Annotated in this window: 56 protein-coding genes (1 of these 56 running past the window's edge); 27 read left to right on the forward strand and 29 right to left on the reverse strand. The window is 64.0% G+C overall.

What is annotated here, in order from left to right; translation table 11 throughout:
* The 3 genes from phnX to E8E75_RS26615 all read right to left on the reverse strand — a co-directional run.
* A partial coding sequence (phnX, locus tag E8E75_RS26605; protein WP_280359919.1) for a phosphonoacetaldehyde hydrolase occupies positions 1-819 on the reverse strand: 819 nt, incomplete at its 3' end.
* A 39-nt stretch (positions 820-858) separates the two neighbouring features.
* Positions 859-2,187, reverse strand: a complete 1,329-nt coding sequence (locus E8E75_RS26610; protein ID WP_153921494.1) for an MFS transporter — start codon at positions 2,185-2,187, stop codon at positions 859-861.
* Between the two features lie 308 nt (positions 2,188-2,495).
* Positions 2,496-3,653, reverse strand: coding sequence for a 2-aminoethylphosphonate--pyruvate transaminase (locus tag E8E75_RS26615; protein WP_120653146.1), 1,158 nt, complete (start codon positions 3,651-3,653; stop codon positions 2,496-2,498).
* 130 nt (positions 3,654-3,783) lie between these two features.
* On the opposite strand from E8E75_RS26615, the gene E8E75_RS26620 reads away from it, so the two are divergent.
* From E8E75_RS26620 to E8E75_RS26635, 4 genes are all read left to right on the forward strand, one after another.
* Positions 3,784-4,656: a LysR substrate-binding domain-containing protein gene (locus E8E75_RS26620; RefSeq protein ID WP_153921492.1), complete on the forward strand. Its 873-nt coding sequence runs from the start codon at positions 3,784-3,786 to the stop codon at positions 4,654-4,656.
* Positions 4,657-4,856: 200 nt separating this feature from the next.
* Positions 4,857-6,209: a UDP-N-acetylmuramate:L-alanyl-gamma-D-glutamyl-meso-diaminopimelate ligase gene (gene mpl / locus E8E75_RS26625; protein WP_153921490.1), complete on the forward strand. Its 1,353-nt coding sequence runs from the start codon at positions 4,857-4,859 to the stop codon at positions 6,207-6,209.
* 4 nt (positions 6,210-6,213) lie between these two features.
* Positions 6,214-6,843, forward strand: coding sequence for a flavin prenyltransferase UbiX (ubiX, locus tag E8E75_RS26630; RefSeq protein WP_120653143.1), 630 nt, complete (start codon positions 6,214-6,216; stop codon positions 6,841-6,843).
* A complete protein-coding gene (locus tag E8E75_RS26635) occupies positions 6,836-7,126 on the forward strand; it encodes a YceK/YidQ family lipoprotein (RefSeq protein WP_120653142.1) in 291 nt (96 codons plus the stop codon). Before ubiX ends, E8E75_RS26635 begins: the two co-directional genes overlap by 8 nt.
* A gap of 123 nt (positions 7,127-7,249) precedes the next feature.
* Here E8E75_RS26635 and E8E75_RS26640 read toward each other — a convergent pair whose 3' ends face one another.
* The 5 genes from E8E75_RS26640 to E8E75_RS26660 all read right to left on the reverse strand — a co-directional run bounded on the left by E8E75_RS26640 (position 7,250) and on the right by E8E75_RS26660 (position 11,417).
* Entirely contained in the window at positions 7,250-7,717 is a 468-nt protein-coding gene (locus E8E75_RS26640) for a YbaK/EbsC family protein (RefSeq protein WP_153921488.1), read from the reverse strand.
* Positions 7,718-7,769: 52 nt separating this feature from the next.
* Positions 7,770-8,381, reverse strand: a complete 612-nt coding sequence (locus E8E75_RS26645; protein WP_120653140.1) for a class I SAM-dependent methyltransferase — start codon at positions 8,379-8,381, stop codon at positions 7,770-7,772.
* A 98-nt stretch (positions 8,382-8,479) separates the two neighbouring features.
* The gene (locus E8E75_RS26650; protein ID WP_120653139.1) at positions 8,480-9,121 is read right to left on the reverse strand and encodes an oxidoreductase; all 642 of its coding nucleotides are present in this window, start codon (positions 9,119-9,121) and stop codon (positions 8,480-8,482) included.
* A gap of 28 nt (positions 9,122-9,149) precedes the next feature.
* Positions 9,150-10,877 carry a C13 family peptidase gene (locus tag E8E75_RS26655; protein ID WP_153921486.1) on the reverse strand — a complete coding sequence of 576 codons (1,728 nt, stop codon included), beginning with the start codon at positions 10,875-10,877 and terminating at the stop codon, positions 9,150-9,152.
* A gap of 84 nt (positions 10,878-10,961) precedes the next feature.
* Entirely contained in the window at positions 10,962-11,417 is a 456-nt protein-coding gene (locus E8E75_RS26660; RefSeq protein WP_120653137.1) for a MaoC family dehydratase, read from the reverse strand.
* A gap of 207 nt (positions 11,418-11,624) precedes the next feature.
* Here E8E75_RS26660 and E8E75_RS26665 point away from each other — a divergent pair, with 207 nt between their 5' ends.
* From E8E75_RS26665 to E8E75_RS26675, 3 genes are read left to right on the forward strand one after another with little or no spacing between them, the layout of a single operon-like run.
* Positions 11,625-11,987, forward strand: coding sequence for a CidA/LrgA family protein (locus E8E75_RS26665; RefSeq protein WP_120653136.1), 363 nt, complete (start codon positions 11,625-11,627; stop codon positions 11,985-11,987).
* Positions 11,984-12,700, forward strand: coding sequence for an LrgB family protein (locus tag E8E75_RS26670; RefSeq protein WP_120653135.1), 717 nt, complete (start codon positions 11,984-11,986; stop codon positions 12,698-12,700). The genes E8E75_RS26665 and E8E75_RS26670 overlap by 4 nt, the downstream gene beginning before the upstream one ends.
* A 9-nt stretch (positions 12,701-12,709) precedes the next feature.
* Positions 12,710-13,300, forward strand: a complete 591-nt coding sequence (locus tag E8E75_RS26675; protein WP_120653134.1) for an LON peptidase substrate-binding domain-containing protein — start codon at positions 12,710-12,712, stop codon at positions 13,298-13,300.
* A gap of 32 nt (positions 13,301-13,332) precedes the next feature.
* Here the strand turns inward: E8E75_RS26675 and E8E75_RS26680 are convergent, their stop codons facing one another.
* Both E8E75_RS26680 and E8E75_RS26685 read right to left on the reverse strand, forming a co-directional pair.
* A complete protein-coding gene (locus E8E75_RS26680; RefSeq protein WP_153921484.1) occupies positions 13,333-14,649 on the reverse strand; it encodes a bifunctional DedA family/phosphatase PAP2 family protein in 1,317 nt (438 codons plus the stop codon).
* Complete coding sequence (locus E8E75_RS26685) at positions 14,646-15,356, reverse strand: DNA-3-methyladenine glycosylase (RefSeq protein ID WP_120653132.1); 711 nt, start codon at positions 15,354-15,356, stop codon at positions 14,646-14,648. The genes E8E75_RS26680 and E8E75_RS26685 overlap by 4 nt, the downstream gene beginning before the upstream one ends.
* A 115-nt stretch (positions 15,357-15,471) precedes the next feature.
* Between E8E75_RS26685 and E8E75_RS26690 the strand changes: the two genes are divergently transcribed.
* Complete coding sequence (locus E8E75_RS26690) at positions 15,472-16,317, forward strand: class I SAM-dependent methyltransferase (protein ID WP_120653131.1); 846 nt, start codon at positions 15,472-15,474, stop codon at positions 16,315-16,317.
* A gap of 73 nt (positions 16,318-16,390) precedes the next feature.
* On the opposite strand, the gene E8E75_RS26695 is transcribed toward E8E75_RS26690, so the two are convergent.
* A complete protein-coding gene (locus E8E75_RS26695; protein WP_120653130.1) occupies positions 16,391-17,620 on the reverse strand; it encodes an alpha/beta hydrolase in 1,230 nt (409 codons plus the stop codon).
* A gap of 270 nt (positions 17,621-17,890) precedes the next feature.
* Here E8E75_RS26695 and E8E75_RS26700 point away from each other — a divergent pair, with 270 nt between their 5' ends.
* The 11 genes from E8E75_RS26700 (at position 17,891) to lipB (ending at position 27,951) form a co-directional block, all read left to right on the forward strand.
* The gene (locus tag E8E75_RS26700; RefSeq protein WP_153921482.1) at positions 17,891-19,156 is read left to right on the forward strand and encodes a glutamate-5-semialdehyde dehydrogenase; all 1,266 of its coding nucleotides are present in this window, start codon (positions 17,891-17,893) and stop codon (positions 19,154-19,156) included.
* A complete protein-coding gene (gene nadD / locus E8E75_RS26705) occupies positions 19,156-19,800 on the forward strand; it encodes a nicotinate-nucleotide adenylyltransferase (protein ID WP_120653128.1) in 645 nt (214 codons plus the stop codon). The genes E8E75_RS26700 and nadD overlap by 1 nt, the downstream gene beginning before the upstream one ends.
* Positions 19,801-19,822: 22 nt before the next feature.
* The gene (gene rsfS / locus E8E75_RS26710; protein WP_120653127.1) at positions 19,823-20,176 is read left to right on the forward strand and encodes a ribosome silencing factor; all 354 of its coding nucleotides are present in this window, start codon (positions 19,823-19,825) and stop codon (positions 20,174-20,176) included.
* Positions 20,177-20,188: 12 nt separating this feature from the next.
* Positions 20,189-20,656 (forward strand): 23S rRNA (pseudouridine(1915)-N(3))-methyltransferase RlmH, encoded by a 468-nt coding sequence (gene rlmH, locus E8E75_RS26715; protein WP_044872302.1) that lies wholly within the window; start codon positions 20,189-20,191, stop codon positions 20,654-20,656.
* 9 nt (positions 20,657-20,665) lie between these two features.
* Positions 20,666-22,564 (forward strand): penicillin-binding protein 2, encoded by a 1,899-nt coding sequence (gene mrdA, locus E8E75_RS26720; protein ID WP_120653126.1) that lies wholly within the window; start codon positions 20,666-20,668, stop codon positions 22,562-22,564.
* Entirely contained in the window at positions 22,561-23,706 is a 1,146-nt protein-coding gene (gene rodA / locus E8E75_RS26725; RefSeq protein WP_153921480.1) for a rod shape-determining protein RodA, read from the forward strand. Before mrdA ends, rodA begins: the two co-directional genes overlap by 4 nt.
* Positions 23,707-23,720: 14 nt before the next feature.
* Positions 23,721-24,731: a lytic murein transglycosylase B gene (mltB, locus tag E8E75_RS26730; protein ID WP_153921510.1), complete on the forward strand. Its 1,011-nt coding sequence runs from the start codon at positions 23,721-23,723 to the stop codon at positions 24,729-24,731.
* A gap of 3 nt (positions 24,732-24,734) precedes the next feature.
* The gene (locus E8E75_RS26735; protein ID WP_120653123.1) at positions 24,735-25,745 is read left to right on the forward strand and encodes a septal ring lytic transglycosylase RlpA family protein; all 1,011 of its coding nucleotides are present in this window, start codon (positions 24,735-24,737) and stop codon (positions 25,743-25,745) included.
* A 60-nt stretch (positions 25,746-25,805) separates the two neighbouring features.
* Entirely contained in the window at positions 25,806-26,969 is a 1,164-nt protein-coding gene (locus E8E75_RS26740; RefSeq protein ID WP_120653122.1) for a D-alanyl-D-alanine carboxypeptidase family protein, read from the forward strand.
* A 74-nt stretch (positions 26,970-27,043) separates the two neighbouring features.
* Positions 27,044-27,325 (forward strand): DUF493 domain-containing protein, encoded by a 282-nt coding sequence (locus tag E8E75_RS26745; RefSeq protein WP_120653121.1) that lies wholly within the window; start codon positions 27,044-27,046, stop codon positions 27,323-27,325.
* Positions 27,325-27,951, forward strand: a complete 627-nt coding sequence (gene lipB, locus E8E75_RS26750) for a lipoyl(octanoyl) transferase LipB (protein ID WP_120653120.1) — start codon at positions 27,325-27,327, stop codon at positions 27,949-27,951. Before E8E75_RS26745 ends, lipB begins: the two co-directional genes overlap by 1 nt.
* 103 nt (positions 27,952-28,054) lie before the next feature.
* Here lipB and lipA read toward each other — a convergent pair whose 3' ends face one another.
* The 6 genes from lipA to leuS form a co-directional block, all read right to left on the reverse strand.
* Positions 28,055-29,107: a lipoyl synthase gene (lipA, locus tag E8E75_RS26755; protein ID WP_153921478.1), complete on the reverse strand. Its 1,053-nt coding sequence runs from the start codon at positions 29,105-29,107 to the stop codon at positions 28,055-28,057.
* A gap of 142 nt (positions 29,108-29,249) precedes the next feature.
* Positions 29,250-30,557 (reverse strand): lytic murein transglycosylase, encoded by a 1,308-nt coding sequence (locus E8E75_RS26760; RefSeq protein ID WP_120653118.1) that lies wholly within the window; start codon positions 30,555-30,557, stop codon positions 29,250-29,252.
* A gap of 55 nt (positions 30,558-30,612) precedes the next feature.
* Positions 30,613-30,771, reverse strand: coding sequence for an alternative ribosome rescue factor ArfA (gene arfA / locus E8E75_RS26765; protein ID WP_120653117.1), 159 nt, complete (start codon positions 30,769-30,771; stop codon positions 30,613-30,615).
* A gap of 71 nt (positions 30,772-30,842) precedes the next feature.
* A complete protein-coding gene (holA, locus tag E8E75_RS26770; RefSeq protein ID WP_153921476.1) occupies positions 30,843-31,880 on the reverse strand; it encodes a DNA polymerase III subunit delta in 1,038 nt (345 codons plus the stop codon).
* A 39-nt stretch (positions 31,881-31,919) separates the two neighbouring features.
* Positions 31,920-32,528, reverse strand: coding sequence for an LPS assembly lipoprotein LptE (gene lptE / locus E8E75_RS26775; RefSeq protein ID WP_120653115.1), 609 nt, complete (start codon positions 32,526-32,528; stop codon positions 31,920-31,922).
* 60 nt (positions 32,529-32,588) lie between these two features.
* Complete coding sequence (gene leuS / locus E8E75_RS26780) at positions 32,589-35,210, reverse strand: leucine--tRNA ligase (protein ID WP_153921474.1); 2,622 nt, start codon at positions 35,208-35,210, stop codon at positions 32,589-32,591.
* A 255-nt stretch (positions 35,211-35,465) separates the two neighbouring features.
* Here leuS and E8E75_RS26785 point away from each other — a divergent pair, with 255 nt between their 5' ends.
* Both E8E75_RS26785 and E8E75_RS26790 read left to right on the forward strand, forming a co-directional pair.
* Complete coding sequence (locus E8E75_RS26785; protein WP_120653113.1) at positions 35,466-35,903, forward strand: hypothetical protein; 438 nt, start codon at positions 35,466-35,468, stop codon at positions 35,901-35,903.
* 24 nt (positions 35,904-35,927) lie between these two features.
* Positions 35,928-36,689: a YdcF family protein gene (locus E8E75_RS26790; protein ID WP_153921472.1), complete on the forward strand. Its 762-nt coding sequence runs from the start codon at positions 35,928-35,930 to the stop codon at positions 36,687-36,689.
* A gap of 73 nt (positions 36,690-36,762) precedes the next feature.
* On the opposite strand, the gene lnt is transcribed toward E8E75_RS26790, so the two are convergent.
* From lnt to miaB, 5 genes are all read right to left on the reverse strand, one after another.
* Positions 36,763-38,283, reverse strand: coding sequence for an apolipoprotein N-acyltransferase (gene lnt / locus E8E75_RS26795; protein ID WP_120653111.1), 1,521 nt, complete (start codon positions 38,281-38,283; stop codon positions 36,763-36,765).
* A 114-nt stretch (positions 38,284-38,397) separates the two neighbouring features.
* On the reverse strand, positions 38,398-39,237 hold the full coding sequence (locus E8E75_RS26800) for an HlyC/CorC family transporter (RefSeq protein ID WP_120653110.1): 840 nt from the start codon (positions 39,235-39,237) through the stop codon (positions 38,398-38,400).
* A gap of 21 nt (positions 39,238-39,258) precedes the next feature.
* Positions 39,259-39,723, reverse strand: a complete 465-nt coding sequence (gene ybeY, locus E8E75_RS26805; RefSeq protein ID WP_120653109.1) for an rRNA maturation RNase YbeY — start codon at positions 39,721-39,723, stop codon at positions 39,259-39,261.
* On the reverse strand, positions 39,716-40,735 hold the full coding sequence (locus E8E75_RS26810) for a PhoH family protein (protein WP_120653108.1): 1,020 nt from the start codon (positions 40,733-40,735) through the stop codon (positions 39,716-39,718). The genes ybeY and E8E75_RS26810 overlap by 8 nt, the downstream gene beginning before the upstream one ends.
* 91 nt (positions 40,736-40,826) lie before the next feature.
* Positions 40,827-42,167, reverse strand: a complete 1,341-nt coding sequence (gene miaB / locus E8E75_RS26815) for a tRNA (N6-isopentenyl adenosine(37)-C2)-methylthiotransferase MiaB (protein WP_153921507.1) — start codon at positions 42,165-42,167, stop codon at positions 40,827-40,829.
* A 136-nt stretch (positions 42,168-42,303) separates the two neighbouring features.
* On the opposite strand from miaB, the gene E8E75_RS26820 reads away from it, so the two are divergent.
* Positions 42,304-42,627 (forward strand): DUF1820 family protein, encoded by a 324-nt coding sequence (locus E8E75_RS26820; RefSeq protein ID WP_120653107.1) that lies wholly within the window; start codon positions 42,304-42,306, stop codon positions 42,625-42,627.
* A gap of 35 nt (positions 42,628-42,662) precedes the next feature.
* On the opposite strand, the gene E8E75_RS26825 is transcribed toward E8E75_RS26820, so the two are convergent.
* From E8E75_RS26825 to E8E75_RS26845, 5 genes are all read right to left on the reverse strand, one after another.
* Positions 42,663-43,211 (reverse strand): tetratricopeptide repeat protein, encoded by a 549-nt coding sequence (locus E8E75_RS26825; RefSeq protein ID WP_120653106.1) that lies wholly within the window; start codon positions 43,209-43,211, stop codon positions 42,663-42,665.
* Positions 43,212-43,304: 93 nt separating this feature from the next.
* Entirely contained in the window at positions 43,305-43,952 is a 648-nt protein-coding gene (locus E8E75_RS26830; protein WP_120653105.1) for a hypothetical protein, read from the reverse strand.
* Positions 43,952-45,241 carry a glutamate-1-semialdehyde 2,1-aminomutase gene (gene hemL, locus E8E75_RS26835; protein WP_120653104.1) on the reverse strand — a complete coding sequence of 430 codons (1,290 nt, stop codon included), beginning with the start codon at positions 45,239-45,241 and terminating at the stop codon, positions 43,952-43,954. The genes E8E75_RS26830 and hemL overlap by 1 nt, the downstream gene beginning before the upstream one ends.
* A gap of 30 nt (positions 45,242-45,271) precedes the next feature.
* Positions 45,272-45,901 carry a thiamine phosphate synthase gene (gene thiE, locus E8E75_RS26840; protein ID WP_120653103.1) on the reverse strand — a complete coding sequence of 210 codons (630 nt, stop codon included), beginning with the start codon at positions 45,899-45,901 and terminating at the stop codon, positions 45,272-45,274.
* On the reverse strand, positions 45,898-46,695 hold the full coding sequence (locus tag E8E75_RS26845) for a hydroxymethylpyrimidine/phosphomethylpyrimidine kinase (RefSeq protein ID WP_120653102.1): 798 nt from the start codon (positions 46,693-46,695) through the stop codon (positions 45,898-45,900). Before E8E75_RS26845 ends, thiE begins: the two co-directional genes overlap by 4 nt.
* 252 nt (positions 46,696-46,947) lie before the next feature.
* Here E8E75_RS26845 and E8E75_RS26850 point away from each other — a divergent pair, with 252 nt between their 5' ends.
* The 4 genes from E8E75_RS26850 to amn all read left to right on the forward strand — a co-directional run bounded on the left by E8E75_RS26850 (position 46,948) and on the right by amn (position 53,349).
* The gene (locus tag E8E75_RS26850; protein WP_153921471.1) at positions 46,948-49,344 is read left to right on the forward strand and encodes a hybrid sensor histidine kinase/response regulator; all 2,397 of its coding nucleotides are present in this window, start codon (positions 46,948-46,950) and stop codon (positions 49,342-49,344) included.
* Between the two features lie 104 nt (positions 49,345-49,448).
* Positions 49,449-50,102, forward strand: coding sequence for a TetR/AcrR family transcriptional regulator (locus tag E8E75_RS26855; protein ID WP_120653100.1), 654 nt, complete (start codon positions 49,449-49,451; stop codon positions 50,100-50,102).
* Positions 50,099-51,748 carry an acyl-CoA dehydrogenase family protein gene (locus E8E75_RS26860; RefSeq protein ID WP_120653099.1) on the forward strand — a complete coding sequence of 550 codons (1,650 nt, stop codon included), beginning with the start codon at positions 50,099-50,101 and terminating at the stop codon, positions 51,746-51,748. Before E8E75_RS26855 ends, E8E75_RS26860 begins: the two co-directional genes overlap by 4 nt.
* A 119-nt stretch (positions 51,749-51,867) precedes the next feature.
* Positions 51,868-53,349, forward strand: coding sequence for an AMP nucleosidase (gene amn / locus E8E75_RS26865; RefSeq protein ID WP_153921469.1), 1,482 nt, complete (start codon positions 51,868-51,870; stop codon positions 53,347-53,349).
* Positions 53,350-53,388: 39 nt separating this feature from the next.
* Here amn and E8E75_RS26870 read toward each other — a convergent pair whose 3' ends face one another.
* Positions 53,389-54,438, reverse strand: a complete 1,050-nt coding sequence (locus E8E75_RS26870) for an MBL fold metallo-hydrolase (RefSeq protein ID WP_120653097.1) — start codon at positions 54,436-54,438, stop codon at positions 53,389-53,391.
* Between the two features lie 138 nt (positions 54,439-54,576).
* Between E8E75_RS26870 and E8E75_RS26875 the strand changes: the two genes are divergently transcribed.
* The gene (locus E8E75_RS26875; protein ID WP_162945841.1) at positions 54,577-55,143 is read left to right on the forward strand and encodes a pseudouridine synthase; all 567 of its coding nucleotides are present in this window, start codon (positions 54,577-54,579) and stop codon (positions 55,141-55,143) included.
* Between the two features lie 28 nt (positions 55,144-55,171).
* On the opposite strand, the gene E8E75_RS26880 is transcribed toward E8E75_RS26875, so the two are convergent.
* On the reverse strand, positions 55,172-55,370 hold the 3' portion of the coding sequence (locus tag E8E75_RS26880) for a DUF2788 domain-containing protein (protein WP_077525185.1). 5 nt of this gene lie beyond the right edge of the window; 199 of the gene's 204 nt are visible here — the last part of the coding sequence; the start codon falls outside the window, past its right edge; the stop codon is at positions 55,172-55,174.

The raw sequence follows: 55,370 nt of genomic DNA on the forward strand, positions 1-55,370 counted from the left end.
CTGGGGCATCTCGCCACGGGCCAGGCGCTTGTTGATGTCGTCGATCACCGCCGGCAGGTCGGCGATGGTGTCGATCAGGTAGTGTGGGCGGGAGCCTTCGAACATCTGGCCGATGCGCGCGCGCTCCTGGTCCAGCTTGTCCTTCGGCAGCGCCTTGAACTGCTCGTACGTCAGGCCCAGGGCGTTGCCCGAGCAGGTCAGCGCCACGGTCCACATGCCGGCGCTGCGGCCTTCGAGGATGCCCGGCCAGGTGTCGTCCACCTTCACGCAGGCGGCGACGTCGTTGATGCCGAGGGCGATGACGTTGGCCAGGGACTGCGCCGGGTGCGGGCGGCCGTTGGGCACTTCGTCGGTGGCCACCACGTGGTCCGGCGTGTAGCCGTTCTCGCGGGCCAGCTCCACCACCTTGGCCATCACCACCGCCGGGTAGCCGGAGCAGGTGCCGATCTTCAGGCCCTTGCCGCGCAGGGTGGCGATGGCGTCGAGGGCGCCGGGGATCAGCGCGGAGTGCAGGCCGATCTTCTCGATCTGCAGCGGCATGAAGCGCTCGTAGATGGCGGTGACGTCATCGTCCGTGGGCAGGCGGCCGAAGGCGGCGCGGTAGCGTTCGGCGATGGCCGGGATGTCGCAGAGGGTGCGGATGTGGTCCCACTTACCCATACCCATCGGGCCGCGGGCTTCTTCCAGGGAGACCGCGACACCGAATTCGGCGAAGGCCTCGACGAAGATCTGGGTCGGCGCGAAGGACCCGAAGTCGACGACGGTGCCGGCCCAGTCGAGGATGACGGCTTGCAGTTGGGTGGGTTGCTTGTAATGCATGGTGATGACTCCAGCGGATTGCAGGTTGGCTAAGGAAATTCAGGTCTTGGCCCCGGCCAGGGCCGGTTGACCGGTTGCCGGGAAGCTTTCCGGCGCGTTCAGGGTTTGCGGGCGGCTGTTCCAGAAAGGCACCAGCATCAGGCTGGCCAGCAGTGCCGCGGCGGTGAACACCACGAATACGGTGCTGGTGTCGAAGTAGCCCGGCAGCAGGCCTCCGAGGATGGCGCCCACCGAGCCGCAACCGTTGACGAAGCCCGCGGCGGTGCCGGCTGCTTCTTGGGTGCCGAAGTCGATGGCGGCGGAGCTGCTGATCATCGAATCCGGTCCGTAGAGGGTCATGCCCATCATGAACAGCAGGCCGACCACCAGGTACAGGCTGCCGCTCTGCATGGCCGGGACGAACAGCGCCAGGCACACGGTGAGGGCGATCAGGCTGAACACGCAGGCTGGCATGCGGCGGGCACCGAAGAGCTTGTCCGACGCGAGGCCGATCAGGATCGGGCCTACCAGGCCAGCCAGTTCGAAGGCGGTGGGGACGATGGCCGAGGCGACCTTGCCGATGGCGGGCATACGCTCGTAGACGATGACCGGACCCCACAGCAGGATGGCGTAGCGCGCCGGCTTCAACAGGAAGTAGGCGAGGCCGAGGACAAGCACGGTGCGGTTCTTCAGCACCTTGCGCAGGGCGCTCCAGTGGCCTTCACGCGGCCCGCTGGTGGCGATTTCCACTTCCACCGGCGCGTGGCCGACGTCTTCCGGTTTGTTGCGCTGCAGGAAGTAGAACAGCACCGCGACCACGCCCACCACCAGGGCACTGGAGATGAACGCCATGCGCCAGTCATGGAACACTTCGTAGGCCCACCAGCCAGCGAAGGGAGTGGCGACCAGGCCGCCGAAGGCGTAGCAGGTGCTCCAGTAACCCAGGACGCGGCCGCGTTCGCCGGTGGCGAAGAAGCTGCCGATGTTCTTGCACAGGCCCGACCAGCCGGTGGACTGCGCCAGACCCTGGACCACCATGCAGGTAGCGAAGATCGGCAGGGTGGCGAAAGTGCCCATGACAACGGCCACCACGGCCGAAATCACCAGGCCGCCGAGTACCACCACGCGCGGGCCGAAGCGGTCGGCGAAGATGCCCCAGGTGAACTGGCCCACGGCGTAGGCGGCCAGGTAGAGGGCATCGAGGTTGGCCATCGCGGCTTTGTCGAGTTCGAAACTTGGGTCTTCGCCAATGCCGAGCTTGGCGACGGAGAAGGCTTTCCGGGTGAAGTAGAAGGCGGCGTAGGCCAGCCAGGTGATGAGGAATATCTGGACACGCCAGCGCTGGAGGGACTTCCAGCCGCTGTGCAAGGCACCTGCGTTGTTGTTCATGGTTTTCTGACCCCGTGTGGGTATGCCGGACAGTGCAAATAGGGAGGTTGTTGTTGTTTTGCTGCTGGGCTGTCTAAACGCACGACCTTGGTCAGATGGCAGCGGTCGTGGCGTCAGGCTGGTGAATGGGATTCGGCGTTAGTCTTGGCTCCTGCCCGGCGCGGCCGAGCGGCTGGTTTACTACGGATATGTTTCAGAAAAAGGTCACCGCACCACGGCCCCGCTACCCGCAGCGGGAACCGTCTCAGGACGGTGGGTGACCTGGAATGGGCCAGCCCTTCGACGTGGGTGGCCGTTTCAACTGCGGGTCATTTCATGTCCACGCCCATCGCCTCGAGGGTGTCGGCGATGGCGCGCAGCAGTTGGCGGACGATGTGTTCGTCGATCTGCCCGATGCAGCCGATGCGGAAGCTCTCGGCGACGGTCAGCTTGCCGGGGTAGATGATGAAACTGCGGGCCTTCAGCTCCTCGTAGAAGCGCTTGAACTCGAAGTTCGGGTGTTCCGGGCTGAAGAAGGTGGTGATGATCGGCGACAGCCACTGGTCGTCCAGCAGGGTCTTGAATCCGATTTCGCGCATGCCGGCGACCAGCACGTCGCGGTTGCGGCTATAGCGCGCCAGTCGGCCAGCTACGCCTCCTTCGGCAGCGTGCTGTTCCAACGCCGCGCGGAAGGCCACCACGCTGTGGGTCGGCGGGGTGAAGCGCCACTGGCCGGTGCGCTCCATGTAGAGCCATTGCTCATAGATATCCAGGGCGAGGGAATGGGCGCGGCCCTTGGCGGCTTCCAGCACCGAGCGGCGGATGATCACGAAGCCGAAGCCGGGGATGCCCTCGATGCATTTGTTGGCGGAAGACACCAGCACGTCGAAGGCGACTTCATTGACGGTCAGCGGCACCGCGCCAAAGGAGCTCATGGCGTCGACGATCAGGCTCTTGCCGTGTGCCTTCACCACGTCGGCGACTTCGCGCAGCGGGTTGAGGATGCCGGAGCTGGTTTCGCAGTGGACCAGGAAGACGTTGGTAACGTCCGGGTTGGCCTGCAGCAGGGCGTCGACTTCATCCGGTTGCGGCGGCAGGTAGTCACCCTTGTCCAGGGTGATGTAGGCGCGGCCGAGGTAGTCGAGGGTCTTGGCGGCACGCTGGCCGTAGGCGCCGTTCATCAGGATCAGGCACTTGCCATCGCGGGGGATGGCAGTGGCCAGGGCGGCTTCTACCGAGAAGCTGCCGCTGCCCTGCAGGGGAACGCAGGCGAAGCTGTCGTCCTGCACGCCAGCCATGGAGAGCAGTTCCTGGCGCACTTCTGCGGTTACCAGGTTAAAGGCGCCATCCCACGAGCCCCAGTCACGCAGCATGGCTTCCTTGGTGGCCTTGGAAGTGGTCAGCGGACCGGGAGTCAGCAGGTAGGGCTCGCCGAGGGCGGGGGCTGCCAGCGGTTGGGCGTTGGTGGGGAATTCGGCTTTGGTCATGGTCGTCTCCAGCGTTGTTCTGGTGAGGGCGCGTTGCGATGGAGAGATAAAACCAATTCCATAAAAATAAAAAAAATCGATTTATAGTATTTCAAATATAAGTTGAGCTTATTTATCGAGGAGCAGGCGAATGGCGGTTTCCCAGGCACAGCTCAAGGCCTTCCACGCCGTGGCGGTGCACGGCAATTTCACCCGTGCGGCCGAGGCCCTGTTCCTCAGCCAACCGGCGGTTTCCGACCAGGTGCGCAAGCTGGAGGAACGTTTCGGCATCCTGCTGTTCCACCGCAACAAGCGCTCGGTGCAATTGACCGACCTCGGCGAACGTCTGCTGACCATCACCCAGCGGTTATTCGCAGCCGAAGCCGAAGCGCAGGAACTGCTTTCCACCTCACGCGCATTGGAGACAGGCAGCCTGACCCTGGCGGTGGATTCGCCCGTGCACCTGCTGGGGCACATAGCGCGCTTCTGCGAGCGTTACCCGGGCATCCGCGTCAGTCTGGTCACGGGAAACAGCGACGAATGCCTGCGCCGGCTGCAGGAGTACAAGGCGGACTTTGCCCTGCTTGGTCGCGTTGTCGAAGACGACAGCCTGATCACACATGTGCTCAGTGCTGATCCGCTGGTGGCGTTCGTGGCCCACTCGCACCCATGGGCTGCGCGTGAGTCGATCGTCCTTGCCGACCTGGAGGACATGCCGATGGTGTTGCGCGAGCGTGGCTCCATGACCCGGCAAATACTCGAGGAAGAGATGCGCCGAGCAGGCATCGCCATCCGTCCGGCCATCGAGGTTGAGGGTCGCGAGGCTACCTTCGAGATGGTCGCTGCGGGCCTTGGCGTGGGCCTTGTTTCGGCGGCCGAGGTGGGGGCCAGTGCCAACGTGCATGTGCTGCCGATCCGCGACTGCCTGCAGCGCATGACGGAGACGCTGGTGTGCCTGCGCGAGCAGGGTTCGCGGCGCATCATCGAGACCTTTTTCGACATCGTGCGGTCGAATCGCGGCTAGCCGGTTCGCTTCATCCTTGTAGGGGCGAATTCATTCGCCAAGGATCGCGTAGCGGTCCGAAGGGAGCGCATGGCAGACCGTCGGCCTGCTCGGCGAATTCATTCGCCCATACACCAGCCTCCTAGGCCCCAGGGGAGGCCGCTGTGCTAACCTGCGACAAGTTTTTTCCGGGCCGGGGCGGCCCGTTTCAGAGGTCATCCATGCATATTCACATCCTCGGCATCTGCGGCACCTTCATGGGTTCGCTGGCGGTGCTGGCCAAGGAACTTGGCCATCGTGTCACCGGCTCCGACGCCAACGTCTACCCGCCCATGAGCACCCAGCTGGAGGCCCAGGGAATCGAGCTGATGCAGGGGTACGAGCCCGCCCATCTGGAACCCGCTCCGGACCTGGTCGTGGTCGGCAATGCCCTGTCCCGCGGCAACCCGGCCGTGGAGTACGTACTGAACAAGGGCCTGCCCTACGTCTCTGGCCCGCAGTGGCTGGCCGACCATGTGTTGCAGGGGAGCTGGGTGCTCGCGGTCGCCGGTACCCACGGCAAGACCACCACCACCAGCATGCTGGCCTGGGTACTGGAGCATGCCGGCATGAGCCCGGGCTTCCTGATCGGCGGCGTTCCGCAGAACTTCGGCGTTTCCGCGCGCCTGGGCGGCACACCCTTCTTCGTGGTCGAGGCCGACGAGTACGACAGCGCCTTCTTCGACAAGCGCTCCAAGTTCGTCCACTACCGCCCGCGCACCGCCATCCTCAACAATCTCGAGTTCGATCACGCGGACATCTTCCCCGACCTCGCGGCCATCGAGCGTCAGTTCCATCACCTGGTGCGTACCATCCCTGGCGAGGGGCTGGTCATTCATCCGACTTCCGAAAGCGCCCTCAAGCGCGTGCTGGACATGGGCTGCTGGACCCCGGTGCAGACCACCGGTGAAGGCGGCCAATGGCAGGCACGCTTGCTGGCCGAAGACGGCTCGCGTTTCGAAGTGCTGTTCGAAGGCCAGGTCGCCGGCACCGTGGACTGGGAACTGACCGGCCAACACAACGTCGCCAATGCGCTCGCGACGCTGGCTGCGGCCCGCCATGTCGGCGTGGTGCCGGAGCTGGGAGTCGCTGCGCTGTCCGTCTTCAAGAGCGTCAAGCGGCGCATGGAGAAGGTGGCGGAAGTGAAGGGCGTAACCATCTACGACGACTTTGCCCACCACCCGACCGCTATCGCCACCACCCTCGACGGCCTGCGCAAGCGCGTTGGCGATGCTCCAGTGGTCGCGGTGATCGAGCCGCGTTCCAACTCCATGAAGCTCGGCGCCCACCGCGACGGCCTGCCCGACTCGGTGAAGCTGGCCGACCAGGTGTTCTGGTACGCACCGCCGAACCTCGGCTGGGACCTTGCGGCCACCGTTGCCGGCTCCAGCGTGCCGACCCAGGTGTGTGAATCCCTGGAGTCCATCATCGAGGGCGTGAAGGCCATTGCCGCACCCGGCACCCAGGTAGTGATCATGAGCAACGGTGGTTTCGGCGGCCTGCACGGCAAGCTGGCCTCGGCCCTGGCGGAGTGAGGCCATGAACGGACCTTCCCGCATCACGCTGGCAATGACCGGCGCCTCTGGCGCGCAGTACGGCCTGCGCCTGCTGGACTGCCTGATCCAGGAAGACCGTGAGGTGCATTTCCTGATTTCCAAGGCAGCGCAGCTGGTGATGGCCACTGAAACCGACGTCACCTTGCCGGCCAAGCCCCAGGCCATGCAGGCATTCCTCAGCGAGTACACCGGTGCCGCACCGGGACAGATTCGTTGCTACGGCAAGGAAGACTGGATGTCCCCGGTGGCGTCCGGTTCCGGCGCACCAGCAGCGATGGTGGTGGTGCCCTGTTCCACCGGGACGCTCTCGGCCATCGCTACTGGCGCTTGCAACAACTTGATCGAGCGTGCCGCCGACGTGACCCTGAAGGAGCGCCGCCAACTGGTCCTGGTGCCGCGCGAGGCGCCTTATTCCAGTATCCACCTGGAAAACATGCTCAAGCTGTCCAACCTTGGCGCGGTGATCGTGCCTGCCTCGCCGGGTTTCTATCACCAGCCGCAGACCATCGATGACCTGGTGGACTTCGTGGTGGCGCGCATCCTCAACCTGCTGGACATTCCCCAGGACATGCTGCCGCGTTGGGGCGAACACCATCAGGGCGTCGATGACTAGTCGCCTTGCGGCACCCTTGCTGGCATTCGTCCTGATGCAGGGCTGCGCCAGCGTCGCGACCCTCAACGCCGCCAAGCCGGGGGCGCCGATCATCTATTCCGGCACCCGTCTGGACTGGTATTCGCTCAATGGCGGCTGCTGCCCCACGGATCGCTTCGGCGTCGAGCCGCCGGCCTACCCAGCGCTCGACCTGCCCGCCAGCGCCTTGCTGGATACGCTGCTGCTGCCCTTTGCGGTAGCGGCGGAATTGGGTGTGACGCTGGGCGTTACCGGCGGGTATTGAACCTGTAGGGGCGAAATCATTCGCCAACCGGGGCGTAGGCTCGGCCCTCGGGTTTGCGGGGGGATGCTGCGCATCCCTTGGCGAATGAATTCACCCCTACAAGAAGCGATGGCCGCTCGTGACTCAAGCCGGCTCCTGGCAGACGTCCACCCATTTCGCTTCCACCAACTCGGCCATGTAGGCCGGGGTTATGCGCACTGCGCTGTGCACGGCGCCCGCCGCTGGCAACACTTCATCGAAGGCCTGCAGGGACCGGTCGCAATAGACGGCTAGCGGTGTGGCCAGACCGAACGGACAAACTCCGCCCACTGGATGGCGGGTCAGGGCTTCCACCGTTTCGGCATCCAGCATCTTGGCCTTGGCGCCAAAGGTTTCCTTGAACTTGCGGTTGTCGATGCGTGCGTCGCCGCGTGCCACCACCAGCACGGCGTCCTCGCCTATGCGAAAGGCCAGGGTCTTGGCGATTCGGCCGGGCTCAACGCCATGGGCTTCCGCCGCCAGGGCCACGGTGGCGGTGCTGGTCTGCAGTTCGATAATGTCGATTTCGGGCGCCTTCCCGGCGAAGAAGGCACGGACCGATTCGAGACTCATAAGCGATCCCTCTGGGGTGAAGGACGAATCCTTGTACTTCGGCAGGACGGCGTCAATCCGCCCATCCACGGTGGACGAACGTCATGGGTTTTGGGCCGGGCAGGTAGCCACTGTGCAGCTCGCCGATGTTGAAACCACCGGATTCGATCAGGCGCGGGATGTCACGGTCGAGGTGACAGCCGCCGGCCAGCGGTTTCCATAACGGGGTGAGGCGGTGCTGCCAGCGCACCACGGCGAGGTCCGGCGCCAGGCCGTGCTCGGCGAAGTGCAGGCGCCCGCCAGGCTTGAGCACGCGGCGCATTTCACGCAGGGCGGCAATTGCGTCCGGAATGGTGCAGAGGGTGAAGGTGCAGACGATGCTGTCGAAGCTGGCGTCGGCGGCCTGGATCTCGCCGAGTTCCAGGGCGATGGTCTCTACCGGGATCGCGATGGCGTCAGCGCGCCTGCGTGCCAGTGCCTGCATCTGCGCAGCGGGGTCGACGCCGGTGACGCGACTGACGCGGGTGGGATCGTAGAAGGCGAGATTCAGGCCGGTCCCGATGCCGATCTCCAGCACCTGGCCCTCGGCCTGGGGCACGACCAGGGAACGGGTCTTCATCACGTGCCCCATGCCGCAGGCGAAGTCGATCAGGTGGGGCAGGATGTGGCGATCGTAGAAGCCCATGCTGGCTGTCTCCGGCAAAAGACGTCGTTCACCTTAGCAGGGGGCGAATCGCAAGGGCGCGGGGATTTCGGCCAACGGCGGGCGTGCTCCCGCCGTTGTCAGCGACCGAGGCGACGCAGATCGTCCGACTCGATGATGCGAATACCGTCTTCCTCTTCCAGCGCCAGGCGCCAGAGCGCGCGGGCCAGGGTGCAGACATCGATGCCACGGTACTTGCCGGGCAGCCAGCGCATGAAGGTCGCGGCCAGGCGTTCGCCGAAACGGAACTCGCTGCGCGGCCCTATCAACAGGGATGGGCGGGCGATGGTCAGTTGCGGCCAGTCCATGGCCTTGAGAGCTTCCTCCATCTCGCCCTTGACCTTGTTGTAGAAGATCGAGGACGCGCGATTGGCTCCGAGGGCGCTGATCACGATGAAGTGCCGGGCACCCAGTTCGCGGGCGCGCTGGGCGAAGGCCAGGACCAGGTCCAGGTCCACGGAGCGGAAGATTTCCTGGGTTCCGGCCTGGCGGATGGTGCTGCCCAGGCAGCAGAAGGCGACGTCCACCTGTCCCTGCAGCTGCGGCAACAGATCGGCCAGCGGGCCGACGGGGTTCAGCAGGTGTGGGTGTCCGGCCAGCGGGCGCCGTGTGGGGGCCAGGACGCGAGCAACCGTGGGTTCGTTGAGCAGGCGGTCGAGCAAATGCTCGCCGGTCAATCCAGTGGCGCCGGCGAGCAGTATGTGCTGGGGCGTCAGATGCATGTTGTTTCTCCGCTGATACAAGCTGAGCTTAGTGGCTACGAGCGGTTTTGTCGGGGTTCGTGGCGCTTTGCGCGGTCAGTGCCTGCTCCGCCTGGTGCTCACGAAGCGCACGCCAGCGCGCGGTGACGGCCTTGGGCGCCCAGATCTGCGGTTCCGAGGCTTCGAAGTCGTCGGCCTTCTCGCGCTCGGCGACTTTCTCCCTGGCGATGCCAAAGGCCCGCTCCAGGTCGTCTGTCTCGCTGAAGGCGTCGGCGAACAGCGCGCGGCCGAAGTAGGTGAAGTCGTTCTCCTCGGAGCATCCGAAGGATACGCGATCGGTACGGGCCGCAGTCATGATCAGGGTCCTGTCGTCCTTCAGGGGAGGAATGAATCCGCCGGAGTAGCAGGCGGAGATCACCAGTACCTTGTATCTGTCCTTGAGAGGAACGAGCAGGTCTGCAAGCTCCTGCGCGGGCAGGTGGCCCAACTGAAGGCCGGGTTGCTCCAGGGCCAGTTCATGGGTCGGCGAGCCGTGGCTGGTGAGGTAGATGAACACCAGGTCTTCTGGTCCGCTGCGCCTGGCAACGGCCCGGATGGCGCGGGACAGACTTTCCCGGGTGGCCAGGGGACGGTCGGTCATATGTTCGCGGTGGTTGACCAGGGTGATCTGGCCGTGGGCGCCAAAACGCTCGGCCAGTAGCCTGGAGACGTAGTCTGCTTCGCGCAGGAAAACGCTCTGGCGGCCGTCACCGGCGAGGCTGATGGAGTAAAGCTCCACTTCCGGGGTGGACACCGGCAGGGCATCGATTGCTTGTTCGAGCAGGTGCCCCTGGGCCAGCAGGCCGATTTCCAGTGGATCGGGCAGGGCCTTGCCCTTTTCGTCGCGGATGCGCGTGCCCTCCTGCCAGATGCCGGTTTCACGCTTTCCATCGGGCAGTGTCAGGCTGCCGGTGCCACCGTAGAGACCGTCGTTGAAGTGCCCCTGGTAGCGACTGCCGTCGGCCAGCGACAGCTTGCCCTCGCCTTGGTAGCGCCAGTGCCGGAAGTGGCCCTCGTAGTGGCTGCCATCGGCCCCGGTGAATTCGCCCTCACCAACGAGGTTGCCCTCCTTGAAGGTGCCGCTCCAGACATCGCCGTCACCGCTGGTGAAGCGCCCCTTGCCGTCGAACAGGCTGTTGCGGAACTCGCCGATGTAACTGGAACCGTCCTGCCCCTGATAGGCCCCTTGGCCCTCCAGTTGGCCACGCTTGAATCGCCCGCTGAAACGATTGCCCGCTTCATCGGTACGAACGCCTTCGCCATCCGGCTGGCCGGCTTTGAAGAGTCCCTGGTAATTGCTGCCGTCGGACCATTCGAGGATGCCGAAGCCCTGGTATTTGTCGTTGCGGAACTGGCCGCGATAGGTGACCTCGCCCTGGCGCAGGGTGCCTTCGCCGTCGAACTGGTTGTGGGCGAAGCCGCCTTCGTAGGTTGTGCCATTGCCGTAGGCGAGGCGGCCCCGGCCATGGAACAGGCCCGACTTGAATTCGCCGACGTAGACCAGGCCGTTGGGGCCGTGCCATTCGCCCTGGCCCTCGGGCTGACCATCCTTGAACTGGCCTTCGAACCTGGTGCCGTTGTTGTAGTCCAGGCGGCCCGGTCCCTGCAGCAGGCCGTCGACCAGTTCGCCGCGGTAGCGGGAACCGTCCGGCAGGCGGGCATCCGGCGGCGTGAGGGGTTCGCCCTCGCCGCAGGCTGCAAGCAGGATGGCGAGGCTGAGGGGCAGAAGCGGCTTCATCGGGTGTCCTTTTCCTTGCATCTGCCTTTCAGTGTGGCGCAAAAAAGCCCGCGATTGCGGGCTTTTTTGGTGGCGAGGAAGGGCTCAGACGAAGCAGAGGCTGATGGACTCAGCGACGTAGGCGGGCTTCTGCTGGCCTTCGATCTCCAGGGTGCAGAGAGCCTTGATCAGCCACTGGCCCGGGTTCTTCTCTGTAATGTCAGACACTTTCACCGCCAGGCGCACGCGGGCGTCGACTTTCACCGGCTGGATGAAACGCACGCTGTCGAGGCCGTAGTTGACGACCATTTTCAGGCCTTCGGGCATGATCAGCAGGCCTTCGATCAGCTTGGGAATCAGCGACAGGCTGAGGAAACCGTGGGCGATGGTGGAGCCGAAGGGGGTCTGCTTGGCGCGCTCCGGGTCGACGTGGATGAACTGGTGGTCGCCGGTGCATTCGGCGAACTGGTTAATGCGATTCTGGTCGATCGTCACCCATTCCGAGTGGCCGAGTTCCTTGCCAACGTAGTTCTTCAGTTCCGCTACTGGTACGAACGCCATACGTCATCCTCCGTGGATGCAGTGTTGTAATTCTTATGATTCGGGGTGGGCCCCTTCTTGCGTGCAGCGCTTAGATCATCATGCCGGCCCCGGCGGGTCAAGACGCCATGCCCCCTGCGAATGGCGGGTTATAGCGGGACAGCCGGCAAGCCTATAATGCCCCCGGCCGAGGCCCTGCCTGGCCGGACCTGACCGGTGGAGAATTTCATGCTGTTGCGCGGACTGACCTGGCTGGTGCTGTTCCAGCTGATCGGTAGCGGGCTCAATGCCCTGTTCCTGTCGATGCTTCCCGGGCCCATCATTGGCCTGGTGCTGCTGTTCCTCTATCTGCTGGTGCGTGGGGAGGTGAGCGAGCCGCTGAGCCTGGCCGCCAGCAGCCTGTTGCGCTACCTGCCGCTGCTGCTGGTGCCGCCGGCGGTGGGCGTGATGGTCTATGCGCAGGCAATCTGGGCGGACTTCTGGGCCATCGTCGGTGCGCTGGTGCTGTCGCTGCTGGCTGCCTTCCTTTTCTGTGGCTGGCTGATGCAGAAGCTCATCGATCGCCAGGCAAATCGCCGGGAGGACATATGAGCCTCGACTGGCAAGCCGCCGTTCAGGCGGTGGTGCATCACCCGTTGTTCGGCTTCGGCATGACCCTGGCGGCCTATCAATTGGCCGTGGCGGCGTACGAGAAGACCCGCTGGGTATTCCTGCAACCGGTGCTGCTGTCCATGCTGCTGCTGATCGGTGTGCTGCTGGCCTTCGGCATCAGCTATCAGGAGTATCGCCAGAGCACCCAGCTCCTGACGGTCTTCCTCGGTCCGGCCACGGTTGCTTTGGCTGTGCCGCTCTTTCTCAACCTGCGGCGCATTCGCCAGCTGTTCTGGCCGACCTTGCTGACGCTGGTGTTCGGTGGGCTCTTCGCTACGCTGTCGGTAGCTGTGCTGGGCTGGTGGTTCGGCACTGAGCGCATGGTGCTGATGACGTTGCTGCCGAAGTCGGTGACCTCGCCCATCGCCATGCTCGTGGCCGAGCAGCTTGGCGGGGTGGCGGCCCTGGCGGCGGTGTTCGTGCTGATTACCGGTGTGCTCGGCGCTATTCTCGGGCCGGAGTTGCTGCGCCGTTGTGGTGTGCGTCACCCCGCGGCGCAGGGCATTGCCCTGGGGCTCACCGCCCACGCGGTTGGTACCGCGCGGGCTTTGCAGGAAGGCGAGGAGTGTGGTGCCTTTGCCGCCCTGGCGATGAGCCTCATGGGGGTCGCCACGGCGGTCCTGTTGCCGCTCGCTGTTGCCATGATTGCTTGAGGTCGACGCATGAAGTTGCCGTTGTTTCCGCTCAACACCGTGCTGTTTCCGGGCTGCACGCTGGACTTGCAGATATTCGAGGCGCGCTATCTGGACATGCTGGGGCGCTGCATGAAGCAGAGTGAAGGCTTCGGCGTTGTCTGCATTCTCGAAGGCCAGGAAGTGGGTGAGGCGGCCAGTCGGTTCGCCGCTGTCGGTTGTGAGGCGGTGATCCGCGACTGGCAACAGCGCCCCAACGGTCTGCTAGGTATTCGCGTGCAGGGCGGGCGGCGCTTTCATGTCAGCAAGGCGGAAGTGCTGCGCGATCAGCTGACGCTCGCCGAAGTCGAATGGCTGGCCGAGGAGCCCGAGCGCCCGCTGCGCGCGGAGCACGCCGACCTGGCGGCGCTGCTCAATGCCCTGGCCGAGCACCCGATGGTCCAGGGCCTGGGCATGGGCGGCGTAGTGGAAGGGCAACAGGCGCTGGCCAATCAGCTTTCCTACCTGCTGCCGTTCCACATCAAGGAAAAGATTCACCTGCTGACCCTGGGTGATCCCGATGAGCGCCTGGATTTTCTTCAGGGCCTGCTCGATCAGATGCAGGGCGAGTCCATCGCCTGAAGGAACCCCGCCATGCCTGATTGGGACAGCCACTAGTAGCGGTATCGCGCCAGCGCTTCCGGCAGGGCCCAGGTGGCGATGCCTCCGAGCAGGGCCAGGCAGGCCGGCAGGATCAGTACCCACACCCTTGGGCTCATGGCCGTCAATGGCGCTGCACGCTGCATCAGCGCAAGGCCGGCTGCCGAGATGCCGCCAGCCAGTAGGGCGCCGGCGATGACGTCCGTGGGCCAGTGCACACCGAGGTAGACCCGCGACAGGGCGATGGGTAGCGCCGACAGGCAGGCCAGCAGCAGCCAGGTCAGGCGCAGGCGCCCCGGCTGGCCGCGACCGGCGAGAATCCCCAGTACCAGGAAGAACGCGAAGGCCGCCGAGCTATGGCCGCTGGGGAAGCTGAACGTGGTTAGCGGTTCGACGAGTACCTCGGGCCGTGCCCGCGCGAAGAAGTGTTTGAGGACGGTGTTGGCCAGCCCAGTGATCAACAGGGTGCCAATGGCGAAGCAGGCTGGGCGCCACTGGCGCAGCAGCAACAGGAGGGCGCCGAGCATGGCACCGGCGAGCAACTGGGTGTTGAAGTCGCCAACGCGGGTGACCAGCACCATCAAATGATCGAGGCTGGCTCCGCGCTGTTCCTGAACCAGTGCCATCAGTCCCTGGTCCAGCGCCTGCAGGTGCGGCCAGCCGATCAATAGTGCGCCCAGGGCCGCCAGACACAGGCCGGCTGCCAGCGGGTTAGCCGAGCGTTTCTCGCGTAGCGTGCTGTGAACGATAAGGCCGAGCATGGCGATGATCGCGACTATCACGACCCCGGCCTCACTCCAGAAACCTTCCGGCAGCGGCAGGCGCAATGCCGCGCCGGTGGCCCAGCCAGGAACCAGGTAGGCCACGGCCCATCCGGCTGCCGCCAGCATGCTCACGGCGACGAAGCGCGGGAAAGGCATGTCGAGCATGCCTGCGACCATCGGCAGCATGGGGCGCAGCGGGCCAATGTAGCGGCCCACCAGCAGGCTGGCGATGCCGTAGCGCTGGAAGTAGCTCTCCGCGCCGCTGATCCATTCGGGATGGTCGCGCAGCAGTGGCAGGCGGCGAATGTTCTGGTGGAAGCGTCGACCCAGGCCGTAGGAGATCATGTCGCCCACCAGGCCGCCCGTGTAGGCCAGGAGCAGGGTTTCCCAGAGTTCCAGGGCGCCGCTGCCCGCCATCACACCGACTGCGAACAGCAGTGCGACGCCAGGGACGACGATGCCGGCGATGGCCAGGCATTCGATGCAGGCGATCAGGAAAATGGCCAGTCCCAACCATTCCGGGTTGGCGCCAAGCCAGGCGGTGACCTGGTCGAACCATTGGCTCATGCGTGTGTGTCCTCGATCAGCGTGTAGTCGCGTCCTTCGACCTGCCCGCGGCGCAGCGGGTTGCGCGTGCAATGGCGAGCGTAGGCGGCATCGACGAAGCGATAGGGCAGGTGCTCGTCGCGGCCGTGGGGGATTCCCAGGCGCGCGCTCTGGATGATGCAGGCGGGACGTTGGTCGACGTCTTCAACGAACAGACGCTGCCAGTCGAAGCGCTGGCCGTCCCAGTCGGGCACCTTCAGGCCAAGGGATTTGCACAGCAGCGTCTGGCCGGCGCAGAGGCGCTCGGCGGGGCGGGGCAGGCCCTGGGCGTCGGGGTTGTTGCGTTGCATGGCAGCCAGGGCATCGTCGGGGGATATGGCGTCTACCCAGGGGTATCCGGACTTGATCAGCACCGCGTTGCCGGCGCCATGGGCGCTGAAGTTCAGTGAGTCGCCGCCGCGGGAGTAATACATATAGATGTGCCCGCCATCGAGAAACAGGGCACGACGCTTGTGCGTGTAGCCAAGGGACGCGTGGCTGCCCTTGTCCACCAGATAGTAGGCCTCGGTCTCGATGATGCGGGCGGATAGCCAGCGATCGCCTGCCCGATGGCGTATCACCTTGCCCAGCAGCTCGCGGGCCACCCGTTGGGCATCGCGGTCGAAAAAGGCGTCGGTCAGCGGGCGGGCGCCAGGCCAGGGCAAACTAAGGATGGGATCGCAGGACATGGGGCTGTCGCAGGGTTACGGGTCGGAATAGGCTCGCGATTATACGGAAGCATGCTGAGCCGAAGCTGAACGCCAGCGTCGGAATCGTCACGCAAAATAACAAGAGCCCGTTGCCATGTCCCGAGCTGCCCGTCTCGACAGTGCGCACATCACGCCCAGTGCGCATTACACCGGTTACGTCTGGTATCGCCACCAGCTTGCCGAAGAACCCTTCGTTACGCCTTTCGGACGCTTCGCCCACGCGGCTCTGGCGCCGGTGAGCTGGGGCGCGCGAGTGGCTTTTGGGCTGGATGTCGAGCGCTTCCTGCTGCAACGCCATCTATTGATCGACGCCCTGCTGCACGAAGCTATCGAGCGGCGCGGTGTGCGCCAGGTGGTGGAGATTGCCTGCGGCCTGTCGCCCCGGGGGCGGCGTTTCTGCTCCCGCTATCCGGAGCTGCGATACCTGGAGGCCGACCTGCCGCCCATGGCTGCACGCAAGCGTCTGCTGCTCCATGAAGAGGGCTGGCTGGATGCGCGGCACCAGGTGCGCCCTGTGGATATCCTTGCCGAGCAGGGTGTGAATGACCTGCAGGCGCTGTTTTCCGGGCTGGATCATGAAGAGCCGGTGCTGGTGATCACCGAAGGCTTGGTGAATTACTTCGATCTGCCGGTGATAGAAGCCTTCTGGTGCCGCCTGGCGGGCGAGCTGAAGCAGTTTCCGTCTGCCACCTACCTCACCGATCTCTATCCTGACCTGCGCGAGCATCCGCGTTATCGCCAGCTGCGCTGGGGGATCGATCTTGTTGGCCGGCTGACCCGTGGCCGCTACTACCTCCATTATCGGGACGATGCCGCCATAACCAGCGGCTTCGAGGCTTGCGGTTTTAACGAAACTCGGGTGCATGACCCGAAAGAGCTGGCGACGACTCCGCAGGATGCCTGGCCGGCATTGGTGAGGGTGGTGGAGGCGCGTACGTGACGATGGGTTTTTGATGTGGGGGCGAATTTATTCGCGAATGAATTCGCTCCCGCGATGACGTGGCAGTTGTTGATCAGGCATAAGCCACGGCTCGCGGCTCCGCGTGCACAACCTGGGCTGCCAGCGCCTCGCTGGCCGCTGCGTCGGTGTGCGGGAAGACCAGGGCGAGGGCGTCGCCTTCATGGCGCAGGGGCAATACATCCAGTTCCGGCAAATCACCAGCCTGCAGGCGCCATCCACGCGAGGGCAGTGCGCTCGGCAGATTGCCGGCCACCAGGCCACCGAAGAACCCCAGTTCGTTAATCTCTACTGGCCAGTCGCCCCCTTCGTCGTGCAGCAACCGGCCGCGCCGGTTCAACGGGGCCACTCGCGGTTCCTGGCGTCGCTCCAGGCGCTCCAGGCGATTGCGGGCCAGGCGCGTGGCGCCGGAACTGGCAAAGGGCAGGGCGCTACCTAGCAGGAACGGACGATAGAAGCTGGCGCAGGCTTCGCGCTGTTCGAACTGGGCGAGGTGATCGCCATTGTGGATAAGGGCGCAGTCGGCGTCGGCACAGGCGGCGGCAAAGCCTGCGTGCTCCCAGGGTTGGGTGAAGTGATCGAATTCACCGGCCAGCACCAGGGTTGGGCACGCCGGGTGGCGTTCGAATCCGGGGAATGTAAGCAGGCGCTGGCTATTCTGCCGGTATCGTTCAAGTTCTTGCGGGGAAAGACGCTGCATCTGTCGCAAAAGTGCCTTGCGGAAGACCAGTGAGATACCGGTTTCTTCCAGGCGCAGTGGGTTGATCAGGCCGGTCAGGGCACCCTGGGCGAAGCGCTGGACCTGGCCTTCGGCAAGTAAATCCAGGCCTTCTTCCAGCAGTCGCCGGGCACCGGGGCGGCCGAATGCTGTGATTCCAGCCAGCAGTAGGCGCGCGCAATGCCGGGGATGGCGCACGGCGAACAGGGCTGCCAGGGCGGAGCCGTAGGACAGGCCGATTGGCATCAGTGGTGGTAGCCGGAGTTCGTCGGCGAAGGCAGAGATCAGGTCGGCCAGTTGTTCGAGCGAAAGCTCGGGCGCCAGTTGCAGGTTGCCGCCCTGGCTCGGGAGATCAAGCAGGATCACCGGATGGTGGGGCAGCAGTTCCTGCACCTCGGCGACAAAGGAGCGGAAGCTCTGAAAGGCGCCGCCGAGCATCAGGATCGGCTCGCGACCGTCTTGGGCGTGCTCGGAGAAAGCCTGGTAATGCAGTGTCCAGGGGCCGATCTGGAGGATGCGTGGCGCATCGTTCAGGTACTGAGGGACGAAGTCGGTCTGGTAACGCATGGCGGGTTCTCCGGCGCCGGGGCGCTTCTTGTTCTTGTGCGACGACTGCGATTGGAAGGTAAACAGCGGAGACACTTTTGTTTACCCAACCTTCGGGTGGGCGCGCTGGCCGGGTGTCACCGTCCCGTCCGCAGCCCGCCTGGGCCGAGGCTTGTGTCGTTACCGGCAAGCCCCATGGAATGGCCTGTCTACCATCCGCCCGGCGCCGCTGGGCGCGGGCGAGCGTGGCCGCTATAATCAGCCGCTTTCCTTTCGCCAGAACCCGAGACCATGACCGAGTCCGTTCTCGATTACATGACCCGCCTTGGCCGCGCCGCGCGCGCTGCCTCGCGCGTGGCCGCCCGTGCCAGCACCGCGCAGAAGAACCGCGCCCTGCTGGCTGCCGCCGATGCCCTGGATGCAGCCCGTGCCGAGCTGTCCGCCGCCAACGAGCAGGACCTGGCCAACGGCCGGGCCAACGGTCTCGAGCCAGCCATGCTCGATCGCCTGGCGCTGACCCCGGCACGCATCGACGACATGATCGAGGGCTTGCGCCAGGTCGCCACCTTGCCGGACCCCATCGGCGAGATCCGTGACATGCGCTATCTGCCGTCCGGTATCCAGGTGGGCAAGATGCGCGTGCCGCTGGGTGTGATCGGGATCATCTACGAGTCGCGGCCGAACGTGACCATCGATGCCGCCAGCCTTTGCCTGAAATCCGGCAACGCCACCATCCTGCGCGGCGGTTCCGAGGCCATCCATTCCAACCAGGCAATCGCCATCTGCATTCAGAAGGGGCTGGCCGAAGCCGGTCTGCCGAGCGAGCTGGTTCAAGTGGTGGAAACCACCGACCGTGCTGCCGTGGGCGCGCTGATCAGCATGCCGGAGTTCGTGGACGTGATCGTCCCGCGCGGCGGCAAGGGCCTGATCGAGCGCATAAGCCGTGAGGCCAAGGTGCCTGTGATCAAGCACCTGGACGGCATCTGCCACGTCTACATCGACGTTGCCGCCGACCTGGACAAGGCGATTCGCGTGGCCGACAACGCCAAGACCCAGCGCTACGCGCCGTGCAATACGATGGAAACCCTGCTGGTTCACGAGGGCATTGCCGCCCGCGTGTTGCCACCGCTGGCCGCCATCTACCGCGACAAGGGCGTGGAGCTGCGTGGCGACGCGGCCACTCGTGCCTTGCTGGGCAATGACGTGCTGGAGGCGACCGAAGAAGACTGGCGCACCGAGTACAACGCGCCAATCCTTTCGATCCGTATCGTCGACGGCCTCGACCAGGCCATCGAGCACATCAATGCCTACGGCTCGCAGCACACCGACGCCATCATCACCGAGAACTTCAGTGATGCCCGGCGCTTCCTCACCGAGGTGGACTCCGCTTCGGTGATGGTCAACGCCTCGACCCGATTCGCCGATGGCTTCGAGTACGGCCTGGGCGCGGAGATCGGCATTTCCACCGACAAGCTGCACGCCCGCGGGCCGGTCGGTCTGGAAGGTCTGACCAGCGAGAAGTACGTGGTCTTCGGCGACGGTCACGTACGCACCTGATGGGTAAGCGCATCGGTCTCTTCGGCGGCACTTTCGATCCTGTGCACATCGGTCATCTGCGCAGCGCCGTAGAGGTGGCCGAGCAGTTCGGCTTCGATGAGCTGCGTCTGATTCCCAGTGCTCGGCCGCCGCACCGCGACAGCCCGCGGGTGTCCGCGACCCAGCGACTGGAAATGGTGCAACTGGCGGTGGGCGGTGTCGCGCCGCTGGTGGTGGATGATCGTGAGCTCAAGCGCGAGCGCCCATCCTGGACGATCGAGACGCTGGAGTCCCTGCGTGCCGAGTTGGGCACCGATGACCAGCTGTTCCTGCTGGTCGGCTGGGATGCTTTCTGTGGACTGCCGAGCTGGCATCGCTGGAGCGAGCTGCTCGACCATTGCCACATCCTGGTCCTGCAACGACCGGATGCCGACAGCGAGGCCCCGGAAGACCTGCGTGACCTGTTGGCGGCGCGTAGCGCTGTCGATCCTCAATCCCTGCAGGGGGCAGCCGGGCAGATAGCTTTTGTCTGGCAGACCCCCTTGGCAATTTCCGCCACCCAGATTCGCCAATTGCTGGGGGAGGGGCGCTCGGTGCGCTATCTCGTGCCCGACGCCGTATTGGCCTATATCCATGCGCACGACCTTTACCGTGCGACGAACTGATTCACTGAGGTAGTTGAACCCGATGCAAAACGAAGAACTCGTCAAGGTCGCAATCGCGGCCCTGGAAGACCTGAAAGGTCAGGAAATCACCACTATCGACGTGCGTGGCAAGACCAGCATCACTGATTTCATGGTGATCGCCAGCGGTACCTCCGGCCGTCACGTCAAGTCCCTGGCCGAAAACGTGCTGGAGAAGGTCAAGGAGCAAGGCGTGCGTCCCCTGGGCAGCGAAGGCCTGGACGGCGGCGAGTGGGCCCTGCTGGACCTGGGCGATGTCGTGGTGCATGTGATGCAGGTCGCCACCCGGCAGTTCTACGACCTGGAGCGCCTGTGGCAGGGCGCCGAGCAGAGCCGCGCCCATCACAGCCACGAGTAAGCGGGGCGTCCTTTGCGTCTACGTCTGATCGCCGTTGGCACGCGGATGCCGCGCTGGGTGGAAGAGGGCTGGCACGAGTACGTCAAGCGCCTGCCTTCCGAGCTCAGCCTGGAACTGGTGGAGATCCCGCTGACCACGCGTGGCAAGAATGCCGACGTGGCGCGAATGATCCGCCAGGAGGGCGAGGCCATGCTGGCCAAGGTTCAACCGGGGGAACGCATCGTTACCCTGGAAGTCCAAGGTCGGCCCTGGAGCACCGAGCAACTGGCCGCTGAACTGGACCGCTGGCGCCTCGATTCGCGCACCGTCAACCTCATGGTCGGTGGCCCGGAAGGGCTGGCCCCGGAGGTTTGCGCGCGCAGCGAGCAGCGTTGGTCGTTGTCGCCGCTGACGTTGCCGCATCCGCTGGTTCGCATCCTCATCGGCGAACAGATCTACCGTGCCTGGACCGTGCTGTCCGGCCACCCCTATCACAAGTAAGCCCAGTCCATGCCGCAACCGATTCGCCTGAAGGACCATGAAAGAGACGCCCGTCTGGTGCGTCAGCGCGTGGTCGTGGGCGCGGTGGCGGTGGTGCTGCTGACCTGCGTACTGATTGCCCGTCTCTATTACCTGCAGGTGATCCAGTACGAGTACCACTCGACGCTGTCCGAGAACAATCGCGTCCATGTGCAGCCGATTCCGCCCACGCGCGGGCTGATCTTCGACCGCAATGGCGTGATCATCGCCGACAACCGGCCCAGCTTCAGTCTCAGCGTCACTCGTGAGCGGGCTGCCGACTGGGAGAAGACCCTCGATGTGATAGTCGAGGTGCTGCAGCTGACGCCAGATGATCGCGCACTGTTCGAGAAGCGCATGCGGCAGGGGCGGCGGCCCTTCGAGCCGGTTCCCATCCTGTTCGAGCTGACTGAAGAACAGATCGCTCGCGTGGCGGTGAACCAATTCCGCCTGCCCGGCGTGGATGTTGTTGCGCAGTTGGTGCGCCATTACCCGCAGGGCGCGCATTTCGCGCACTCCGTGGGCTATGTCGGGCGGATCAACGAGAAGGAGCTCAAGCAGCTCGATCCGGTGAACTACAGCGGTACGCACCACATCGGCAAGACCGGCATCGAGCGCTTCTACGAAGACCAGTTGCACGGAGAGGTGGGCTACGAGGAAGTCGAGACCAACGCCCGTGGCCGCGTGTTGCGCGTGCTCAAGCGAACTGACCCGAAGCCCGGCAAGGACTTGGTCCTGACCCTCGATGTGCGTCTGCAGGAAGCGGCCGAACAAGCTTTGGCCGGTCGGCGTGGCGCCATCGTCGCGATCGAGCCTTCCAGCGGTGACGTGCTGGCCATGGTCAGCCAGCCGAGCTTCGACCCCAACCCTTTCGTCACCGGCATCAGCTTCAAGGCCTATGCCGAATTGCGTGATTCCATCGACCGGCCGCTCTACAACCGTGTGCTGCGCGGCCTGTATCCGCCAGGGTCGACCATCAAGCCGATGGTGGCTGTGTCCGGCCTGGACGCGGGCGTGGTTACTCCGGCCTCGCGTGTGTTCGATCCGGGCTTCTACCAACTGCCGAACTACGACCACAAATACCGGAACTGGAACCGCAGCGGTGACGGCTGGGTGAACATGGAAACCGCGATCATGCGGTCAAATGACACCTACTTCTACGATCTTGCTCATAAAATGGGCATCGATCGCCTTCATGACTACATGAGCCGCTTCGGCTTCGGGCAGCGCGTGGCCCTCGATATGTTCGAGGAGTCTCCGGGCCTGATGCCGTCGCGTGACTGGAAACGTGCGCGCTATCGCCAGGCCTGGTATCCGGGTGAAACCCTCATTCTCGGCATTGGCCAGGGTTACATGCAGTCCACGCCGCTTCAGCTTGCGCAAGCCGTGGCGCTCATGGCCAACCGGGGAAAATGGATTCGTCCGCACCTGGCCAAGACCATCGAGGGGCAACCGCCGATCGACCCGAATCCGATGCCGGATATCATCCTGCGCGATCCGAAATACTGGGATGCAGGCCGCAACGGCATGGAACAGGTGGTCCACGGTGCCCGAGGTACGGCGCACAAGGTCGGCGCTTCCTCCGTCTACCGTATCGCCGGTAAGTCCGGTACCGCCCAGGTGGTGGCCATCAAGCAGGGCGAGAAGTACGACCGCTCCAAGGTGCAGGAACGCCATCGCGACCATGCCCTGTTCGTCGCATTTGCCCCGGCCGAGGATCCGAAGATCGCCGTGGCGGTGATGGTGGAGAACGGTGAGTCCGGTTCCGGCGTTGCCGCACCTGTGGTCAAGCAGGTGATGGATGCCTGGCTCCTCGGTGAGGATGGCCAGTTGAAACCCGAGTTCAGACCACCGCAGCCGCTGGCTGAACAGCAGAGCGCCATTCGATGAACAGCAACTTCGACCGCACCATCTCCCAGGAGGACGTGCTCAAGCGCCGCGCCACGCTCCTGCAGCGTCTGCACATTGATGGCTGGCTGCTGCTGATCATCCTGATGCTGGCGGCCGGTAGCCTGTTCGTCCTCTATTCGGCAAGCGGCAAGCATTGGGACTTGCTGATGAAGCAGGCCAGCTCCTTCGGTCTGGGTATCGGCGCGATGATCGTCATCGCCCAGTTCGAACCACGCTTCATGGCACGTTGGGTGCCCCTGGCCTATGTGATCGGCGTAGCGTTGCTGGTGGTGGTGGAAATCATGGGGCACACGGCGATGGGGGCCACTCGATGGATCAACATTCCCGGCGTGATCCGCTTCCAGCCCTCGGAATTCATGAAGATCATCATGCCGGCGACCATCGCCTGGTACCTGTCGCGGCACAACCTGCCGCCGAAGCTCAGGCACATCGCCATCAGTCTGGTGCTGATCCTGATGCCCTTCGTGCTGATCCTGAAGCAACCCGACCTCGGCACCGCCTTGCTGATCCTGGCTTCTGGCGCCTTCGTGCTGTTCATGGCCGGTCTGCAATGGCGCTGGATCGTCGGGGCTGTGGCTGCGGTGGTGCCAGTGGCGGTGGCCATGTGGTACTTCGTCCTGCACGATTACCAGAAACAGCGCGTACTGACCTTCCTCGATCCGGAGAGCGATCCGCTGGGTACTGGTTGGAACATCATCCAGTCAAAGGCCGCCATCGGATCGGGTGGAGTATTCGGCAAGGGCTGGCTGCTGGGCACCCAGTCGCACCTGGATTTTTTGCCCGAAAGTCACACGGACTTTATCATTGCAGTCCTCGGCGAAGAGTTCGGCCTTGTGGGCGCCTGCCTGCTGCTTCTGGTCTACCTGCTCCTGATTGGCCGTGGCCTGGTGATCACCGCCCAGGCGCAGACCCTGTTCGGCAAGCTGCTGGCAGGCAGTCTTACCATGACCTTCTTCGTATACGTGTTCGTCAACATCGGCATGGTCAGTGGACTGCTGCCGGTTGTGGGGGTGCCCCTGCCCTTCATTAGCTACGGCGGAACCCATCTGGTGACGCTGCTGTCAGGGTTTGGGGTGTTGATGGCGATTCATACCCATCGCAAATGGATCGCCCAGGTTTGAAACGAGTGAATGATTTGAAAGCACTGCGCAAATGGATGCAGTTGGCAGCCTCCGGGGCCGCCCTGGTGGGACTGCTGGGGGCAGCCGCACCTGCATTTTCCGGGGACTACGAGGGATCGCCGCAGGTGGCCGAGTTCGTCGCCGAGATGACCCGTGACTACGGTTTCGCCGGTGAGCAACTGGTGGAGCTGTTCCGTGAAGTGGAGCGCAAGCAGTCCATCCTCGACGCCATCTCCCGGCCTGCCGAGCGGGTCAAGCCTTGGAAGGAATACCGCCCGATCTTCATCACCCCGGCGCGAATCCAGAAAGGCGTGACCTTCTGGAGCCAGCATGCCGAGGCCCTGGCTCGTGCCGAGAAGGAATACGGCGTACCGGCCCAGATCATCGTCGCGATCATCGGTGTCGAGACTTTCTATGGTGGCAATACCGGAAACTTCCGCGTGATCGACGCGCTGTCCACCCTCGGCTTCGATTACCCACCGCGTGCCGACTTCTTCCGCAAGCAGCTCAAGGAGTTTCTCCTGCTGGCTCGCGAAGAGCAGGTCGATCCGCTGATGCTCAAGGGCTCCTACGCTGGCGCCATGGGCTTGCCACAGTTCATGCCGAGCAGCTTCCGCGCCTACGCCGTGGACTTCGACGGCGACGGCCACATCGATATCTGGAATAACCCGGTGGATGCCATCGGCAGCGTTGCCAGCTATTTCAAGCGCCACGGCTGGGTCGCTGGTGCACCGGTGGTCACCCGCGCCAAGGTTCGTGGGGATCGAATCGACGAAGGGTTGACCCAGGGGCTGGACCCGGTGAAGAACGTCGGCGATCTTAGGGCGCTGGGCTGGGCAAGCAGCGACGCACTGCGCGATGATGTGCCGGTTACGGCTTTCAAGCTGGAGGGTGACGAGGGGGCGGAGTACTGGATGGGACTTCCGAACTTCTACGTCATTACCCGCTACAATCGCAGCGTGATGTACTCCATGGCAGTGCATCAGCTATCCGAACTGCTGGTCAACGCAAGGGGCGGGCGTTAACCGATGCCACAACCGATAAGAGTCGCCGTCTATGGCGCCGTAGCATTGTTGCTGGCTAGCTGCTCGAGCAGCCGAGCGCCGGAACCGGTCCAACCCGGCGGGCAGATTTCCGGTCCCGGCGATTACGCGCGTCCACACAGGGACGGCGCGCCATGGTGGGACGTCGACGTCTCGCGCATTCCCGATGCCGTGCCCATGCCGCATTACGGCTCGATCAAGGCCAACCCTTATACCGTGCTGGGCAAGACCTACTACCCGATGAACGACGCGCGTCGTTATCAGGCGGTTGGCACGGCGTCCTGGTACGGCACCAAGTTCCACGGTCAGGCCACTGCCAACGGCGAGGCCTATGATCTATACGGCATGACCGCCGCACACAAGACCTTGCCGTTGCCAAGCTATGTCCGGGTGACCAACCTCGATAACGGCCGCAGTGTGATTCTGCGGGTCAACGACCGTGGTCCGTTCTACTCCGACCGCATCATCGACCTGTCCTTCGCTGCGGCGAAGAAGCTCGGCTATGCCGAAACCGGCACCGCCCGCGTCAAGGTCGAGGGCATCGATCCTCATGAGTGGTGGGCTGCCCAAGGTCGCCCGGTGCCCATGGTCCTCGCCCAGCCGAAGATGGCCGCTCAGGCGAAACCACAGGTCCAGCCCCAGCCTGTCGCCCAGATTGCCAGCGCGCCAATCGAGCAGTACACCCCGCCGCCGCAGCAGCATGCCGCCGCCGTCCTGCCCGTGCAGATCGACGCAAAAAAAAACGATTCACTCGCAGCGTCTGGCCTGTATCTCCAGGTGGGCGCCTTCGCCAATCCGGACGCTGCGGAACTCCTCAAGGCCAAGCTGAGCGAGACGGTGAGTGCGCCAGTCTTCATCAGCTCGGTCGTGCGCAACCAGCAGATACTGCACCGGGTACGCCTGGGGCCGATCGGAACTCAGGGTGAAGCACAAGACGTGCAGAACTCCGTGCGCCTGGCCAACCTCGGCCAACCCACCCTGGTGAAGCCGGACTGACGGCTTCTTCTTTTGCCCGCAAGGGCCTGTTAGACCATTAGCTACTTCTCAGAGAGACGGATGAACATCTTCAGCTTTGCCAAACGCTTACTTCTGCCCGCAGCCCTGCTCATCGTCGCGCCGGTCTCCATGGCGGCCCAGCAGATCATCCCGTCGCCGCCGCAACTGGCCGCCAAATCCTATGTGCTGATGGACGCCCAGAGTGGTCAGGTCCTGGTCGAGAACAACGGCGACCAGCGCCTGCCTCCGGCGAGTCTGACCAAGCTGATGACCGCCTACATCGCCACCCTGGAGATCCGCAAGGGCCAGATTGGCGAGTCCGACCCTGTCACCATCAGTGAGCACGCCTGGCGCACCGGCGGCTCGCGCATGTTCGTCCAGGTGAACACCCAGGTAACCCTGAGTGACCTGCTGCACGGCATCATCATCCAGTCTGGCAACGACGCCAGCGTGGCCGTAGCCGAGCATATCGCCGGCAGCGAAGACGCTTTTGCCGACATGATGAACACCACTGCCGAGAAGCTCGGCATGAGCAACAGCCACTTCATGAACGCCACCGGTCTGCCCAACCCTGAGCACTACTCCACTGCTCACGATATGGCGACCTTGGCCCGCGCGATCATCTACGAAGATCCTGTCCACTACGCCATCTACTCCCAGAAGGAATTCTTCTGGAACAACATCAAGCAACCCAACCGCAACCTGCTTCTGTGGCGTGACAAGACCGTCGACGGCCTGAAGACCGGCCACACTGACGAGGCCGGCTACTGCCTGGTGGCTTCCGCCGTACGTGACAACATGCGCCTGATCGCCGTGGTGTTCGGCACCAACAGCGAGCAGGCCCGTGCAGCCGAAACCCAGAAGCTGCTGACCTACGGCTTCCGCTTCTTCGAAACCCAGACCTTCTACCAGAAGGGTGCCGAGCTGGCGAAAGCCCAGGTGTGGAAAGGCGCCGTCCGCGAAGCCAAGGCTGGCCTGGCCCAGGACCTGACCCTGACCCTGCCGAAGGGCCAGATCAAGAAACTGCAGGCCAGCATGACCTTGAATCCGCAACTGGTCGCCCCCATCAAGCAGGGTGATGTAATCGGCAAGGTGGAGGTCAAGATGGAAGACCAGGTTGTCCACAGTGCCGACTTGATCGCCCTGGAAACCGTTGAGGAAGGTGGCTTCTTCCGCCGCCTGTGGGATAGCATCCGCCTGTTCTTCTACGGCCTGTTCAACTGACCTTCTGAGCCGACGCCTCTCACCCTGAAGGGGGACGGGGCGTCAGCATCGCGGACCACGAGTCCGCCGCCGCCATGACCGATACTCCTGACGTACAACCCCCGAAAATCGAGTTTCCCTGCGAGCGCTACCCTATCAAGGTGATCGGCGACTCTGGGGAAGGCTTTGCCGACCTGGTGATCGAAATCATCCAGCGCCACGCTCCTGACTTCGACGCTGCCACCTTGGTGATTCGCGATAGTCGTAATGGGCGATTCCTCTCGGTGCAAGTGTTGATCACCGCCACTGGCGTAGACCAGTTGCAGGCGATCCATGTCGACCTGCGTGCCACTGGCCGCGTGCATATGGTCCTCTAGTGACTTCTGCCGAACTCATCGTGCGATATCTGGGGTTGGTGGACTACCTGCCGACCTTGGAAGCGATGCGCCGTCTGACTACCGAGCGTGACGAGCGAACTCCCGACGAAATCTGGCTGCTGCAGCATCCCCAGGTGTTCACCCAGGGCCAGGCCGGCAAGGCTGAGCATCTGCTGGAGACGGGCGACATCCCGGTGATCCAGGTCGAGCGCGGCGGTCAGGTTACCTACCATGGCCCCGGCCAGCTGGTGGCTTACGTGATGCTGGATCTGCGTAGGCTGGGGCTGGGTGTGCGCGAGCTCGTGACGGCTCTTGAGCAGAGCCTGGTCGATGTAATGGCGATCTACGGTGTCGAGGCAGCGCCTAAGGCTGATGCCCCTGGCGTCTATGTCAACGGCGACAAGATCGCCTCACTGGGGCTGCGTGTCAGCCGCGGCTGCTCCTTCCACGGCCTGGCGCTTAACGTAGACATGGACCTGTCGCCCTTCTGGCGGATCAACCCTTGCGGTTACGCCGGGTTGAAGATGGTGCAGCTCAAGGACCTGATCGAGACGCCGCCGCAGCTCGATGAGGTGGCACAGCACCTTGAGCAGGCACTGCGCCGGCGGCTGGGTTACACGCAGTAGAGGCACTTCCCGGAAGAAAGAAGGCCCCTTCTCCCATCGGGAGAGGGGGCCTTTTCGTTTATTCAACCTCGCTGAACGCATCGCCGGGCTGGGCAGTTCCTGCTCAGCCCAGATTGAGCGCGGGAATGATACTCGGGTCCAAGGCCTGGCCCGGTACCGGTACCGGTGCAGCCAAGCCCAGGTTGTTCTTCTCGAACACCCGGTCGGCCCTGTAGCTGGAGCGCACCAGCGGACCGGCTGCGACTTCCATGAAACCCTTCTCCAGGCCGATATCGCGGAAGCGGTTGAATTCCTCGGGGCTGACCCAACGCTTGACCGGCAAGTGGTTGCGAGTGGGTTGCAGGTATTGCCCGAGGGTCAGGATGTCCACGCCAATTGCACGCAGGTCATCCATGGTCTCGATGACTTCTTCGTCTGTCTCACCAAGCCCGAGCATCAGGCTGGTCTTGGTCAGCACGTCCGGACGATGGCGCTTGGCATGCTCCAGTACGCGCAGGGTTTTCTCGTAGCCGGCACGCGGGTCGCGCACCACGTGGGTCAGGCGCTTGACGGTCTCGACGTTCTGCGCGAATACCTCCAGCCCAGAGTCCACCACTCGTTCGATGGCCTTGGAGTCGCCATTGAAGTCGGGGGTCAGGGCTTCCACGACCACCTTCGGCGTACGCTCCTTGATGGCGCGCACACAGGCAGCGTAATGGCTGGCGCCGCCGTCATCGAGATCATCGCGGTCCACCGAGGTCAGCACGATGTAGCGCAGCGCCATAAGCTCGACCGACTTGGCAGTGTTCTGCGGTTCTTCCAGATCCAGCCAGCCATTCGGATTGCCAGTGTCCACGGCACAGAATCGGCAGGCGCGAGTGCATACCGAGCCCATCAGCATGATGGTGGCTGTGCCGTTGGACCAGCACTCACCCATGTTCGGGCAATGCGATTCCTGGCACACGGTGCTGAGGCGATGTTCGCCAACATTGCGCTTGACCGCCTCGAAGCGGCTGCCGCCCGGTGCCTTTACCCGCAACCACTTGGGCTTGGGCTCGAACACCTGGGGTTCGGCCGAGGCGCGACGCTTCTGGCCATCCTTGATTGCGGTGATGCCCTGAGCAGTACGGAACTTTTCGCCGCTGGCGACGTGTTTGGACGAGTCTGTATCGGACATCGGAAATCTGGCTCCGCTGGTGGCTCCGTTGGCTGCCGCAGGGGCAAAAAGGGGTGGCGCAGTTTATCACAAAGGCGTTTGCACGAGCTCGCAGCCGTCTGGAGACGGGAGCGCGTGCTGTCGCGAAAAAGGGCTGGGCGCCTCAGCGCCCTTCACGTAACTGCTTGAGCAGATCCAGGTTTGGGTAGCCGTCTGCCGGCCAGCCCAGGCGTTGCTGGTAGCCGCGGATCGCCTTGCGGGTATTGGCGCCAATGATGCCGTCCGCAGCACCCGGGTTGAAGCCGGCACCGGCCAGGGACTCCTGCAACTCCACTCGTTCGCTGCGGCTCAGCGGACGCTCGTCGCGAGGCCAACTACCAGTGAGCTGGCCACGACCATCGAAGCGCTCGCCCAGCAGGCTGACCGCCAGGGCGTAGGACGAGGAATTGTTGTACTTGAGGATGGCGCGGAAGTTATCCAGCACGAGGAAGGCCGGTCCGCGGTGGCCGGCAGGCAAAAGCAAAGAAGCGCTGTCGTTGCCGAGGCCCGCGCCTTGCGGGCCGACTTGCACGCCCATCGCTTGCCATTGCGCCACGGGTTTACGGATGTCTCCGTCCGCGTGGGCGTAGTCGAAGCCCTGCGGCAATTGAACCTGCAGTGCTGCGGGTTGGCCTTTGTGCCAGCCTGAGGCCTGGAGGTAGTGGGCGGCGGAGGCCAGGGCATCGGCCGAGGAACTCCAGATGTCGCGGCGACCATCACCATCGAAGTCCACCGCATGGCTGTTGTAGGTTGTCGGGATGAACTGGGTCTGACCCATGGCGCCGGCCCAGGACCCAAGCATGCTGCCGGGCTGAATGTCGCCGTGTTGGAGGATCTGCAGGGCAGCCAGCAGTTGCGCGTGGGCGAATTCGGGACGACGGCCTTCGTAGGCCAGGGTGGCCAGGGAGCGGATCACCGACTTGTCGCCCATGAACTGGCCAAAGCTGCTTTCCATGCCCCAGATGGCCACCAATGGCTCGCGATCCACGCCGAATCGTTGCTCGATGGCGTCCAGCGTCGCAGCGTGCTCGGTAATCAGTGCCTGTCCCTTGCGCACGCGATAGGGAGAGATGGCGCCTTCCAGATACTCCCAGACCGGCCGTGTGAATTCGGGCTGGCTGCGGTCAGCGGTGATTACGCTCGGGTCCGGGGTAATACCGGCAAAGGCTCGGTCGAAGGTGCTGGCATCAATGCCTTGGGCCAAGGCCTGGCGGCGGAAGCCGTCGCGCCACGCGTTGAAGCTGATGGCGGGCATTTGCACCGGAATCTGTGCGGGCGTTGCGGCGGGTTTGCTGGCAGGCTGGCTCGCCTGGGGCAGGGGCGTAGTAGCGGATTTCTGGGCCGGTGCATCGGCGCAGGAGCTGAGCAGGGTGAGGGCAGAAGCCACGGCCAGGCTGCGGAACATCAGGCCGGGGACGGGGGCATCGAACATACGCAAGTCTCGAGGCAGACGAATCAAGCCGCGACCTTAACATGTCCGAGCCTTTTCAGACCGCTATAAGCGACGAAGCCTCCCAATCCTGGGAGGCTTCGCGGCGGTAACTTCCTTTGCCTTTCATGGGCTTTTCCTGGCGGCAGCGGAAGAGTGGCTGGGCTACCAGGGATTTGGCGCGGTCAGGTGCGCCTGGCTTGCGTTTCTTGGCCATGGCCGATCCTCGATGGGGCACGCATCAGTGCGGGCGCGCGCATCATCGGCTGCTGGTCAGAAGATGTCCAGCTATTCGGCCGCCAGCGGCAGGCGTTGGCCGGCCAGCAGCAGAGCAAGTCGAGCGAGACCGTTCCAGGGATCGCCCGGAGCCTGCCCCTTGATCTGCGCGTCGATGCGTTGGGCATCCTGCAGCAACTGGTTCCAGCGTGATGCCGGGTGACGTTGCAGGGCGCGGGTGACCAATGGGCGGCGCTTATCCCAGACCGGCGGCCGGGCAGCGGCAAAGGCTTTCTCCAGCGGCACGCCCTGGCTGTATTGCTGGGCCAGTCCACCCAGCAGGCGCAGTTCCCGCGCGAGCGCCCAGAGGATCACCGGAGGCTCTACGCCTTCGCCGCGCAGGCCTTCCAGCGTACGTAGGGTGTGGGCGGGCTCGCCGTTGAGGGCTGCGTCGATCAGGCCAAAAACATCGAAACGGGCGCTGTCAGCTACCGCGGCCTGGACCGTGGCGGCATCCACCTGGCCACCGTCGGCCAACAGTTTGAGTTTTTCGATCTCCTGGGCGGCGGCCAACAGGTTGCCCTCTACCCGTGCGGCGATCAGGTCGACCGCTTCCTGGTTGGCGGCCAGACCGGCCTGGGATAGGCGTTGGCGTATCCACTGCGGCAGGTTGTGGGCCTCGATGGGCCAGATCTGGATGAACTGGGCGTCGGGGCCGTCGATCAGGGCCTTGGCCCATTTGGTCTTCTGAGTGCTGCCGTCGAGTTTGGGCAGACTGAGCAGCAGCACGGTGTCTTCCGGCGGGCGGGAGAGGTATTCCAGAAGCGCAGAAGCGCCCTTGTCTCCCGGCTTGCCTGAGGGAAGGCGCAATTCCAGCAGGCGTTTCTCGGCGAACAGCGACAGGCTGGCGCCGGCTTCGAGCAGCAGGCCCCAGTCAAAGTTCGCCTCGGCGTTGAATACCTGGCGCTCGCTGAAATCCTGCGCACGGACGCTGGCGCGGATCGCGTCGCAGGCCTCCTGGCAGAGCAGCGGCTCATCGCCGCTGACGACGTAAACAGGCGCCAGTTGGCCCTGCAGGTGTTTGCCCAGTTGTGCGGGATTGAGTTTCATAGGCGCAAATGACTGGGGCCGCTATGCGGCCCCATTTACTCACTGGATGGGCAGTTGCAGCGGAGATTGCTGCGGTTGCCGGGCCTTCTCGGCCTGGCGTGCGGCTTCCATTGCTTCCGCTTCGGCCTGGGCCTTGGCTTCTGCAGTCTGCTGCAGCTGGTCGAGTTGAGCCGGGGTGATCAACTGCAGGCGCATGAGCATCTGCTGAATCATTTCCTGGCGCATTTCCACACGCAGCTGGGCGGCTTCCTGGTCGGAGCCGATCAGGTTGTTGCTGTCGAATACGTAGTACTTTTGTACGGTCAGCTTGTCGTTCATCAGCAGCAGGTCGTTGTTGCCGCGAATTTCGTACTGCAGGGTCTTGGTCAGTTCGTACTCTGCACTGCGCGCGCCAGAGGTGTAGGTGGCGGTGCGCTGGGTCTCGTCTTCGCGGGCCAGCACCAGAGTGTAGGGAGCACCGGCGTGGACGTTCACGCCGTTGTTTTCCAGCGCCTCACGCATTTCCTTGATGGTCTGGCCGTATTGGTTGCGAGCGGTTACGTCCAGTTCGTCCAGGGCGAACTTGGCGTCGCCTGTGCCGCGCAGTTGAAAACCGCACGCACTCAGCAGCACGGTAAGGCCCAGGACCAGCAGATTCCGTTTCTTCATTTCTTGCTTTCCCCTTGCGAGCAGTCCGGCACCACTCCCGGAGGAGGGCGCCGGCTTCGATCAGTTGGCGACGATATTGACTAGTTTGCCAGGCACCACGATGACCTTGCGGATGGTGAGGCCGTCGGTGAAGCGCAGCACGTTCTCGTTGGCGCGCGCGGCGGCTTCAACCGCTTCGCGGCTGGCGTCTGCCGGCACTTCGATATGGCCGCGCAGCTTGCCGTTGACCTGTACCACCAGTTGCAGGCTGTCTTGCACCAGGGCGGCTTCGTCCACGGTTGGCCAGGCGGCGTCGATGACTGCACCGGTGTGGCCCAGTTCGCGCCAGAGCTCGTGGCTGATATGCGGAGTGATGGGCGCCAGCAGCAGGGCGATGGTTTCCAGGCCCTCCTGCAGCAGGGCGCGGTCTTCGGCGCTGGCCTGGGGAGCCTTTTCCAGGACGTTCATCAGGGTCATCACGGCGGCGATGGCGGTGTTGAATTTGTGGTGCTGGCCAATATCCTGGCTGGCCTGCTTGATGGCCAGGTGGATGGCGCGATGCACGCCTTTCTGCTCATCGTTCAGGACGCTGCGATCCAGCGCGGACGGCAGGCCGGCAGCGACGTGGGACTGGGCCAGTCGCCAGACGCGACGCAGGAAGCGGCTGGCGCCTTCGACGCCGGAGTCGGACCATTCCAGGCTCATGTCCGGCGGCGAGGCGAACATCATGAACAGGCGGCAGGTGTCGGCGCCGTAAGCATCGATCATTGCCTGCGGGTCCACGCCGTTGTTCTTCGACTTGGACATCTTCTCGGTGCCGCCGATTTCCACCGGCAGGCCGTCGGTTTTCAAGCGGGCGCCGATGATCTTGGCCTTGGCGTCGCGCTCGACTTCGACATCAGCCGGGTTAAACCAGTCCTTGCCGCCATTGGCTGCAACGCGATAGTAGGTTTCTGCGACGACCATGCCCTGGGTGAGCAGGTTCTTGAACGGCTCGTCGGAGCTGACCAGGCCTTCGTCACGCATCAGCTTGTGGAAGAAGCGTGCGTAGAGCAGGTGCAGGATGGCGTGTTCGATGCCGCCGATGTACTGGTCCACCGGCAGCCAGTGGTTGGCTGCGGCCGGGTCGACCATGCCTTTGTCGTAGTTCGGGGAGGCATAGCGGGCGAAGTACCAGGAGCTTTCCACGAAGGTGTCCATGGTGTCCGTTTCGCGCTTGGCCGCAGTGCCGCATTTGGGGCAGCTGCAGGCGTAGAACTCGGGCATCTTCGCCAGCGGACTGCCAGCGCCGTCCGGTACCACGTCTTCGGGAAGGACGACCGGCAGTTGGTCTTCCGGCACTGGAACATCGCCACAGCTCGGGCAATGGATGATCGGGATCGGGCAGCCCCAGTAGCGCTGACGGCTGATGCCCCAGTCGCGCAGGCGGAATTGGGTGCGGGCCTGGCCCAGGCCTTTCTTCTGCAGGGCAACTTCGATGGCGTCGAAGGCGCCTTGGTAGTCCAGGCCGTCGAACTCGCCGGAGTTGATCAGTTGGCCATGCTCGCCATAGGCGTCTTGCCACGGGGCCGGGTTTTCGTCGCCGGAGGATGTGCGAACTACCGATTTGATCGGCAGGTTGTACTTGTGCGCGAAGGCGAAATCGCGCTCATCGTGGGCCGGTACGGCCATCACGGCGCCTTCGCCGTAGTTCATCAGGACGTAGTTGGCAACCCAGACCGGGAGCTTCTCGCCAGTCAGCGGATGCTCGACGAACAGGGGCGTGGGCAGGCCCTTCTTCTCCTGGGTGGCGATGTCGGCTTCGGCAACGCCGCCGCGCTTGCACTCATCGATGAAGGCTTGCAGTTCAGCGGCCTGGGCGGCCGGCAGCTTCTGCACGGCGAGGGTCGCCAGCGGGTGCTCGGCTGCAACGGCCACGTAGGTGGCGCCCAGCAGGGTATCCGGACGGGTGGTGAAGACTTTCATTGCGCCGGCCTGGCCAATGCTGGCCTGGTCGTAGGGGAAGCTGACTTCCATGCCGCGGGACTTGCCGATCCAGTTGCGCTGCATGGTCTTGACCTGCTCGGGCCAGCCATCCAGGTCGTCGAGGCTGCTCAAGAGTTCATCCGCGTACGCGGTGATCTTGAAGTAGTACATCGGGATCTCGCGCTTCTCTACCAGCGCACCGGAGCGCCAGCCGCGACCGTCGATGACCTGCTCGTTGGCGAGGACCGTCTGGTCTGCCGGGTCCCAGTTGACGGTACCGTTCTTGCGGTAGATCACGCCTTTTTCGAACAGCTTGGTGAACAGCCATTGTTCCCAGCGATAGTAGTCAGGCTTGCAGGTGGTGACTTCACGGGACCAGTCGATGGCGAGGCCCAGGCTCTTCAGCTGGGTCTTCATGTAGTCGATGTTCTCGTAGGTCCACTTTGCCGGCGCGACGTTGTTCTTCATCGCGGCGTTTTCCGCCGGCATACCGAAGGCGTCCCAGCCCATGGGCTGCAGCACGTTCTTGCCCAGCATGCGCTGGTAGCGGGCGATCACGTCACCAATGGTGTAGTTGCGCACGTGCCCCATGTGTAGCTTGCCGCTCGGGTAGGGGAACATCGACAGGCAATAGAAGGTGTCCTTGCCGGGCTGCTCACTCACTTCAAAGGATTTATGCGCGTCCCAGTGGGCTTGCGCGGCGGCTTCGATTTCGCGGGGCTGATACTGTTCGTGCATGGCTACTGGCGCTGGAGGATGGAGTTCCCTGGGGCCGGTTGCGCTGGCCGTGGCCGCGGTGCCGGACCCTGGAGGAAAAGGAAATTCAAGCGCCGTAGCATACATGACCCCCGCCGACCGAGGGAAACCCTGAATGCACGGGTGGACGTCCGTCGCCAATGCCGGCGCCGTTTGTCGCGGGCACCTTGCAGCAAGGAACCGAACGCTAAGCTTTTCATAAGCAAGGCAAGTGTTTACGTGTTTCGAGGTGTTGGGATGGGTGAGTTGCGGCGGACGGAAGCAGGGAACGGGCCCTACGAGCGGTTGTTGCACCGGCTGGCCCTGGCGCTGGATGAAGCAGATACGGCGGTTCGTCTGCGCGACGAGGAACCGCTTGAGCTTGAGCTAAAGGGACTGACACCTGCCGAAATGGAACTCATCCGCGCTTACCTGGATCGGGATATGCGCTGGCTGCGCGGCTGGCACGCGGCTGCCGAGGAGCTGGCGGCCATCGAGCAACTACCCGGTCGATCGCCGCGTGGCGAGAATGGGCCGCCCAAGAGCTTCGCCCTCAAACCCAAACCCATGTTCAAGCGCCGCCAGCAGCTTTGCTGCGCGATGTGCGGTACGCCCGCCATCTGGCAACGCGGCCAGGGTGTGCAGGCTTGCATGTCCTGCGGTTCGCAGCTTTTCCGGACATCCAATCCCCGCTAGTCTCCGGGCACCCTGGAGGTGCCCATGCCGATTCGTTACATCATCAAGCAATTCCTGCTGCCCCCTGGCGGCCTTCTCCTATTGCTTCTGTTTGCCTGGTGGTTGCGACGGCGAATGCCGCGTCTGTCACTGGCCTGCTTCGTCACGGGCTTTGGCGGGCTTTGGCTGATGAGTCTGCCGATCATGGTCGAGTGGTCGGCCAAGGTGCTCGAGCGCGAAGCGCCACTGGCCGAATCCGATTGGGCGCAATTGTCCGGGAAAGTGGACGCGATCGTCGTGCTGGGGGGCGGGCGCGAGCGTGATGATCCTGCCTGGGGGGCGGACCAGCCGGCCCCGATGGCCCTGGAAAGATTGCGCTACGCCGCTCGCCTGGCTCGCGCAAGTGGCTTGCCGCTGTTGACCAGTGGCGGCCTGCACTATGGAGAGCCTCCAAGCGAGGCATGGATCATGGCCGAAACCTTGCGGCGCGACTTCGGCCTGGAAGTGCGCTGGCAGGAAGGGGAGAGCCGTACCACCTGGGAAAACGCCACCTACAGCGCGAAGCTGCTCCGGGCCGACGGGATCAGCCGAGTGCTATTGGTTACCCAGGCTGCGCATATGCCGCGGGCGCGCTGGTGTTTCGAACGCGCCGGCTTCGAGGTGGTGGCGGCGCCTCTAGGCTATCTGGGGGTACCCAATGGCCGTCCGTTGGGCGGTTGGCTACCGGAAAGCAAGGCGGTCTGGCAGAGCGGGATGCTGCTCAACGAGGCCATGGGGTTGCTGGCCTACCCGTTGGCCTACAACTAATCGCCGGACCGTTTTCCTGTAGGAGCGAGCTTGCTCGCGAACGATCGCGAGCAAGCTCGCTCCTACATGGGGGTTACACCGTCTTGGCAATCCGACTGGCCATCAGCGCCCAGGCGAAGAGCAGGCCGCAGAGAATCACCAGCGGCCAGGCGCGCCACTGCAGGTAGGGAGTCAGGCCGTGCATGGGCAGGACTTCCCCGTAGAGAACGCCTTGCTGGAACTGCGGGATGCCTTCAGTGATCTGGCCGAAGGGGTCGATCAGCACGGTCACGCCGTTGTTCGTCGCACGGATCATCCAGCGTCCTGCTTCCAGGGCGCGCATCTGCGCCATCTGCAGATGCTGCAGCGGGCCGATGGAGGTGCCGAACCAGGTGTCGTTGCTGACGGTCAGCAGGATGTCGCTCTGCGCGGCCAGGCCGGCGGCGAACTCGGGATAGACCACTTCGTAGCAGATGTAAGGTGCGATGCGGTATCCCTTGGCCATCAGCGGGCCCTGATCGGAGTCGCCGCGGGCGAAGTCGGACATCGGCAGGTCAAAGAAGGCGATCAGTCCGCGCAGCACGTCCTGCAGTGGCACGTACTCGCCGAAGGGCACCAGCTTCTGCTTGAGGTAGGTACCTTCACCTTGGCCGACCACGGTGATGCCGTTGTAGTAGCGTTTCTCGCCGCGATCATTGTTCTGGCGGATCGGGACGCCGGTGATGAGCGCGGATTGCCGATCATTGGCGAAACGGTTCATCACGCCGAGATAACCGTCGACGAACTCCTTGAGCACCGGTACTGCGGTTTCCGGCCAGATGATCAGGTCGGCCTTCTGCGAGCTGAAGGTCATGTCGCGATAAAGCGCCAGCTGGGCGTTGAGCTGCTCCGGGTCCCACTTCAGGTTCTGTTCGATGTTGCCCTGCATGGCCGCGACCTTCAGCGGCGCGCCGGCGGGCTGGGTCCAGGCGTGGCCCTTGAGTGCCAGGCCGATTACCCATGGAGCGAGCAGCAGGGCGATGCCGGTGCCCAGGAACGCCGGACGGCTGCGCAGGCGAGCCAGGTTCACCAGCAGGGCAGCGGTCAATGCCAGGGCGAAGGACACCAGCCAGACGCCGCCGATCGGTGCCAGCCCCGACAGCGGGCCGTCCAGTTGGCTGTAGCCGGCATAGAGCCACGGGAAGCCGGTGAGGAACCAGCCACGAAACGCTTCCTGGACCAGCCAGAGCGCGGCGAAGGCCAGGGTATCGGCGAGGGCGGCCTCGCTGCGGCGCAGCCAGCGCGCCCAGATTGCCGCGGGCAGGGCGAAGAACAGCGCTACGCCGGCACTGAAGCCGACGGTGAGGAACGCAGCCAGGGGTACAGAGGCCGCACCGTAGTCGTGAATGCTGACGTAGATCCAGCTGGTGCCGCTCAGGAACAGGCCGAGGCCGTACCACCAGCCGCGCCAGAACGCGGCCTTGGGCGCCAGGTCGCGCAACCCCAGGTAGAAGAGGGCGAGCGACAACAGTTCAAGGGGCCAGATATCGAAGGGGGCGAAAGCCAGGGGCGTAAGGGCGCCAGCGGCCAGGGCCAGCAGGTTGCCCGGCCAGCCGGGGCGGGTGATCCAGTTCATGCTCGGTCCTTGGGCGGATGGGGAGCTGGAAGAAATCCAGAGCGAGCCTTTTGTTGCCGGCTCGGGGCGCGATTATCCACGGGCGCCCCTCCGCTGTGGAGGGGCGTGCGCGAATCAATGGGACAGCGGAGAGAGGCGCAGCAGATGGATGCGGCGGCTGTCGGCGTTGAGCACGCGGAAGCGGAACTCACCGATCTCGGTGGTTTCGTTGCGCTTGGGCAAGTGGCCGAAGGCGCCCATGACCAGGCCGCCAACGGTATCGAACTCGTCCTCGGAGAAGTCGGTTTCGAAGAACTCGTTGAAGGCATCCACCGGGGTCAGGGCCTTGACGATGAAGTCGCCGCTGGGCAGTGGCTTGATATAGCTGTCTTCCTCGACATCGTGCTCGTCCTCGATGTCGCCGACGATCTGCTCCAGCACGTCCTCGATCGTCACCAAGCCCGCCACGCCACCGTACTCGTCGATGACCACCGCCATGTGGTTGTGATTGGCGCGGAATTCGCGCAGCAGCACGTTGAGGCGCTTGGATTCGGGCACGAAGGTGGCCGGGCGCAGCAGATCCTTGATGTTGAACGGCTGGCCGTTGTCCAGGAGGATCAGCGGTAGCAGGTCCTTGGCCAGGAGAATGCCCATGACGTCATCGAGGCTTTCGCCGATGACCGGGTAGCGGGAGTGGGCGGCGTCGATGATCGCCGGGAGGAACTCCTTCGGCGTCTGGTTGGCCTTGATGCTGATCATTTGCGAGCGCGGCACCATGATGTCGCGTACTTGCAGGTCGGCGACCTGGATGGCCCCTTCGACGATCGACAGCGCTTCGCTGTCGAGCAGCTTGTTCTGGTGGGCCTCGCGCAGCAGCTCGAGGAGTTCCTGGCGGCTTTTGGGTTCATGGGCAAAGGCCTGGGTCAGCTTTTCCAGCCAGGACCTGTGCCCGTTGCTCGATCGATCTTCGCTCATATGTCCTTTGCTCGGTGCTTCTTATTGGTCTTCGTCATCGCGGTAAGGGTCGGGGTGGCCAAGTTCAGCCAGCAATTCCCGTTCCAGTGCTTCCATTTCCTCGGCTTCCTCATCCTCGATGTGATCGTAGCCGAGCAGGTGCAGGCAGCCGTGGATCACCAGGTGCGCCCAGTGAGCCTCCAGGGCCTTGCCCTGTTCGGAGGCTTCCCGGGCCACCACTGGCGCGCAGATGACCAGGTCGCCGAGCAGCGGGATATCCAGCAACTCGTCCGGCACGTCCGCAGGGAAGGAGAGTACGTTGGTAGCGTAGTCCTTGTGGCGCCAGGTGCGATTGAGTTCGCGCCCCTCGGGCTCGTCCACCAGTCGGATGGTCAGTTCGGAATCGGCGCTGCGTTGGCGCAGGGCCAGTTCGCACCAGCGACGGAAATCCACCTCGCTCGGCAGGCCCTGGGCCTCGCTTGCGAGTTGCAGGTCGAGTTCAAGCATTGTCGTCTATCGCGCCCGGATCGTTGTCGGCTGGTTTGGTCTTGGCAGGCTGCTGACGGCTGTCGAAGCGGTCATAGGCTTCCACGATGCGCTGGACCAGCGGATGGCGCACCACGTCCTGGGACTTGAAGTGGGTGAAGCTGATTCCCGGCACGTCACGCAGCACATCGATCACATGGGTCAGGCCGGACTTCGTGCCGCGCGGCAGGTCGATCTGGGTGATGTCACCAGTGATGACAGCGGTGGAGCCGAAACCAATACGGGTCAGGAACATCTTCATCTGCTCGAGGGTAGTGTTCTGACTCTCGTCGAGAATGATGAAGCTGTTGTTAAGGGTGCGACCGCGCATGTAGGCCAACGGTGCGACCTCGATCACCTGCTTCTCGATCAGCTTGGCCACGTGGTCGAAGCCGAGCATCTCGTAAAGGGCGTCGTAGAGTGGGCGCAGATAAGGGTCGATCTTCTGGGAAAGGTCGCCGGGGAGGAAGCCGAGCTTCTCGCCAGCCTCGACCGCCGGACGCACCAGCAGGATACGGCGGATTTGCTCGCGCTCCAGGGCGTCCACGGCGCAGGCCACGGCCAGGTAGGTCTTGCCGGTACCGGCCGGTCCGATGCCGAAGTTGATGTCGTGATCGAGGATCGACTTCACGTAGCGCTGCTGGTTGGCGCCGCGTGGACGAATGTTGCCCTTGCGGGTGCGCAGGCTCACAGCCTCGGTCTTGGGATTGGCCGCCTCTTCCATGCCGGTTTCGCGCAGGAAGAGGTGCACCATGTCGGGCGACAGCTCGATGGCCTCGGTTTCGCGATAGAGGCGGCGCAGGAGATTTTCCGTAGCGCGGGTGCGTTGAGGGTCGCCGACCAGTTCGAACTGGTTACCGCGATTGCGGATTTCGATGTCCATGCGTTGTTCGATCAAGCGCAGGTGCTCGTCGAATTGGCCGCACAGATTGGCGAAGCGGCGGGCTTCAAAAGGTTCCAGGGTGAAGCGGTGCAGATCCAGGGAGGCGTTCAATGTCGTGTGTTCGCCCTTGGGCGGTAGGAGTGGGATGACATGCAGAATAACCCCGAGGGCCCGGCTGGAAAAGCACGGGCCCCACGGTCTATCAGTGCGGGCTTTCTTCGAGCAGGCTGCCGCGCAGGGAATGGGGCAGGGCATCGTCGATGTGGACATCGACGAACTGGCCGATCAGGCGCGGGTTGGCGCTGCGGAAGTTGACGATGCGATTGTTCTCCGTGCGGCCCTGGAGCATGCCCGGGTCCTTCTTGGAGAAGTCGCTGACGAGGATGCGCTGGACGCTGCCGACCATTCGTCGGCTGATTTCGTAGCCCTGCTGGTGAATGCGCGTCTGCAGGATCTGCAGCCGCTGTTTCTTCACGTCTTCCGGTGTGTCGTCTAGCAGATCGGCTGCGGGGGTGCCGGGGCGCGAGCTGTAGATGAAGGAGAAGGAGAAGTCGAAGCCGACTTCTTCCACCAGCTTCATGGTGGCCTCGAAATCCTTGTCGGTCTCGCCGGGGAAACCAACGATGAAGTCCGAGCTTATGCAGATGTCCGGCACCGCCGCCTTCAGCTTGCGGATGCGTGACTTGTATTCCAGTGCGGTGTGATTGCGCTTCATGGCCGCGAGGATGCGATCGGAGCCCGCCTGCACTGGCAAGTGGACAAACTTCACCAGTTCCGGCACTTCTGCGTGGGCCTGGATCAGCGCGTCGGAGAACTCCAGCGGGTGCGAAGTGGTGTAGCGAATGCGCTCGATACCATCGACGGCGGCCACCACACGGATCAGCTCGGCGAAGTCGGCGATGCGGCCATCATGAGTCAGACCGCGGTAGCCGTTGACGTTCTGGCCCAGCAGGGTTACTTCACGCACGCCGTTCTCTGCCAGGTGGATGACTTCGGCCAGTACGTCGTCAAACGGACGGCTGACTTCCTCGCCGCGGGTGTAGGGCACCACACAGAAAGTGCAGTACTTGCTGCAGCCTTCCATGATCGAGACGAACGCGCTGGGGCCATCGACGCGGGGTTCGGGCAGTCGGTCGAACTTCTCGATTTCCGGGAAGCTGATGTCCACCTGGGGTTTGCGGGTGACGCGTGCGGCGTCGATCATTTCCGGCAATCGGTGCAACGTTTGCGGGCCAAACACGACGTCCACATAGGGTGCGCGCTCACGGATGGCGGCGCCTTCCTGGCTGGCTACGCAGCCACCCACGCCGATGACCAGCTCCGGGTTCTGCCGCTTCAACTCACGCCACTGGCCAAGTTTCGAGAACACCTTCTCCTGCGCCTTCTCGCGGATCGAGCAGGTGTTGAGCAGAATCACGTCGGCTTCTTCGGCGTGTTCGGTGACTTCCAGCGCCTGATGTTCGCCGAGCAGATCGACCATGCGCGAACTGTCGTACTCGTTCATCTGGCAGCCGTGGGTTTCGATGTAGAGCTTCTTGGCCATGCGCTTTTGAATCAGGTGGTTCGAAGAACCGAGCATTATAATCGCCATGCCCCTTGTGTTCCTAGCGCCGGCTGCTTGGCGGCTATGCTATGATCTGCGCCCCCGAAATTCCCCCGCGACGACCCGCCGACTTCTCATGAGCAAGCCCGCCCCCATCTACAAGGTGATCTTCCTGAACCAGGGCCAGGTGTACGAGATGTACGCCAAGCAGATCTACCAGAGCGATCTATGGGGATTCCTGGAAGTGGAGGAGTTCGTCTTCGGCGAGCGCACCCAGGTGGTGGTCGATCCCAGCGAGGAGAAGCTCAAGGCCCAGTTCGAAGGCGTGGTCCGCAGTTTCCTGCCGATGCACTCGATCATCCGAATCGACGAAGTGGAGCGCCTTGGCACGCCGAAGATCAGCGAGGCGAAAGGGGGTGGCAACGTGATGCCATTCCCCATGCCAATGCCGGAGAAGTAGGGCGGATAGTCCTGATTGCTGCCTCAGCTCCGGGCTCAGGGAAGAGGCGAGAAGGGCGAGCCGCCGTCAGCGGCCTGTAGTTCCAGCAGGTAGTTGCGGAAGATCTGTCCCAGCACCTGCGTCGCGATTTCCAGCTCGTCAGTACGCATCTGCGCGGCCACCAGGTCGGCACTGTCCATGGCTTCGTCCGAACCGTTCACCGCTGCCATCTTGAGCACGATGTAGGCCTGCACATTGTTGGCCGGTACCCCTTCTCCCCGGAAGAACATGTTGCCCAGACGCAGTTGGGCTTGTGCGTGCCCCTTGAGGGAAGCCTGTTCGAACCACTGCAGGGACTGGGCGAGGTCGCGCGGGGTGCGTTTGCCGTCGTAATAGAACTCGCCGAGCTCGTACTGCGCTTCGGCGTCGCCGCCCTTGGCGGCCTGCTGGCAGGCGGAAATGGCTTCCGAAAGGTTTTCCGGCAGGCTGTTCAGATTGCAGCGCCCGGTGGCTGGGATCAGCAGGGAGTTACCGCCGGCATTGGCCAGCAGTGGTTGGAAAAGCAACAGGCAGCCCAGGATCAGGGTGCGGCCGGTGCGGTTCATGGGGATCACAGTGCCTCGGAAGCAGTGCGGGCATCATGCCCGGCCGGCGAGAAACGCGCCAACGGTCACATTATGAAATAAGCGAGGGCGATCTTACAAAGCCTTTACTTTGTTTGCGCTTGGCACTGTGTCGCGAAACTGCAGGAGCAACCACGTCATCAGCGGATAGGCGGGCGTGAGCAGGGCGTGGAACAGGTCGACCCGGCGTAAAGAACCCATGAAGCCTTCGGTCCCCACCAGCAATCCGGCTACCAGGAACAAACCGACGATGGCGAGCGCTGCCAGCGCTGGCGAGGCCCGCTGCGGCAGCCTGCCAAGGCCCGCTAGAAGGATCAGGGCGAAAGCCGCGAAACTGAGCAGCAGACGATACTCGGCAAGCAACCCAGCTCTCCGGGCCAGTTCGAACACCACGCACAGACCGATCACCAGGCGCCCCCAGAAGGCCCGGCTCCAGGTCGCGCTGCGGGACAAGGCGAAGATCGCCAGTGCGACCAGCGGTAAGGCGAGGAAGGTCCCAGCCTGGCTGAGCAGGCTGTGAGCCTCGCGCCAGGACGGATCGACGGAGAAGCGCACCACCCCGCATAGGGCTGCTGCGGCCGGGATCAGCAACCCGAGCAGGGCGCAGAACCAAGCCGGCCGCTCCGTCTCGGCGAACCCCTTGCCCAGCTGGCTCAGCGCAATGACGCTGGACAGGCAAGCGAAGGCGAGTACGCCGTCGGAAAGGGCGGTGCTGTATTGCATCAGGCCTGTTTCAGTTTGGCGAAGGCGCGCTCAGCGGCGTCCAGGGTAATGGCCAGTTCCTTGTCACCGTGGGCAATGGAGGTGAAGCCCGCTTCAAAGGCGCTCGGTGCCAGGTAGACGCCGCCATCCAGCATCAGGTGGAAGAAGCGCTTGAAGCGCTCGGCATCGCTGGTCATCACGTCCTGGAAGGTGACGATATCGTCAGCGCCACTGAAGTAGAGGCCGAACATGCCGCCTGCCTGGGTGGTGACGAAGGGAATGCCGGCAGCATCGGCGCGCTGCTGCAGACCGTCGAGCATGCGGGTGGTGTAGTCGGTCAGCTCAGCGTGGAAGCCGGGGCGGCTGATCAGCTTCAGGGTGGTCAGGCCGGCGGCCATGGCCAGTGGGTTTCCGGACAGCGTGCCGGCCTGGTAGACCGGGCCCAGCGGGGCGATGTGAGACATGATCTCGCGCTTGCCGCCAAAGCAGCCGACCGGCATGCCGCCACCGATGATCTTGCCGAAGGTGGACAGGTCCGGAGTGATGCCGTAGTGGGCCTGGGCGCCGCCGAGGGCGACGCGGAAGCCGGTCATCACTTCGTCGAAGATCAGCACCACGCTGTGCTTGTCGCACAGGCTGCGCAGGCCTTCGAGGAAGCCCGGCGCCGGCGGTACGCAGTTCATGTTGCCGGCAACCGGCTCGACGATGATGCAGGCGACTTCGTTGCCCACGTCGGCGAGGGTCTTCTCAACGGCGTCGATGTCGTTGAACGGCAGGGTCAGGGTGTGCTGGGCGAATGCCGCGGGCACGCCGGGGGAACTCGGTACGCCCAGGGTCAGGGCGCCGGAACCGGCTTTCACCAACAGGGAGTCGGAGTGGCCGTGGTAGCAGCCTTCGAACTTGATGATGCTGTCGCGGCCGGTGAAGCCACGGGCCAGGCGAATGGCGCTCATTGTGGCTTCAGTGCCGGAGCTGACCATGCGCACCATCTCCATGGACGGCACGAGGGAGCAGACGAGGTCGGCCATTTCCACTTCCAGCGCAGTCGGCGCGCCGTAGGACAGGCCGTGCTCCAGTTGCTTGCGTACCGCACCCAGCACGTCCGGGTGGCTGTGGCCAAGGATCATCGGGCCCCAGGAACCGACGTAGTCCACGTAGCGCTTGTCATCCTCGTCCGTCACGTAGGCGCCTTCCGCGTGCTTGAAGAACAGCGGCGTACCGCCGACGCTCTTGAAGGCGCGGACCGGCGAGTTGACGCCGCCGGGGATGTGTTTCTGGGCGTTGGCGAACAGGGTTTCGGAACGGGACATGGCAGGTCTCTCTTTCAAGCGAATTCGGGGTCAGGCGGCGTCGAACAGGGCGCTGAAGGCACGTGCTCGGCGTTCCACCTCGGTGGCGGAATCGGCACCGAACAGCGCGTGGATCACCGCAACCATGCTGGCGCCGCGGGTGATCAGCTCGGGGGCATTTTCCAGGGTCACGCCGCCAATGGCGACGATCGGAGCCTGGAAGCGCTGCCGCGCCTGGTCCAGCAGGTCCAGGGTGGCGGCGGGTGCGCCCGGCTTGGTCTGGGAATTGTAGAAGCGGCCGAAGGCGATATAGCTGGCGCCTTCTCTCACTGCGGTTGCTGCCAGGTCGAGACTGGCGTGGCACGTGCCGCCGATGATGGCCTGACGACCCAGCAGCGCGCGGGCTGCGGCCAGGGAGCCGTCGCCCTGGCCAAGGTGCAGGCCGACACCCAGGCGTGCGGCCAGTTCGGCGTCATCGTTGATGATCAGTTGGGCGCCGTAGCGGGTGCACAACTCGCCAAGGGCTTCGGCTTCGCGCAGGCGTCGAGTCTCGTCGCTGGACTTGTCGCGGTATTGAAGCAGCTTGGCGCCGCCCTTCAGGGCCGCTTCGACGTAGGGCAGCAACTTGCCGCCGGCCAGCAGCTGGCTGTCGGTGATGGCATAGAGGCCGCGCAGTTTCATTGGCAGAAGTCCAGCGGCAGGCGGCGTGGCACGTACTGGCCGTGGCCGGGTTGTTCTGCGTCGCGCAAGGTGCGCCAGGTGTAGTCGAGGGCGCTGCGTACCGCGCTGGACAGTTCCTCGCCCAGGGCAAGGCGACCGGACAGGGCGCTCGCCAAGGTGCAGCCCGAACCGTGGTAGCTGCCGGGCAAGCGCTGGCAGGTATAGGTAAGGCACCGGCCGTCCTGGGTGTAGAGGCGGTTGTGCACTTCGGTCTCGTCGCCGTGGCCGCCTGTGATCAGCAGGTTGCGGCAGAAAGGCAGGAGTTTCTCGGCGCACTCGTCCGGGGTGCCTTCGGGCAGCTCGGCGAGGATGCGCGCTTCCGGCAGGTTCGGAGTGGCGATGGCTGCTATCGGGAGCAGGCGCTCGCGGATCGCGTAACCCACTTCGTCCTTGCCCAGGGCGCCGCCACCGCCGGCACGCAGTACCGGGTCGCAGACCAGCGGTATGCCCGGCAGGGACTGCATGATCTCCAGGACCGTCTCGACCATCTGCACCGAGCCGAGCATGCCCAGCTTGACGGCAGCCACCGGCAGGTCGGCGATCACGGCATTGGCCTGGGCCAGCACCCATTCGCGGTCGAGGACGCGGAAGTCGGAAACGTTGACGGTATCCTGCACGGTCAGGGCTGTCACCGCCGGGGCGGCGTGACAGCCCTGTGCGATCAGGGCTTCGATATCCGCCTGAAGGCCGGCGCCACCACTTGGGTCGTGGCCGGAAAGGCAGAGGACTACGGGGCGAGAGTTGGTCGTTTTCATGGTCGGCGAGCTTACCACTAAACACTTCGCCGGGCCGCACCGGCGGCGCTATGCCTCAGGGAGTGCGCGTATGGCTTTGTTGGTGCAGCTGAAAGTACCGAGATAGAGCTGTCTGGCTGTGATGGCAATGTGCAGCTTTCAGCCGCCTTGCGCTGTGCTAGAGTGCACTTTTCGAACAACCTGGCCCAGGGTGGCGCGTCGGATAAGGAGGTGGGGCTCCCGGACGCGGTCAGTAGGCCATTGCGGGGCTGCATGCGTATCCTCTTTTTCCTCTGCCTTTGCCTGTTCGCCGGCCTGGCCAATGCCGTGCAATTCGACGAGCAGTTGCGCAGTCTCCCGCTGGGCCAGCACATGGACGTGTTCGAAGACGTTCGTGGCGATGCCAAGATTGACGACATCACGTCCCCCGCTCTGGACAGCAGCTTCCGCCGCCATGAGAAGCCTGTGCTCAATGCCGGGTATTCACACTCGGTCTTCTGGTTGCGTATCGACCTGGACTACCGACCGCATGCGGGGCGTGACCAACAGAACTGGTTGCTGGAGCTGGCCTATCCGCCGCTGGACCACCTGGACCTCTACCTTCCGGACGACCAGGGCGGCTACCGTCTCGCCCAGCGCACCGGTGACGCGCTGTCGTTCGATAGCCGGCAGATCAGGCAGAACAACTACGTCTTCAGCATTCCCCTGAAACCTGACCAACCCAGACGCATTTACATGCGCCTGCAGAGCGAAGGCTCTATCCAGGCACCGTTGACGCTCTGGTCGCCCCAGGCCTTCGTCGAAGAGCAGCCGGAACGTATCTATGTGCTCGGCATCATATACGGCGTGCTGCTGGTGATGCTCTTCTACAACCTGTTCATCTATCTCAGCGTTCGCGACACCAGCTACCTCTATTACATCCTTTATATAGGCTCGTTCGGGCTCTACCAGATATCCGTCAATGGTGCGGGCATCCAGTACTTCTGGCCGGACAATCCCTGGTGGGCCAATGCGGCGACCCCCTTCCTGATCGGTTCGGCGGCGCTGTTCGGCTGCCAGTTCGCGCGCAGCTTCCTGCACACGGCCGACCACAGTCCCTGGGTCGACCGGGCGCTGCTCGCGCTGATGGCCCTGGGCGGACTAGCGATGGTCCTGGCGCTGACCGCCAGCTACGGCCTGGCCCTGCGCCTGGCCACTTCCCTGGCGCTGATCTTCACCGTGGTGATCTTCTCTGCCGGCGTGCTGGCCTGGCTGCGCGGTATGCGCGTGGCGCGCTATTTCATCATCGCCTGGAGTGCGTTCCTCCTCGGCGGCGCCATCAACACCCTCATGGTGCTGGGTTATCTGCCCAACGCCTTCTTCACCATGTACGCCAGCCAAATTGGTTCGGCGCTGGAAGTGGGGCTGCTGTCCCTCGCCCTGGCCGACCGTATCAATGCCATGAAAGAAGAACGCACGCGCATCCTCCAGGACGCCGGCCGCAAGCTGGAGGCGCTGAACCAGGAACTGGCCAACAGCAACCGATTGAAGGATGAGTTCCTCGCCACGGTCACCCATGAGCTGCGCACGCCGATGAATGGCGTCATCGGCTCCCTGGAGCTGATGCAGACGCTGCCGTTGCACGAAGAACTCGAGCAGTATCAACGCACCGCTTCCGGCTCGGCGCGGGACATGATGCGCCTGGTCAACGACATCCTCGCCATGACCGAACTGCAGGCCGGCAAGCTCTACCCGCGACGCGAACCGTTCAGCCTGCGCGGGCTGATGGACAGCCTGCGGGTGCAGTACGGCCTGCGCGCGGTGGAAAAAGGGCTGGTCTTCGAGCTGGATCTCGATCACCGGCTCCCGGATACCCTCGAAGGCGACGCCGGCAAGCTTGGCCAGGCCCTGGGCTATCTGTTGGACAACGCCATCAAGTTCACCAGCCGCGGTAGCGTTGGTTTGCGAGTCAACGGTCATGAGTCGGCCGACGGCGATCTGGCATTGCACATCGACGTCATGGATACCGGCATCGGTTTTTCCACCCCGCCGGATGGCCTGATCTACCGGCGTTTCTACCAACTCGATGGCTCCATGACCCGTGAGTACGGCGGACTCGGAATCGGCCTCGCCCTGAGCCAGCAACTGGTGACGCTCCTCGGCGGCAAGCTTTCTCATCAGTCTCAACCCGGACGCGGCAGCACCTTCAGCCTGGAACTGAACCTTTCATTGCCGGCTCAGAGCCAGGTCCTGCCTGCGCGACGCCCTGGCGGCCAGCCGCTGCGCAGGCCGGAGCAGTGCACCGTACTGGTGGTGGAGGACAACGCCATCAACCAGTTGGTGACCCGCGGCATGCTGCTCAAGCTTGGCTATCGTGTGCTCACCGCGGACAACGGCGCCGAAGCGCTGGAACAGATTCGCCGTGAATCCGTCGATGCCGTGCTGTTGGACTGCCAGATGCCGGTGATGGATGGCTTCGCCACCTGCCGGGCCCTGCGCGCCATGCCGGGGTGCACCGACCTGCCAGTGCTGGCGATTACCGCGCACAGTCACAGTGGCGACCGCGAGCGCTGCCTGGCCGCCGGGATGAGCGACTACATGGCCAAACCGGTCAAGTTCGAGGAACTGCGCTCTCTGCTCCACGACTGGCTGCTATGCAAGCCGGTCGAGACTGCAAAGTCGCTCGGTTGACTCGGCAAGAGCACGGCATTTATGTCACCAATCGCGGCATTTCTCCCACTTCCTGCAAGGTCTGAATCCTGATTCACTGAAAGAAGTGAATCAGGATTCAGATCATGGCCTATCGCACCACCACATCCCGAATCGACCGTGACCAGGCGCTACGCGGCCGCATCCTGGCCTGCGCCCATGCGCGGGTGGTGGAGGGCGGTTTTGCGGCATTGACCATGCAGGCGCTGGCCGAGGACGTGGGCATTGCCACCGGCAGCCTTTACCGGCACTTCTCCAACAAGGGCGAGCTGGCCGCAGAGGTCTTCGCCCAGGCGAGCCAGGTGGAAGTGGACAGCCTCGCCGTGGTGCTGCGTGGCGAAGGCTCGGCCGCGGATCGGTTGGCGCACGGACTGCGCCAGTTCGCTGCGCGAGCCTGGCATAGCCGGCGACTGGCTTTCGCGCTGATCGCTGAACCGGTGGACCCCGAAGTGGACGAACAGCGCCTGCTCTATCGCGAGGCCTATGCCGATCTGTTCTGCCAATTGTTGGAGGAAGGCCTGGCGCGTGGTGAATTCCAGGTGCCCTCGATTCCTCTCACTGCAGCCTGCCTGGTTGGCGCCATCGCCGAATCACTGGTTGGTCCGCTGTCGCCCCCGGGGCGCGCGATGCGCGACGCCGGTCATGATTCGGACGATCTCGAGACCGTCTGCGCCAACCTCGTTACCTTCTGCCTGCGCGCCCTGGGCGCCAGCCAACCTGTCCAGGAGAACCTGCGATGAGCCTGCACGAATTCGCCGAAACCCACGAAGTCTTCAACCAGGTACCGCCGCTGGATGGCGCCAACCTCTATCGCGTCGACCTGCCGCTGCAGGAGTGGGTCCGCCGCTACCAGGGTGGCTGGGCCGAAGAGCGCCTCGATGCCTATGGCGCCCTGGCCGGAGGTCCGCTGATGAGCGCGGGATTCCTTGCCAACGAGAACAAACCGGTGTTCAAGAGCCATGATCGCTACGGGCACCGTGTGGACCTGGTGGAGTTCCACCCGGCCTACCACGAGCTGATGCGCGCCTCCATCGAGCATGGCATCCCCTCGATGCCCTGGACCGACCCGCGCGCCGGCGCCCAGGTTGCCCGTGCCGGCTTGAGTTACCTTCACAGCCAGGCCGAAGCCGGCACCGGCTGCCCGTTGACCATGACCTTCGCCAGTGTGCCCGCGCTGCGACTGCAGCCGGAAATCGCCGAGCAGTGGCTGCCGAAGATCCTTTCCCGTGAGTACGACCCGCGCAACTTGCCCATGGAGCAGAAGGCCGGCGTCACCATCGGCATGGCCATGACCGAGAAACAGGGGGGCACCGACGTTCGTGCCAACACGACCCGCGCCCATCCCGTGGGCATCCCCGGGCCTGGCCAGGCATACGAACTCGTGGGCCACAAGTGGTTCTGCTCGGCACCCATGTGTGATGCCTTCCTTACCCTGGCCTACACCGACAAGGGCCTGTCCTGCTTCCTGCTGCCGCGCCACCGGCCGGACGGCAGCCGCAACGAGTTCTACATCCAGCGGCTGAAGAACAAGCTGGGTAACTGGTCCAACGCCTCCAGCGAGGTGGAGTACCGTGGTGCCCTGGCCTGGATGGTGGGCGAGGAGGGGCGTGGCGTGCCGACCATCATCGAGATGGTGTCCCTGACCCGCTTCGACTGCATGATCGGTTCCAGCGCCCTGATGCGTCAGGCACTGACCCAGGCCGCGCACCACTGCGCCTACCGCAAGGTCGGTGGCCGCGTGCTGGCCGAGCAGCCACTTATGCAGAACGTGTTGGCCGACCTGGCCCTGGAAAGCGAAGCCGCGCTGGCCCTGACCATGCGCATGGGGCGCGCCCTGGACAAGGTTCACGACGAGCAGGAAGACAAGTTCGCCCGACTGGTGACCGCCGTGGGCAAGTACTGGATCTGCAAACGGGCGCCCGCGATGATCAACGAGGCCGCCGAGTGCCTGGGTGGTGCAGGCTACGTTGAGGACACCATCCTGCCGCGTTTGTACCGCGAAGCGCCGGTGAACTCGACCTGGGAAGGCTCCGGCAACGTGCAGTGCCTGGACGTGCTGCGTGCCCTGTCCAAGGAGCCGGGCGTGCTCGATGCACTCTTCGCCGAACTGGGGAATGGTCATGGCGATGCGCGCCTGGCGTCCTTCATCGGCAAGCTGAAGAAGGGCTTTGCCGACACCGCTGACATCCAGTATCGGGCCCGCCAGCTGACCGAAGACGTGGCCGTGGCCTTGCAGGCCAAGCTGCTCCTGGAAGCCGGCAATGCCACGGTTGCCGATGCCTTCATCGGCAGCCGCCTGGGCGAGCATGGGCGTGTCTATGGCACGTTGCCTCGCGGTGCCGACGTCGAGGCCCTGGTCGCTCGATCGACGCCTCACCTGGCCTGATCTGCGGCTTGGCCATCCGCTCTTGCAGCGGGTGGCGACTGCGGCGCGGCATCCTGCCGAATCGTTCTATGCCTTTATCTGTCCAAGCAGGCAAGATAGGTCCAGAGCGAATAGACAGGATGCCGACCGTGAGCCTCGAACCGAACGATTTTGTGATTGCCGAAACCGCCGAGGAAGCCGTTGACCGCCTCTCCGAGCTGCACAGGCAGGCCACTGGTGCCCTTAGTCAGGCGTTGAAACACTACATCAAGGAACGCGTCGAGCCGAATGCCGCGCAGCGTGCGTCGTTCCGCTATCCGTTGCTGCGCATCACGTACCGCTGCCAGGGCGAAGTCCCTTCCACGACCCGCGCCTTCGCCAAGATCCAGGTACCGGGCAACTACAGTGTCACCGTCACCCACCCGGACGCCTTCCGCACCTATCTCCTTGAACAACTGCGACCGCTGATGCACGACTTCACCGTGCAGGTGGAAGTGGGTACCAGCCAGCAGAACATCCCGTATCCCTATGTAGTGGAGCATGGTGATGAGCTGGCAGGGTCCGGTGTGACCGCCGCCGAACTGGCGCGGGTCTTCCCCAGTACGGACCTTTCTGCCGCTACCGATGGCGTGGCCGACGGACTCTACGATTGGGAGAACACCGATCCGCTGCCGCTGGCCCTGTTCGACGCAGCGAGGGTGGACTTCTCCCTTCGCCGCCTGGTGCATTACACCGGCAGCGATTGGCGGCACGTTCAGCCGTGGATCCTGCTGACCAACTATCACCGCTACGTCGACCAGTTCATCCGTCATGGCATCGACCAGCTGCGAGAGGATCCGCGCTTCGTGCGCATGGTCCTGCCGGGCAATGTGGTGGTGGAACGCGGCATGGACGAGGGCGAGATGCAGGCGATCGTCGACGGCGTGGTCTGGCACCGTTACCAGATGCCGGCCTACCACCTCATCGCCACCGACGGCCATGGCGTAACCCTGGTGAATATCGGCGTCGGTCCGTCCAACGCGAAGAACATCACCGACCACCTGGCCGTACTGCGTCCGCACTGCTGGCTGATGATCGGCCACTGTGGCGGGCTGCGGCAGTCGCAGACCATCGGTGACTATGTGCTGGCCCATGCCTACATGCGTCGCGACGGCATTCTCGACCGCGTGCTGCCGCCCAACATCCCGTTGCCGGCGCTGGCCGAAGTGCAGCAGGCGTTGCAGGAGGCGGCGGCGCAGGTCACTGGCGAGCGCGGCGAAGACCTCAAGCGCCGCCTGCGTACCGGCACCGTACTCACCTACGACGACCGCAACTGGGAGCTGCGTTGGGCCCAGGAACGGCCGCTGATCAACCTGTCACGGGCGGTTGCCGTGGACATGGAAAGCGGCACGGTTGCGGCCCAGGGCTACCGCCTGCGGGTGCCTTACGGAACCTTGCTGTGCGTTTCCGACAAACCGCTGCATAGCGAGATCAAGCTGCCCGGTTCGGCCAGCGCCTTCTACCAGCGCGCCGTCAGCCAGCACCTGCGCATCGGCATTGCCGCACTCGACCTGCTGCGTACCCAGCTCAACTCACTGCACTCGCGCAAGCTGCGCAGCTTCGACGAGCCGCCGTTCCGCTAAAGATCGACAAGCAAAAGGGCCGCATCTCGTGGCCCTTTTTCATTCATGGCTCATGGGGGGAATCAGCCACTGATACCCCGGCGTCGGCACGCGGAACACCTCTGCTTCCACCTTCCAATCGGCCAGGGCCTTGCCGAGGTCGCGGGGTGGGGCGAACTGGCCTTCATCGGTCAGGTTGAAGGTGCCGAAGTGGATGGCCAGGCTGTTGCGGGATTCCAGTTGCTGGTGCGCCTGGACCGCATCGTCCGGGTTCATGTGGTTGTCGCGCATGAACCAGCGCGGTGCGTAGGCTCCGATGGGCAGCGCGGCGAAGCGCATCGGCCCGAAGCGTTCGCGAATGAGGCGGAATTCTGGCCCCAGACCGGTATCACCGGGGAACAGGAACGGACCGTCGGGCGACTCGATGACGAAGCCCATCCACAGCGTTTCGTTGGTATCGCTACGGGTCCGCGCCGACCAATGCTGGACCGGCACCGAGTGGAGCTTCAGGTCGCCGGCCAGCGGCATCTCCTGCCACCAGTCCAGTTCGACCACCTGTTTGAAGCCGGCCTCCCGGATCAGCATCCCATTGCCCAGGCCGCTGACGACGGTGGCCTGCGGAAAGCGCTCTACCAGCCCGCGCAGGCTTTCCAGGTCAAGGTGGTCGTAATGGTTGTGGCTGACCAGGATCAGGTCGATGGGCGGCAACTGGTCCAGTTGCAGGCCCGGCGGGTGATGGCGTTTGGGGCCGACGAAGCTGAACGGGCTGACCCGCTGCGACCAGACCGGGTCCGTGAGGATGTTCAGTCCGCGATGTTGCAGCAGCAGGGTGGCGTGATTGATGTAGGTGACCCGGAGTTCGTTGCCTTGCACGCGCGCGGGAACCTCGGGCGGCACGGCCGGGCCGGGCTGGTCGAGCCAGTCCGCCTGCTTCTCGCGACTGAACTGCCAGCGCAGGAAGGACCGCAGGTCCTTGTGCGGCTTGGGTTCGAGGTTGCGGAATCGACGGCCGTCAAAGTTGGTCGTCGCCGGACCGCGATAGGGCGAGCGGTGATAGCCTGCGAGGGTCATCAGGTTGATCAGCCAGGTGGGGCGCAGGGCACGCGGCATGGCGTTCTCTCTTGCGGCGGGGAGGCAGTCAACCTAGCATGCCTCTCCCATTCCCAGACCGCCAACCCGTTTCCAGGCATGTCGCGCCCAACTCGTCCCTCTCGCCCTGCTTCCCGTCGCCCTGCTGCGCCCCGTCGTGTGGCCAAGTCGCCCCCGGTGGAGCCGCGCCTGGTGCTGTTCAACAAGCCCTTCGACGTGCTGACTCAGTTCAGCGACGGCGACGGCCGCGCGACCCTCAAGGACTACATCCCGATCCCCGGCATCTACCCCGCCGGTCGCCTCGACCGCGACAGCGAAGGCCTCCTGCTGCTGACCAACGATGGCCAGCTGCAGGCGCGAATCGCCGATCCGAAGCACAAACTCGCCAAGACCTATTGGGTGCAGGTGGAGGGGGAGCCCAGTGACGAGCAACTGAAACGGCTGCGTGAAGGCGTGGAGCTGAATGACGGTCCGACCCTGCCCGCCGAGGCCCGGCAGATCGAAGAGCCTGCGCTGTGGGAGCGCAATCCGCCGGTGCGTTTTCGCAAGAGCGTACCTACCACCTGGCTGGAACTGGTGATTCGTGAAGGACGTAACCGTCAGGTGCGGCGCATGACCGCTGCAGTTGGCTTGCCTACGTTGCGGCTGGTGCGGGTACGCATTGGTCCCTGGAGCCTCGATGGGCTGGAGCCAGGAGAATACCGGGACGTGCCGGCGATGCTCTAAGTCGGCACCGCCTGGGTTTTCGGGCTGCTCAAAGACCTTCGATACTGCCGATCACCAGCGTCTTGATGACAAAGCCCAGCACGCCAAGGCCGAGGGCAAGAAACAGGATCATGGTGCCGAAGCGACCCGCCTTGGACTTCTTGGCCAGGTCCCAGACGATGAAGGCCATGAAGGCCACCAGAACGGCGATCATCGCTGTCATCATCAATTCTTCGAACTTCTCCGGA

Source organism: Pseudomonas sp. BN606, from assembly GCF_029873115.1.
Taxonomy (GTDB): domain Bacteria; phylum Pseudomonadota; class Gammaproteobacteria; order Pseudomonadales; family Pseudomonadaceae; genus Metapseudomonas.

Bases quoted from the DNA above. Each gene is read 5' to 3' on its own strand.
- E8E75_RS26610 (WP_153921494.1), bottom strand. From the start codon at position 2,187: ATGAACAACAACGCAGGTGCCTTGCACAGCGGCTGGAAGTCCCTCCAG.
- E8E75_RS26615 (WP_120653146.1), bottom strand. From the start codon at position 3,653: ATGACCAAAGCCGAATTCCCCACCAACGCCCAACCGCTGGCAGCCCCC.
- E8E75_RS26620 (WP_153921492.1), top strand. From the start codon at position 3,784: ATGGCGGTTTCCCAGGCACAGCTCAAGGCCTTCCACGCCGTGGCGGTG.
- mpl (WP_153921490.1), top strand. From the start codon at position 4,857: ATGCATATTCACATCCTCGGCATCTGCGGCACCTTCATGGGTTCGCTG.
- ubiX (WP_120653143.1), top strand. From the start codon at position 6,214: ATGAACGGACCTTCCCGCATCACGCTGGCAATGACCGGCGCCTCTGGC.
- E8E75_RS26635 (WP_120653142.1), top strand. From the start codon at position 6,836: ATGACTAGTCGCCTTGCGGCACCCTTGCTGGCATTCGTCCTGATGCAG.
- E8E75_RS26640 (WP_153921488.1), bottom strand. From the start codon at position 7,717: ATGAGTCTCGAATCGGTCCGTGCCTTCTTCGCCGGGAAGGCGCCCGAA.
- E8E75_RS26645 (WP_120653140.1), bottom strand. From the start codon at position 8,381: ATGGGCTTCTACGATCGCCACATCCTGCCCCACCTGATCGACTTCGCC.
- E8E75_RS26650 (WP_120653139.1), bottom strand. From the start codon at position 9,121: ATGCATCTGACGCCCCAGCACATACTGCTCGCCGGCGCCACTGGATTG.
- E8E75_RS26655 (WP_153921486.1), bottom strand. From the start codon at position 10,877: ATGAAGCCGCTTCTGCCCCTCAGCCTCGCCATCCTGCTTGCAGCCTGC.
- E8E75_RS26660 (WP_120653137.1), bottom strand. From the start codon at position 11,417: ATGGCGTTCGTACCAGTAGCGGAACTGAAGAACTACGTTGGCAAGGAA.
- E8E75_RS26665 (WP_120653136.1), top strand. From the start codon at position 11,625: ATGCTGTTGCGCGGACTGACCTGGCTGGTGCTGTTCCAGCTGATCGGT.
- E8E75_RS26670 (WP_120653135.1), top strand. From the start codon at position 11,984: ATGAGCCTCGACTGGCAAGCCGCCGTTCAGGCGGTGGTGCATCACCCG.
- E8E75_RS26675 (WP_120653134.1), top strand. From the start codon at position 12,710: ATGAAGTTGCCGTTGTTTCCGCTCAACACCGTGCTGTTTCCGGGCTGC.
- E8E75_RS26680 (WP_153921484.1), bottom strand. From the start codon at position 14,649: ATGAGCCAATGGTTCGACCAGGTCACCGCCTGGCTTGGCGCCAACCCG.
- E8E75_RS26685 (WP_120653132.1), bottom strand. From the start codon at position 15,356: ATGTCCTGCGATCCCATCCTTAGTTTGCCCTGGCCTGGCGCCCGCCCG.
- E8E75_RS26690 (WP_120653131.1), top strand. From the start codon at position 15,472: ATGTCCCGAGCTGCCCGTCTCGACAGTGCGCACATCACGCCCAGTGCG.
- E8E75_RS26695 (WP_120653130.1), bottom strand. From the start codon at position 17,620: ATGCGTTACCAGACCGACTTCGTCCCTCAGTACCTGAACGATGCGCCA.
- E8E75_RS26700 (WP_153921482.1), top strand. From the start codon at position 17,891: ATGACCGAGTCCGTTCTCGATTACATGACCCGCCTTGGCCGCGCCGCG.
- nadD (WP_120653128.1), top strand. From the start codon at position 19,156: ATGGGTAAGCGCATCGGTCTCTTCGGCGGCACTTTCGATCCTGTGCAC.
- rsfS (WP_120653127.1), top strand. From the start codon at position 19,823: ATGCAAAACGAAGAACTCGTCAAGGTCGCAATCGCGGCCCTGGAAGAC.
- mrdA (WP_120653126.1), top strand. From the start codon at position 20,666: ATGCCGCAACCGATTCGCCTGAAGGACCATGAAAGAGACGCCCGTCTG.
- rodA (WP_153921480.1), top strand. From the start codon at position 22,561: ATGAACAGCAACTTCGACCGCACCATCTCCCAGGAGGACGTGCTCAAG.
- E8E75_RS26735 (WP_120653123.1), top strand. From the start codon at position 24,735: ATGCCACAACCGATAAGAGTCGCCGTCTATGGCGCCGTAGCATTGTTG.
- E8E75_RS26740 (WP_120653122.1), top strand. From the start codon at position 25,806: ATGAACATCTTCAGCTTTGCCAAACGCTTACTTCTGCCCGCAGCCCTG.
- E8E75_RS26745 (WP_120653121.1), top strand. From the start codon at position 27,044: ATGACCGATACTCCTGACGTACAACCCCCGAAAATCGAGTTTCCCTGC.
- lipA (WP_153921478.1), bottom strand. From the start codon at position 29,107: ATGTCCGATACAGACTCGTCCAAACACGTCGCCAGCGGCGAAAAGTTC.
- E8E75_RS26760 (WP_120653118.1), bottom strand. From the start codon at position 30,557: ATGTTCGATGCCCCCGTCCCCGGCCTGATGTTCCGCAGCCTGGCCGTG.
- arfA (WP_120653117.1), bottom strand. From the start codon at position 30,771: ATGGCCAAGAAACGCAAGCCAGGCGCACCTGACCGCGCCAAATCCCTG.
- holA (WP_153921476.1), bottom strand. From the start codon at position 31,880: ATGAAACTCAATCCCGCACAACTGGGCAAACACCTGCAGGGCCAACTG.
- lptE (WP_120653115.1), bottom strand. From the start codon at position 32,528: ATGAAGAAACGGAATCTGCTGGTCCTGGGCCTTACCGTGCTGCTGAGT.
- leuS (WP_153921474.1), bottom strand. From the start codon at position 35,210: ATGCACGAACAGTATCAGCCCCGCGAAATCGAAGCCGCCGCGCAAGCC.
- E8E75_RS26785 (WP_120653113.1), top strand. From the start codon at position 35,466: ATGGGTGAGTTGCGGCGGACGGAAGCAGGGAACGGGCCCTACGAGCGG.
- E8E75_RS26790 (WP_153921472.1), top strand. From the start codon at position 35,928: ATGCCGATTCGTTACATCATCAAGCAATTCCTGCTGCCCCCTGGCGGC.
- lnt (WP_120653111.1), bottom strand. From the start codon at position 38,283: ATGAACTGGATCACCCGCCCCGGCTGGCCGGGCAACCTGCTGGCCCTG.
- E8E75_RS26800 (WP_120653110.1), bottom strand. From the start codon at position 39,237: ATGAGCGAAGATCGATCGAGCAACGGGCACAGGTCCTGGCTGGAAAAG.
- ybeY (WP_120653109.1), bottom strand. From the start codon at position 39,723: ATGCTTGAACTCGACCTGCAACTCGCAAGCGAGGCCCAGGGCCTGCCG.
- miaB (WP_153921507.1), bottom strand. From the start codon at position 42,167: ATGGCCAAGAAGCTCTACATCGAAACCCACGGCTGCCAGATGAACGAG.
- E8E75_RS26820 (WP_120653107.1), top strand. From the start codon at position 42,304: ATGAGCAAGCCCGCCCCCATCTACAAGGTGATCTTCCTGAACCAGGGC.
- E8E75_RS26825 (WP_120653106.1), bottom strand. From the start codon at position 43,211: ATGAACCGCACCGGCCGCACCCTGATCCTGGGCTGCCTGTTGCTTTTC.
- E8E75_RS26830 (WP_120653105.1), bottom strand. From the start codon at position 43,952: ATGCAATACAGCACCGCCCTTTCCGACGGCGTACTCGCCTTCGCTTGC.
- hemL (WP_120653104.1), bottom strand. From the start codon at position 45,241: ATGTCCCGTTCCGAAACCCTGTTCGCCAACGCCCAGAAACACATCCCC.
- thiE (WP_120653103.1), bottom strand. From the start codon at position 45,901: ATGAAACTGCGCGGCCTCTATGCCATCACCGACAGCCAGCTGCTGGCC.
- E8E75_RS26845 (WP_120653102.1), bottom strand. From the start codon at position 46,695: ATGAAAACGACCAACTCTCGCCCCGTAGTCCTCTGCCTTTCCGGCCAC.
- E8E75_RS26850 (WP_153921471.1), top strand. From the start codon at position 46,948: ATGCGTATCCTCTTTTTCCTCTGCCTTTGCCTGTTCGCCGGCCTGGCC.
- E8E75_RS26855 (WP_120653100.1), top strand. From the start codon at position 49,449: ATGGCCTATCGCACCACCACATCCCGAATCGACCGTGACCAGGCGCTA.
- E8E75_RS26860 (WP_120653099.1), top strand. From the start codon at position 50,099: ATGAGCCTGCACGAATTCGCCGAAACCCACGAAGTCTTCAACCAGGTA.
- amn (WP_153921469.1), top strand. From the start codon at position 51,868: ATGCCGACCGTGAGCCTCGAACCGAACGATTTTGTGATTGCCGAAACC.
- E8E75_RS26870 (WP_120653097.1), bottom strand. From the start codon at position 54,438: ATGCCGCGTGCCCTGCGCCCCACCTGGCTGATCAACCTGATGACCCTC.